Origin of the sequence: Sphingomonas sp. (assembly GCF_041661885.1) — a bacterium.
Classification (GTDB): Bacteria; Pseudomonadota; Alphaproteobacteria; order Sphingomonadales; family Sphingomonadaceae; genus Sphingomonas.
Genome location: NZ_JBAZTL010000004.1, coordinates 112,809 through 168,476, shown reverse-complemented (window position 1 = coordinate 168,476; position 55,668 = coordinate 112,809). Strand labels below are relative to the sequence as shown.

Below are 55,668 nucleotides of genomic sequence, written 5' to 3'. Positions count from 1 at the left end.
CACCGCGATGGCTACCTTATCCATGAGGCTGTGCCGACGGATCTCGTTATGGCATTTCTTGCCGCCCCAATTATAGCAACGATGGTCGCCATCGATGATCGCCTTACTCTCCGCGTCGATGACCGCCCGATCATCCTCGGTATAGAGGCTACCGCCGAATTTCGGCACATCGTTCCAGCCGACCGCGATGAGTTCGCCGCCCGCCGATATTATACTGACGCCAACTTGGCGCGACATGCAGGCTGAATTTGCCGCTGCCGCGTTTGCCTCATACATTGCAGATTCTGCGCGTGTCGGAGTATGGATTGCGGTATCGAAGACGATGTCAAGGAAGCGGTTAAGGTTTGCTTTCAGATCGTCCAGACGACGATCGTTGCAGACAAAAAAATCGGAATGAATGAACAGCTTACGGGTCGCCTGTCCGAAAGTGGCGAGTTCGCCCTGATCGCGCGCCATGACCTTTTGACGCTCGGCCTCAGGATAATCGAGATTCTTGAGACGCTCATCACGTAGCTTGTCTGGGGCGAAAATCCCGATCACACAAAGCGTATCGCGATAAATATCACGGAGCAGTTGAAGCTCTTCCATGCTTTTTAGGGAATCAATGATGTAGGCGCGCCGTCCGGGCACCTCGTTCTCACCATTATAACCCAACTTTGTTGTCCGATAGCTGCGGATTTTCTCAACGACCTTCTCGATCAGGTAATTGTTGCCGAAGCACTGCCGAAGCTTGTTCCCGGCATCCTGCATCTCGCTGATATAGGTAGCCGTTCGAGAACTCGCCGGTGCCCTGATGCCGACGAGACCCGACTGCGATCGAATCACATCGCTTGGCTTCATAATCGGCGCCACATCATATCCAAATTCGCCGTCGAGCGCTTCGCGCAGAAACTCCGCCGCTGACGACACTCCAGACCCAACCGGCCCGACAAGCGCTATGACCAGTTCCTGCGAAAGGCGCTCATTAATTTCCAGCGCGACACCGCCTTTGATGGAGACATGAGCCTCGTTGATTAGCTTCGGCGCTTGCATTCGTCCCCCGACTAATTTCCTAGTCGATATTAATTGCACATTGCGATTTGATCGGAAAGGCATCAGATCGTATGCAACTTTACTAGCTTGTTCACACGGATTGGCCGGTTCGCTCCCCCGCAAGCTAATTTGCTTCGCATTTAATCTCGTACGCAACGTGTTTGGCTAGAGCCTCGCCTTTCTGCCAGCCACAAGCCATCTGCACCGAAGTATCCGTCGATAAACTTGGGGAGTCCCCTCACTCATCAAACGCCGTCGCGCCCTTCTCCACCGTCCGACCGTTCAACCGCCCCCACAATTGCGCGGTCCCCGCCTCATGCGCCTTGTTCACATATTGCGAAGCGACCAGCCAGCCCTTGATCGGGCGTAGCGGCAGCAGGCATCCCGCCAGCATCAGCGGCAGCGAAGTGACGGCATGGACCCAGACGGGTGGGCTGAACGCGACCTGGAACCACACCACCACGAACAGCAGCGGAAACGCGACGATACACAAAGAGAAAAACGCCGGGCCGTCATCGGGCGAGGCGAAGCTGTAATCCAGTCCGCATATTTCGCAGCGATCGGTCACCTTTAGCCATGAGCGGAACATATGCCCCTTGCCGCAGCGCGGGCACAGGCCCTTGGCACCGGATTTGAGGATCCAGCGCCATTTTTCGCGCTCGGTCTGTGTGTCCGCCATGTCTGATCCAATTCCTGCGCTGCCGCCTAGATAGGGACGCGCGCACCGACTGCGATGGGACATAACGCCCCAGGGCGGTTCACACGGTCAGCACGGTCGCGCCGCACGTCTCCCCGGCTTCCAGCGCGCGGTGCGCGGCGGCGGCGTCTTCCAGCGCGAAGGTCTGGCCGATTTCGGGCGTAATCGCGCCCGAGCGCAGCATCGCGAACACGCGGTCGATCCCGGCCTGACGTTCCTCGGGCGTGACATAATAGCTGAACAGCGTCGGGCGGGTGACGAACAGCGATCCGCGCGCCGACAGGATACCGAGATCGACCCCGGTCACCTTGCCACCAGCATTGCCGAAGCTGACGATCAACCCGCGCCGCGCGGCGCTGGCCAGCGAAACCTCCCAGGTCGCCATGCCGACACCATCGAAAATGATCGGCACGCCCGCGCCATCGGTCAGTTCGCGCACGCGCTTTGCCACATCCTCGCTCTTGTGCAGCAACACATGGTCTGCGCCCGCCGCCTTGGCCTGCACCGCCTTTTCGGGGCTGCCGACGGTGCCAATCACCGTCGCGCCGATCGCTTTCAACCAGCCAACCAGCAAATGCCCGGTGCCCCCCGCTGCGGCATGAACCAGAACGGTCTGCCCGGCCTGCACGCGCGCGCAGCGTTCGACCAGAAATTCGGTGGTACACCCTTTGAGCAACACGGCGGCGGCGGTCTGGTCGCTGATATCGTCGGGCAAGTGCAGCAGGATGGCGGCAGGCACATTGCGTTCGTTCGCATAGGCGCCAAGCGCGGGGCCGAAAGTGCCGACGCGGTCGCCCGGTGCAAAATCGGTGACGCCCGGCCCAATCGCGACGACGACGCCCACCGCCTCGGAACCAAGGCCGCTTGGCAGCGCGACCGGATAGACGCCCTTGCGGTGATACACGTCGATAAAGTTCAGCCCGACCGCGACATTGCGCATCCGCACCTCGCCAGGACCGGGATCGGGCAAGTCGATATCGACCCATTCAATCACTTCCGGGCCACCAATGCGATCGATCCGCGCGGCGCGTGCCATCTGCCTGTCTCCTTATCGCACCGTCCCAACCGACGATGTACGTTTCGGGTTGCAACCTATTCGCTTGCGCTCCATTTGTCGTCGCCTAACAGAAATTCAAGAGCGTGGAGAGCGGCGATGCAGAGCTACCTCAAACAGTATATCGACGGTGTCTGGGTCGAGAGCATCGGGGGTACGCGTCATGCGGTCATCAACCCCGCGACCGAGCAGCCGTGCAGCGAAATCACGCTCGGCACCGCCGCCGATGTCGATGCCGCCGTCGCCGCCGCGCGCACCGCGTTCGAGACGTATTCGCAAACCACCGTCGCCGAACGCGCCGCGCTGCTCGAGCGGATCATCGAGGAATATAAGAAGCGCATCCCTGATCTCGCACAGGCGGTCAGCCAGGAAATGGGCGCGCCGATCGGCTTTGCCACGGCGGCGCAGGTGCCCGCCGGGCTCGGACATTTCATTTCCACCTTAAAGGCGCTCAACACCTTCCAGTTCGAAGAACAACTGGGTCGCGCGCGCGTGGTGCATGAACCGCTGGGCGTGGTTGCGATGATTACGCCGTGGAACTGGCCGCTCAATCAAGTCACCGCCAAGGTCGCGCCCGCGCTGGCGGCGGGGGACACGATGATTCTGAAGCCGAGCGAGGAATCGCCCGGCTGCGCCGTGATCCTCGCCGAAATCCTCGATGCGGCGGGCGTGCCTGCCGGGGTGTTCAACCTCGTCAATGGCGATGGCGCCGGGGTCGGTTCGGCGCTATCGGCGCACCCGGATGTCGACATGGTCAGCTTCACCGGATCGACGCGCGCCGGGATTGCGATCGCACAGAATGCGGCGGCGACGGTCAAGCGCGTGCATCAGGAACTGGGCGGCAAGGCAGCCAATCTGGTGATCGAAGGGGCCGATCTGGCAGCGGTACTGCCGCCGACCGTGCAGGGCGTGCTCGCCAATTCGGGCCAAAGCTGCATCGCGCCGACGCGGCTGCTGGTGCACAAGAGCCAGGTTGCGGACGCCACCGGCATCGTCAAGGCGATGGTGGAGGGCACCCAAGTGGGCGACCCCGCCGAAATGGGCGCGCATATCGGCCCGGTCGTCAACAAGGCGCAGTTCGACAAGATTCAGGGGTTGATCCAGTCGGCAATCGACGAGGGCGCGACGCTGGTCACCGGCGGCACCGGGCGGCCCGACGGGCGCAATGTCGGCTATTTCATCAAACCGACCCTGTTTACCGACGTGACGCCCGACATGCGCATCGCGCAGGAAGAGGTGTTCGGTCCGGTCGCCACGATCATCGCTTACGACACCGAAGACGAAGCGGTGAAGATCGCCAACGGCACACCTTACGGCCTGTCCGCAACAATCTCGGGTGACCCGGCCAAGGCCGCCAAGGTCGCGCTGCGGCTACGCGCGGGTTTGGTGACGATCAATTCGTGGAGCCCCGACGGCAACGCGCCGTTCGGCGGCTACAAGCAATCGGGCAATGGCCGCGAAAACGGCAAGTTCGGCCTCACCGACTTCATGGAAGTGAAGACCGTGATCGGCGAGCCTGCCTGAGCCGGGCGCGGGCGGCTGATGCGCTGCCCGCCGACGACCGGCTAAGGCTTTACGCCGGTTTGCGTACCGGCTGGCGGAAGTTTTTCAGGGTGAAGCTCGCGCCTTCGCGCACGATGTGGTGCTTGGGCGGCTGTGGCTTTTGCGGGTGCCGCTGCGGCTCGGTAGTTTTGGGCAGATCCAACACTGGCTTTACCTCCAAGGCCGTTCCGTTCGCGGGGCACGGCGACAGCCTCTGCCAGCAATATAGTCGCTTCCGCACAAAGTACGAGCAGGAAGCCGGTCGGCACCAACAGTGGTATCTGCCTGCGCGCCCACCCCCGACCTCAATAATCCTTCGACACGCGTAAATTGGCGCTTTGCCGCCCCAGCGTCGAGATGCTCGAGAGCACCGACAGCCAGCGCGTCACCTGAAACTCGACTTGTGTTGCCGAATAGCCCGCCCCGTCGGACACGATCTCGGCATAAAAGCGCCGCGTGATATATTTGCCCGCCGCGACCGACGTGCCCTGCTTGGTCTGCGCGTCGGCAGGAAGGATGCGCAGCCGGTCCAGCCCGGCCACACGGCGCACCGCGTTGATCGGATCGAGCCCGCCTTTGCCATTCTGCAACGCCGCCACCGCTGATGCCAATTGCAACGCTTCGGGGGCGGACAAATTGGTAATCGACGTGCCGAACAGCAGCCGCGACAGCAATTCGTCCTGCGGCAAGGCGGGTACGCTGGCGAAGGTGATTTCGGGCTTGAGCGCGGGGCCGGTAACGTTGATCGAGGCGTTCAGTCCGGTGGTGTTGGCATTGGCCGAAATATCGAGCGCCGGGTTGGCGGGGACTTCGCCTGCAAACAGGATCTTGCCGCGTTCGAGCGCGAAGCTGCGCCCGGCAAAATCGTAACTGCCCTGCACCAGATCGGCGCGACCGGTGATCGCGGGATTGTCGGGCGCACCGCCGATCTTGAGGTCCGCCGACCATTCGCTGCGCAAGCCAAGCCCGGTGACCAGTACTTGATTGGCGGCACGCGCATGGATGGCGAGCTGCCACGGCGCGCGCGGAGTCTCGTCATCTTCCACGCCGCCGCCGGGCACGTTGATTTCGCGAATGGCGAGTTGCGGCACCGCGCTCGCCGCACTCGCCTGCCCCAGACGATAGCGTGCCTTGTCGAGCTTCAGATCGCCCGAAATCGTGCCCCCCGCCCCATCGGACTGGAAGCGCAACGGGCCGGTGACGGTGGCGCCGATATCGTCGCGCGCGATCATCACCGCGCGTTCGGTCTGCAAGGTCAGGTCGAGCCCGAGGCCATTCTTCGCCGCGAAATCGAAGGTTCCGCCCCCGCTTACGCTGCCGCCCTTGCCCGCTTCGGCGGCGAAGCGATCGATCGTGAGACGCGATCCGCCAAAGCGCCCGGCTGCCTGTACATTGGTCAACACCGTGCCCGTCGTCGCGCTTTCGATGCGCGCGCCCCTCGCCTGGACAATACCGCTGATCTGCGGATTGGCGATCGTCCCGCCAACGTCCGCGCCGATCGCGACCGGGCCGGTCAGATCGAACAGTTCAACCCCGGTCAGCCGCCAGATGGTGTCGGCGGGCCCATCATACCGAAGCTGCGCAAACGCCCCCGCCTTGGACACGCGCGTCGCCAGATCGGGCCCTGCCGGCAATGTCAGCAGCATTTGCGCCCGCCCGACGGTCTTGCCGCCGGTGGCGGCGACCGCGCGCGCGGCGATGCGATCGGGCGACAACACGCCGGCAATCCCGACATCGACCGGGCGCGACGACAGGATCAGGCCGGAGCGCGTGAGCCCGCGCACCGTCATATCGATCTTGCCGGTCGGTGCCGCCCCGCCACCCTGCGCATAGGACAGGGTGCCCGAAGCGTTGCCACCCAGCCCAAGCCCGGGATAGCCGATATCAAGGATTGAGAGCGGCATCCGCGCCAGCGTCGCGTCAATCGCGCTTGATGTGCCGGTGAAGCGGCCCGACAGCTTCGCGTCCCCGCCAGAAAAGGTCAGATCGGTCGGGGCCAGCCGCCAGCCATCGCCATCGCGCGTGAACACCGCCGGTGTGACGAGCTTCAGCGGACGGCGATCAAGCGTTCCCTGTGCAGTCATGGTATAGCTGTCAGGCGTCACGCGCGTGACCGACTGAATATCGAAAGCGCGCCCGCTCGACCCGGAAATCGACGCGGTGATGGTGCCGGTCCCGCCGCGCAGCGTGGCGCGCGCGGCGAACCGCCCGATCACCAGCGATCCGCGCCGCAACCCCGCGCCGGTTACGCTCGCCTCGATTGACGTTCCCGCCGGATCAAGCAGCACCACCGCATCGAGATGCCCGCGCCGCAGCACCACCGCATCGCTCAATCGTGCCGCCGTCGCGTCCAGATGCGCCTCGATCCGTTGATGCTCGCCCACCGGACGGAACAGCAGCGCGCCCGACAGGCCGCCGCCCGCAACGGCAAGCGTCCCGTCGAACCCGCCGGGCACGATCCGCAGTGGCCCCTTGGCGTGCGTTCCGCTCACCGCCAGATCGGCGATTGCGATCGTCCCGTCGCCATCCTTGGGCAGCAGGACCGCGCCATTGCCGCTAAACGCCCCCAGCCGCGACCCGCCGCGCGCGGTGAAGGCAAAGCCTTCGGCAGTGGGATCGAGATGGGCGACCACGTCGCTCAGGCCCATCGTGTCATTTGGGCTCTTGAACACCAGATCGAGCGTCGGATGGTCGATCTTGCCGTCGAGTTTCAGCGTCAGCGGGCCGTACGTGGCCTGCTGTCCTGCCCCTTCGAAATGGAAGGTGCCGTCGCGGCGGCGATAGCCATTGCCGGTGATGCGAATTTGCGGCGCGGTCAGCACGAGATGGTTGAGGTGCAACACGCCGTCGGGTGTGCGCTCCAACCCAGTGACGAGGTGCGGCAGCCCGCCCGCCAGCGAACGGAAGAACGCATTTTCCAGCGTCAGCATCCGCGCTGTGCCCTGACCGACGACGCGCGTGCCGCGCCCGCCGGGTCCCGGCACCGCCTTGAGCAGCGTCTGCACATCGACCACGCCGAGCCCCGGGATGCGATACCGCCCGAGACCACCATTCAGGCCAATGTCATAGCGCCCATCGCTGAGATCGAGCAGCAGATTGATCCGCCCGTTGAGCTTGTCCGAGGTCAGCTTGAGGTCATCGCCGATCACGAGCTTCGCGGTCACGCGCAGCACGCCATCGATCGTGAGATTGCGCAAAATGCCACCCGCAACATCGCCAACCCCGGTGACGCGCGCGGCAACGGCGTGGATCGGCAGCAGGATAGGCTGTTTCGACCAATGCCCGCGCCCGGTGGCGTGAAAACCCTCAAAACCCGTGTCATCAAAGGCGAAGCGCGCCGCGCTCAGGCGATAATCGAACGCCGCCGTGGCGAAACGACCGTCGAGGATCGTGCGCAATTCGATCGCCCGCCCGGTCATGTTAGGAAACAGGGCCGACGGGCGCAACAGGATCGCGTGGAGCCGAACATTGCGATACGCGCTCTCCGCCAGATCGAGCGTGCCGTCGGCAGTCAGGCTGAGCGACACCGAACGCAACGAAAGCGTACCCTTGAGCTGCCGGTCGACCAGCGTCCCGCCGCCATTGACGAGCACGCGCGGGGCGGTCAGCCGTTCGAGCTTGCCATGCACCAATGGCCCCGGCGTTAGCACACCCGAGAGCGTATAGGCTCCTGCCCGGTTGGAGAGCGCGAGATCGACCAGCCGTGTCGGCCCGACATCGGCAATCGCGCTACCGTGCCACGCCTGCCAGCTTCCCTTACCCGCGATGTCGAGTGCAACCGGTCGCGCGACGCCTATCAGCTTGGCGAGCACACCCTTGGCGCTGCCGCGCGCCTGCGCCGCAACCTCCAGCCGGTTACGATCGGGCTCGGCGTCGAGATGGACGCGCAGCCGGTCGCTCCCCGCCACCATCGCCGCAAGATCGATCAGCGCGCGACGATTATGGATGTCCGCGCGTGCGCGCAGCCGTCCGATCCGCTCCACCCCGGTCACCGCCCGCCCGACGATCAACCGGTCCACCGCCAGCGACCCGATGCGAATGTCGAACCCTGGCAGGATCGGCCCCTTGGTATCGGTCGGGCGCGTCTCGGGCAATTTGGCCAGCGTCGCGCTCGGGATGCGCAGGCTGCTGATATCCAGGCGATTGTCGAGCCAGCGCAACGGCGACCAATGCAAGTCGGCGCGCGGTGCCGTAAACACCAGCCCTTTGGGGTCGCGCACGCGCACATCGATCAGCGTCGCGCGGCTATAGATCGATCCCTCGATCCGCCCGATACTGTAGCGCAAGCCATTGGCGGGCCGCAGCTCGGCTATGGTATCGGCGATCATGCGGTGCCCGATCGCGGTATCGACCAGCCCAAGTGCGGCGAGCAGCACTAGCAGCACGCCAAGCACCGCCCCCAGCACGATCCGTCCCCACCGGCGGCGGCGCGGCGGCGGCGCGGCCTCGACCACCTCCGGGAGCGATTCCCCGGTCAAAACGCCTGCCCCAGCGAGACATAGACGGCCACGCGGGGATCGCCCTTTGCCGGATTGACCGGGGTGCCGACATCAATGCGGATCGGCCCGAAATTGGAATAATAGCGTACCCCAATGCCAGTGCCGTAGCGCATCCCGCGCAGCGTCGGGATGCCGCCGGTATAGATGTTGCCGCCATCGAAGAACGGCACCACCCCGAAATTGCCGAACGCCTTCACCCGCGCCTCCAGCGAGAATTCGGCGAGGCTGCGGCCCCCGATTGGATCGTTATTGGGGTCGCGCGGACCGATGTCCTGATAACCATAGCCACGCACCGACGCGCCGCCACCGGCATAGAAACGCCGCGACGGCGCAACCGCATCGCGCGGCGCGCCCGCAATCGTGCCCAGCCGGATGCGACCGGCGAGTACCGCCCCATTGGTCAGCGGCTGATAGCCACTGGCATCGACTTGCAACCGCGCATAGCCAAACGCGGCCCCTTCCAGCGACAATTCGGGGGAGAAGCGACCGCTCAGGCGAAAACCGCGCGTCGGATTGAGCAGATCGTTGGACCCGTCATAACTGAGCGTCGTCGGCAATGCCGTAATAAAATAGGTGCGGCGACGCGGGGCTCCGGTTGAAACGATCACGTCCCGCTCGTCCGACGCGGCAAGCTCTGCCCCCAGCGACCAGGTCCATTTCTTCTGGAAGAAGATATTGGTTTGCCGCTCCAGACTGCCCGACAGCGACACGGTGCGCGCCTGATAGGCGGTACGCTTCAAATTGGAGGCGACCGCCTGAAAGGTCAGCACCCGGTCCCGCCCGTTGAAATTGTTGCGACGAAAAATGACGTTGGCCAATTGCTCCTCGGTGCCGAGCACGCCGCGCAGCGTCAGCGCACCTTCGGGCGGGAACAAATTGCGATGCGTCCAGCTCACTTCCGCGCGCGCGCCTTCGCCGGTGCCATAACCAAGCTCGCCCGCAATGGTGTGCGGCGGCGCGGGTTCCAGCCCAACCGCAATGTCCACTGTGCCAGGTTCAGTGCCTTCGACCGGTTCGATCTTGGTTGACGATACCAGGCCGGTTTGGATCACCGCGCGCCGCAAATCGATCAGCGCGGAGGCATCATAGCTCTGGCCGGGGACGAAGCGCGCAATGTCCTGCACATGCTTGGCCCCGAATACCTTTTCGCCCGAGGTCATCACGATCTTGCCGAAGCGTCGCTCGGCACCCGGCACCACCGCCATATCCAGCGTCGCGGTGTGGGCGGCGCGATCGACGACGATTTGCGGATCGCCAACCACCGCAAACGGAAAACCACGATCGCTGATCGTGGTGCGCAGGCTCGTCTCCCCCGCAACCACCGCGTCCGAATTGACCGCATCGCCCGGATTGACCCCAAAAGCGCGGCGTAGCGTCGTGGCCTTCGCCCCCGCCGCCTCCACACCCGCGACATTCACCCCTGCGAAGGTGTAGAGCTGCCCCGGTTCGGCATCGAGCACGACCAGCGGCCGCGCCGCCGGCTCGACCCGCGTCGTTACATGCGCATCATAATAGCCCTCGGCGCGCAGCAGCGTGGTCAACAAGGTCGCGTCTTCGCGTGCCCGGCGATCGAGCTGCGCGGCGTTGGCGCTCTGGCCGACATTCGCCTTCAGTGTCGAAAGCTGGGCAAAGCGATCCTGGAGCAAGCTGCTCGCGACCGTGTCGATTCCATCGACTCGATAGTCGTAGCGCGTGTCCCCGATCAGCGCGGTCGGGGTGTCGGCGGCGGTTGGTTCCAGCGGAGCTTTTGACAAATCCGGCCATTCAACCCCCAGCCCCGGCAGGGGGGCGAGCGGCGATTGCGGGTCGAGCGGCCCCGTCTGCGGCTGGGTCTGGGTTTGCGTGGCCTCGGTCGATAGACGCACCTGCGCCATCGCACGTGGGCAGAGGACACTCAGGATTCCGGCGGCGGCCAAGGATATGCCCCGCCGCCCGACGGACAACGACATGACCCGTCCTAGCCCGGCCACCGGCCAAGCGACAGGGGCTTAGTCGTCGATTCAAGCCAGCATCAATGAACCGTGCCAACCGCGCGATCAGTCGAGAGCAGCACGATCAGCCGCTCGATCTGCCGCCAGCGACAAAAATGCAGGTAGTTGCCAAGATCGCGACTGCGATCCGCCCGCGCCGCCGCCTCAAGACCCGCTTCATCGCCGAACATCGTGATAAGATCCGCCGCGTCGACAAATTCCGCGCGGCCAGCGACATAAGGCGAATGAGTCATTGTTTCTCCGCACGGAATTGCAGTGGCACGCATACGTGCCCGCCCCGCCCAACACGACCTGTGCCAACTCCTACCAAAGACTGGATATACGGGCCTTGCGAGGGTTAACGCCACCCCCGTGCCCGCCCAACCCCTCTCGCAATGGGACGCTGGCGTCCTGCACCGGGACATGGCAAAGCGCTGGCATGGCACGCTCCCCCTCTCCCCGGACACCGCTTGCAGGCGGTTTTTTGATTGCAATCGGTGCGATGGCGGGTGCCGGGGTCGGGCTGTTCTCGCCGCTCGGGCCGACGCGGGGGTTTCTGGTCGGGATCGCGCTTGGCGGTGTATTGTCGCTGGGCCTGTGGTTGGTCGACCGCCGCAAATAGCGCTCAACGTAACGTCCGCGATAGCCACACCACGCGACCGATCACGTCGACCGAGGTTGCGTTGATCGGCGGATAAGCGGGATTGTCGCTGGAAATGACAAAACCGTCGGCGCCTTTCGCCACGCGCTTGACCAGCAACGTCCCGTCCCACCGCAGCACGAAGATCGCCGGGTTCGCGCCGACTCGCGTATCGCGTTCGTCGATCACGATCCGGTCGCCATCGGCAATCGTCGGAAGCATCGAATCCCCGCGCGCGCGCAGCATCGCCGCGCTGGCCGGGCGCAGCCGTAAATCGTCAAGCAAACGGGGATCGAGCAGCATGTCCGCCACGCCCGGATCATCCACGGTAACCGTACCGGGCCCTGCCGACACCTCGACATCCAGCCGCCGGATCATCGCCATCGGCGTTGACGGCGCGCCCCCCAGCTCCGCCGCATCCACCCGGAAATAGGCGGCGAGCAGCGCACGGTCGCGCTCCGCAAGCTCGCGCGGCGTCCCCCGCCGGACATATTGCTGCAGATACGCGTCATTCCGCCGCAGCATCCGCGACAGCGCGGCATAGCTCGCCGTATCGGCATCGATCAGCGCCGCCAACCGCGCCCGGGGATCGCCTCGCTCCATATCCGATACGATAGCCATAGGAAATTTCCTAGACAAGTTGGAAAATGGAACAGATCGTGAACTTCGGCGCGAATCACGGGAGATTGGACATGTCGGTGCTGCAAAAAATCGATCGCTATCTGAAGGCTACAGCGATGCCACCGACCAAATTCGGTCGGCTCGCGGTGCGCGACCCGCGCCTTGTCCACGATTTGCGGCGCGGTCGCGAACCTGGCCCGCGCATGGTGCGCCGGATCGAGGCTTTCCTCGCCGCGCAACAGGTGCAGCCATGAGCTGCGGCCCCGATGCCGCCACGCTGCTCCGCCGCGCGCTGGAACGCGACGCGCGCGCGCAAGGCTGTGCCATCGCGATCGGCACCTTGCACAGCACACGCTGGGCCAGCGCGACCTTCATCGGCGCGCAACATCGGCTGACGCTGGAGGCGCCCGATGATGCCGCGCTGGCCCGCTGGCTCGGTGCGTTGCCCGAAGCCGAACTGACGCTGCGCGGGCATCTCGTCGCCGATGTTACGGTAACCGCGCTCGCGCGGGTCGATGGGCACGCCGAGGCGACGATCGAGGTGCTGACGGTCGAAGCCTGACGCTTCGACCGGGCGCGATGGATTGTCGCGCGCGCGCGGCCCGGCTACGGCTGCACAATGTCCGATCCGCGCATCATTGCCGTAACCCTTGACGAACGCACCATCCTGTGGCGCTCGGCCGATATCGAGCAGGAACGGCGGATCGCGATTTTCGATCTGATCGAGGGCAACTATTTCGCGCCACAAAAGGTGTATCCCGACGGCTATGCCGGCCCGTACAAGATCGATCTGACGGTCGAGGAAGGACGGCTCGGCATCGCCATCCACCGCGAGGATGGCACCCATCTCGAAACCTATATCCTCGGCATGGGGCGCTTCCGCCGCCCGATCAAAGATTATTTCGCGATTTGCGACAGTTATTATCAGGCGATCCGCAACGCCACGCCCGCCCAGATCGAGACGGTCGATATGGCGCGGCGCGGCATCCACAATGAAGCGGCCGAGCTGCTGAAAGAGCGGCTGGAGGGCAAGATCGACATCGATTTCGATACAGCGCGTCGCCTGTTCACGCTGATTTGCGTCCTGCACATCAAAGGGTAAAGCGGGCGGCATGGGGCGTTGGAAAAAACGGATCGGCGTGGCCGGTGCCGTCATCATCACCATCGGGGTGGGCTATGCGACGGGCTGGGCCTGGATGCACCATTGGCGGCCGTCCGACCAATATCGCTTTCAGGGCGTGGATGTTGCCGAAGCGAACGGCGCGATCGACTGGTGGGCAGTGAAGCGCGCAGGCGCCGATTTTGCGTATGTCCGCGCGACCAGCGGTGCCGACAAGCGCGATGCACGCTTTCAGGAAAGTTGGGCCGGCCTTTATGAAACCGGGCTGCGGCGCGGTGCCAGCCATCTCTATTCGATCTGCCGCCTCGCCACCGACCAGGCCAACCTTTTCAACACCACCGTGCCGCGCGACGACAGCGCCTTGCCCGCCGCGCTGGAGCTCGATTTCGCCGAGGATTGCCCCACGCGCCCGGCTCCGCCCATCGTGCTCGACGAAGTGCGCCGCTACCTCACGATGGTCGAATCGCACACCGGCAAGCCGGTGCTGCTCAAGGTCAGCAAAGCGTTTGACGCGGCTTACGGTGTGACACTGGCGATCCCGCGCCCGGTCTGGGCGGTGCAGGATTTCTTTCCGCCCGATTATCCGGCACGACATTGGCGGATGTGGCAGGCAAATGGCACGCGGCGCATCGATGGCATCGACGGACCAATCCATTGGGATGTAGTGGCACCATGACCGACCATCACACTCGCGACAGCTTGATCGCGGCAGCACGCATCGCCGCGCGCAATGCGCACGCCCCTTATTCGCACTTCGCCGTCGGCGCGGCGGTGCTGCTGACGGACGGGCGCATCGTGACCGGGGCCAATTTCGAGAACGCCAGCTATGGCTTGTCGCTCTGCGCCGAAACGGTCGCGCTCGCCACCGTCAACAGCGGCGGAAACCTGCGCGAGGTGGTGGCGATTGGGGTGATTGGCGGGGTGATGGACGCAGATGGCCACCCGACCGGCACCACCCCGGTTGGACCGTGCGGACGCTGCCGCCAGATCATCAACGAAGCCGCCGACATGGCTGGGCGCGACATCATCGTGTGGTGCGGTGCCGCAGAAGGCGACGCGGTCGAGCGGCGCACCATTGCCGAGCTGCTGCCGCACGCCTTCGGGCCGAAGGATCTGGGGTTGGGCGCAGCGAAGTAGCCGCGCGGAACGAACGCGTCAGCGGCCCTCTTGCCCGCACTGGCATTTCCGGCGAAACGCGGAAAACGAAGGCCGACACCACAGGGGAAACATTCGCATGTCGATCATGTCCGACCGCTGGATCCGCGAGCAAGCGCTCGCCACCGGCATGATCAAGCCGTTCGTCGACGGGCAAAAGCGCGAGGGCTGCATCAGCTATGGCCTGTCGTCCTACGGTTATGACGCGCGCGTGTCGGATGAGTTCAAGATTTTCACCAATATCGACAGCGTCATCGTCGACCCCAAGGATTTTTCGGCAAACAGCTTTGTCGACCGCAAGACCGACGTCTGCATCATCCCGCCCAACAGCTTCGCGCTCGCGCGCACCGTCGAATATTTCCGCATCCCGCGTGATGTACTGGTGATTTGCCTCGGCAAATCGACCTATGCGCGCTGCGGCATCATCGTGAACGTTACCCCGCTGGAACCCGGCTGGGAGGGCCACGTCACGCTCGAATTTTCCAACACCACCCCGCTGCCCGCCAAAATCTACGCCAATGAAGGCGCGTGCCAGTTCCTGTTCCTCGAAGGCAATGAGCCGTGCGAGACCAGCTATGCCGACCGTGCGGGCAAATATATGGGCCAGCGCGGGGTGACGCTGCCGCGGCTGTAAGCGGGCTCAAATCAACGGAACCCTCCTCCTGCGGAAGAGGGGAGCATATCAGAATCCGGTCGCCAGAATTGGGTGGCGATTCCAGGCCCCCGTCCGTTCGTTTCGAGCGAAGCCGAGAAACCTGGCACAGCGCGTAGTGCTGTTTCTCGACTACGCTCGAAACGAACGGGTTAAAGTTCGATCTTCCCGGCCCAACAGGGCGTCCGCCCAATACTTAGCGAATGCATCAGGCCACAAAAAAGGCGGCCCCGAAGGACCGCCCTGATTGTGCATCGATCTCTCGCCAGCGATCAGAAATCGTTGCGATATTGCTCGTTGCCGATGAAACCGAGCTTCGACACGTTCGAGCGCTTGATGATCGCCAGAACCTTGTCGACTTTTTCGTAGCGCGCCGCCGGGTCGGGCTGGAAGTGCAGCTCCGGCTCGGGGTTGAGCTGGGTCGTCTGCACCAGATATTGCTGCAGCGTCGCCTCGTCGGTCGGCGCGCCGTTCCACAGGATCACGCCGTCCGGCTGGATGACGATCTTGTTCTTTTGCGGGTCGACGTCAGGCTTCTTGGCGTTCGGATCGTTGATCGGAAGATCGACCTTCACCGCGTGCGTCTGGATCGGGATGGTGATGATAAACATGATGAGCAACACGAGCATGACGTCAATCAGCGGCGTCGTGTTCATGTCCATCATGGGCTCGCCTTCGGCGCCGCCACTGCTGATTGCCATGTCAAATACTCCTTGGTGCTATCGCACGCATTACGCCGCCGGGCCGCCCGTGGGGGGTGGTTCCGAAATGAAGCCTACCTTGGCGAAACCAGCCGATTGCATCGTGTAGATCGCGCCACCGATGCAGCGATACGGCGCGTCCACGTCACCGCGAATATGTGCCTCGGGCAAATCGTCAGTCGTCAAATTCTGCGCACCGCCGGCCTTTTTGACAATCTCTTCGAGCTTGTCGGTCGCGCGCTTGAGCAGCTCCTCATGCGTAACCCGCGTCAAACCCCAATAGATCGCGCACTTGCCGTCGCTATCCTTGGTGATCGAGAGCGAGACGTTCTCGGGCTTGGTCACGGTCGGGTCGTACCGCACGTCGGGCAGCTTCAGCTTGACCGACTGCACGATCGCCGGAACCGTGATGAGGAAGATGATGAGCAACACCAGCATGACGTCGACGAGCGGCGTCGTATTGATGTCGGACATCGGGGCGTCATCGCCGCCGCCACCTGTACTAATCGCCATGAAAGGCCATCCTATTCGTGATCGTAAGGCCACCCGTAACGGGTGGCGGAAACTCGGGGCCGCGCTTTCACGCGGCCCCGGTTTTACCCCTTAAGCGCGCGGAGCAGCCGTGGTTGCTGCGGCGGGCTTTGCTGCAGTTGCGGCAGGAGCCTTCTTGCCGGGAGCAGCCGGACGAACTGCACCGTTCGAGGCAAGATAGCCGAGCACGTCGTTCGAGAACGCGCTCAGATGCTCGGCAATTGCCTTGTTGCGGCGCTGCAGGAAGTTGAAGGCGAGCACGGCCGGAACCGCGACAACCAGACCGAACGCCGTCATGATGAGCGATTCACCAACCGGCCCTGCAACCTTGTCGATCGAAGCCTGGCCAGCCTGGCCGATGCCGATCAGCGCGCGGTAAATACCAAGCACCGTACCGAACAAACCGACGAACGGTGCGGTTGCGCCGACCGTTGCAAGGAAGGCGAGACCGCCACCGAGCTGCGAGTTGATCGTCGCTTCCGAACGCGCGAGCGAACCGTGCAGCCAGTCATGCGCTTCGACCGGGTCGGTCAGGCGCGCATGTTGTTCCTGCGCTTCGACGCCGTCATCGACGATCTGCTTGTAAGCCGAGTTCTTCTCGAGCTTGGCAGCGCCTTCACGCAGCGAGTTCGACGACCAGAAGGTCGCGCGAACGCGCCGGCCCTGGTTGATGATCTTCTGCTGTTCGAACAGCTTGGTGAACAGGATGTAGAGCGTGAAGAACAGGAAGATGGTCAGGATTGCAGCCGTCGTCCAGGTGACGGGGCCGCCCTGCTTCATCGCGTTCATGAAACCGAAATTGTCGGCAGCCGATGCACCGGCAGCAAGAATGGTGGTGGACATTGCGAAGACTTCCTTCTCGAAAATTGCCCGTGCGCCTCACCCCGGAGGCCGCACGGGAGGATGGTTTATTCAGGCAAGCGCCAAACGACGTTACGCGAAGACGACGAGCGAGTTGGATTGCCAGCCCCGTCCAGAGCAGGCGTATACCGCCCACGCCGCGTAATGAGGGAACACGCAGTACGATCGAGCGCAGTGTTGCCGCTCGATGCGACCACGACGCAGTTCTCGACACGACCGGCGGCGTTGATCTCCCACTTGATCTTGCTCGTGCCCTGCGCCTGCGCGTTCAAAGCGTCAGACGGATAGTCATCGTTCGAAATCCAATCATTGGGATTACCCTTTGCACCGGCCTGCTTGCTGATCGTTGGCGCTGGCGGGGCAGCAACCGGCACCGGGGCCGGTGCTGCGGCGCGCGGCGTAATTACCAACGCGGGTGGCGGAACGGCAACCGAGACCACAGGCGGCGGCGGAGCGGTAACGCGCACGATTGGCGGCGGCGACACGACCGGCGGGGTCTGAAGCTGCGGCTGCTCGGGCGGCGGGGGCGGCGGTTTGTCGGGTGGCGGCGGCGGTGGTTCGACGACGTCGAACGTGTTCAGTTTTTCGGTTACCTTCTTGATATATTTGAAGGTCAGACCGTTCACGAAACCCCACGCGAACAGCGCGACGATGATCGACACGATCACAATCGAAACCACGCGGCTGCCACTCGTATTGCGATCAGCGTAAGCCATTCAGAAACGAAACTCCTCTATTCCGGTCACGACGGTCCAAGCCGATCCGTAACGTCCGCTCGTTATTCCGGCCTGTCATGGGCTAGTATATCCTGGACAGGCCCAACCTCTATCGCGCCGAAAACAACGACGCAAACGCTTTGTCTCACGCAACAAACGTACAACCGGCGCATGGCAGAATTATTTCTGTATAAAAATTGCTTCCTCGGATACCCGTTGCGAATGCCAAAGTTCCCAAAAATCGCCCTTGCAGCCACGATTACCGCGCTTTCCGCGCCATTCCTTGCTGCACAGCAACATATTCCCATCGCTCCAGAAAGCGTCGCGCCAGCACCTGCTTATGCCGACTATGCCGACCTTGCCGTGGCGGCTCCGGTGATCGTGGATGCGACCATCAGAAGCGCCTTGCGCCTGAAGCCCGCCGATTCGCCGGACCTGCCGACGGGTATGGCGCGACTCTATATCGAGGCCGATGTCACCGCCCTGATTCGCGGCACCGACGCCGTCCCGCCACGGCTGGGCTATATACTCGACGTGCCGCTCGACGCGCGCGGTCGCGCACCGCAATATCGCAAGAGCCGCGTCCTGCTGTTCGCGCGGACCGTGGCGGGCAATGCCGGGCAAATCCAGCTCATCCGGCCCGATGCGCAGCGTGGATGGTCCGTGGGTGGCGACGCGTTGACGCGGCGGATCGTGCGCGAGGCGCTCGCACCCGACGCGCCCCCGGTGGTGACCGGAATCGCCAATGCCTTCCACACGCCGGGTGACCTGCCCGGCTCGGGCGAGACGCAAATCTTCCTGTCGACCGCCGATAACCGACCGATTTCGCTCACGATCGAACGCAAACCGGGGCAGGCGCCACGCTGGACGGTCGCATTGGGCGAAGTGGTCGATGCTGCGGCACCGCCGCCGCCGCGCGACACGTTATTATGGTATCGACTGGCCTGCACCCTGCCCGCGACCTTGCCCGAGGCGGCTTTGCATTCGTCGGGCGACGACGCCAGCGTCGCACGCGACGATTACGCCATCGTCATCAACGCGCTTGGAGCATGTGACCGGGGCGGACGCCGTTAATCGCGCGCGGCGACGCGCAGCACCTGCCCGGTGGAGGATCGCGCCGCCACCAGAAAGCGCGCGGCGGCGATAACATCGTCCGCGCGCGCGCCAGCGCCCAAATCCAGCGCGGCGACGCGCATACCCGGTGCGGCGTCCCCTGCGACCGCGCCGATGGCGGCGATCAAGACCGCACGGTCCAATTTTGGGACGGTTTCGGCGATCAGCAACAGCACCAATGCGTCCCGATCCCGCGAATCGGATACGCTATGGCGTAGGTCAGCAAGCGCGGTCGCATCGGTGGCGGGCACGATTCGCGCCTGCCCCGCCAATGCGGCCGCCACCGCTTGGATCACCGGCGGTTCCGCACCAGCGTGATCCCGATTGATTCGCCCGCTTCGGCAATGGCGAGCTTGACGATCGAAACTTCGACTCGCGTCACGCGCGCGTCCTGCAGGAACAGCGTTTCGCAAATGTGTTCGGCAACGGCCTCGACCAGCGTGAAATGCACACCCGTCGGCAGCGCCGTCGTCGCGGCATGTTTCAAATCGAGATAGTTTTTCGAGGCCGACAGCGGGGTATCGGGATCGAAGCGATCGGGCACCTGCAACTCCACCGTCAGCGAGATGCGCAGCGGTTGCGGCAGATGCGTCTCCTCCGAATAGATGCCGGTCAGCACCATCACTTCGAGATCGTGGACGTTCAGCGTCAGGCGGTCAGTCAAATCTTGCCCTTCTTGTCGATATGGGCGCGCGCCATAGCAGATCGCGGGCGCAGGGGAACCGTCACGCGGCGGCGCTGCTCCGCGCCGATGCGGCAGCGTGCCAGCGGTGCAGATGGACGAAGCCCTCCGGCACCGTCAGCCGCGCGGCCTTGGCAAAATCGACCGTGACGAGCGCCGATATATCCGCAAAGCTGTACGCATCGGTCGCAATCCACGCACGCCCCGCCAGATGCGCATCGAGCGCAGCCGTGAACGCCGCCCACAAAATACCGCCGCGTTCGGCCAATTCGGGAATTTGCGGAATGGCGGGCCATTTGCCGGCAATGCCGCGATCACGAAACGCCTCGCGCTCATTGCGCAGGACATAGACGACGGCGGCATAGCCCTCCTGCTCGATCCGCCGTGTCCACGATTCGATCCGCGCAATGTCGAGCGCGCCGTCGCCGAACAGCGGCGGTTCCGGCTGCAATGCCTCGAAATACCGGCAAATCGCCGACGATTCGCACAGCACCTCGCCCGAATCGAGTTCAAGCGCGGGCACCACCCCACGCGGATTGATCTGGAGGAACGCCGCGCCCAAATGCTCACCGCTGCGCAAATCAACCAATACGCGGTCGACCTCAATTCCCTTTTCCGCCAAATAGATGCGGACGCGACGCGGGCTTGGTGCCCAGGCGGCATCATAGAGTTTCACGCATACTCCCCCATTCGACTTGCGTTCAGCGTGGTGGAGGCTAAAGCGCGCGGCCCCTTCGGTCTATGGGCCCGTTCCAGCGGGACACACGAAGGGCGAGGAAACCGCCGTGATCGAATTCGTGCCGATTGCCGATGTGGCGCCCGCTGCGGTCGAGGAATTGCTCGACCGTGCCTTCGGGCCGGACCGACACGAGCGCACCGCTTATCGCATCCGTGCAGGCATGGCCGCGATTCCGGCGCTGAGCTTTGCCGCACTCGAGGAGGGCGCGGTGGTGGGCACGATCCAATGCTGGCCGATCCGCTTTGTCGGGGATGACGGGCGGGATGTAGCGATGGTGCAGCTTGGCCCGGTCGCGGTCGAACCCGGGCGGCAGCAAGGCGGCATCGGGCGCGCGCTCACCGCGCACGCACTGGCGGCGGCGGAGCTTGCTGGCCTGGCGGATGCAATCACGCTGATCGGCGACCCCGAATATTATGGGCGCTTCTTCGGTTTCGATGCCGCGTGCACGGCGGAATGGCGCGTGCCCGGCGCGGTCGAGCGGCATCGCCTACTCGCGCGCGGCGACAAAGTACCGAGCGGAGCGGGCCTGCTCGCGCCACGGATCGTCGCGCTGGCCTGACCCGGGTTTACGCAACGAGCCGCCTGCCCTACCGCCGCTGTCATGCCGATGGAGCCGATCCCCGATCTTGCCGCTTTGTCGCTCGCCGACATTGCGCGCCTTGCCGAAGCGCGCAAATTGCCCCCGGTCGAGCGCTGGAACCCAACGCATTGCGGCGACAGCGAAATGCGCATCGCGCGCGATGGGACGTGGTTTCACCAGGGCTCGCCAATCGGGCGCGAGGCAATGGTGCGGCTGTTCTCGACGATCCTGCGGCGCGAAGCCAATGGCGGCTATGTGCTGGTCACCCCGGTCGAGAAGCTCGACATCGTGGTCGAGGATGCCCCCTTCGTCGCGGTCGAGATGAAGGTGTCGGGCGAAGGCAAGGCGACGACGCTCACCTTCCGGCTCAATACCGGCGATCTGGTCACCGCCGATGCCGACCATGCGTTGCGCTTCGAGCCGCGCGAGGATGGCCCGCGCCCCTATCTGCACGTGCGCGCCGGGCTCGATGCGGTGGTGGCACGCGCGGTCTATTACGACCTCGCGCAACGCGCGATCGATGGCGGCGACGCGCCGCCCGGCGTGTGGAGCGCGGGCATTTTCTTTCCGCTGGAGCCCGTCGCATGACGCTCGTCGCGCGCCTGCAAACTGCGTTGACGGCGGGCCACGCCGATACCGTGCTGCTGACCGGCGACCATGTCGATGCCGATGCGATCGTCACCCCGCTGGCACAGGCGGCGGTGCTGATCCCGGTCACCGATCGTGCCGAACCGGGCGTGATCCTGACGCGACGCACCGACACGCTGTCGCGCCACGCCGGGCAAATCGCCTTCCCCGGCGGACGGATCGATCCGGGCGATGCCGGGCCGGTCGCCGCCGCGTTGCGCGAAGCCGAGGAAGAAATCGCCTTGCCGCGCACGCACGTCCGCATCGTCGGCGAGGCCGATCGCTATCGCACCGTCACCGGCTTCGAGGTGACCCCGGTGATCGGCGTGGTGCCGCCCGATTTGGTCTTCATCCCCGCCGCCGCCGAAGTGGCCGAAGTGTTCGAGGTTCCGCTCGGCTTCCTGCTCGATTCGGGCAACCATATCGAGGCGAGCGTCGAGTGGCAGGGCCGCAACCGGCATTATTATGAGATTTTGTGGGGGGACCATCGCATCTGGGGTGCCACCGCCGCGATGATCGTCAACCTTTCGCGGCGGCTGCGATGGATCGCCTGACGCTGCCCGATGCGCCGTGGCGGCAGCGCGCGGGGCTGGCCGAATTGTGCCAGGTGCTCGGCACCACGCGCGGCGAAACGCGCTTCGTCGGTGGCGCAGTGCGCGATTCGCTGCTTGGGCTGGACGTTGCCGATGTCGATCTGGCGACGCGCCACCCGCCCGAGGACGTGATCGACCTGCTCGCGCGCGCGCGGATTCGCGCGGTGCCGACCGGTCTCGCCCACGGCACGATCACGGCGGTGCTGGCGGATGGTTCGCCGGTCGAGGTTACCACGCTGCGCAGCGACGTTGCGACCGACGGACGCCGCGCCACCGTCGCCTTCACCGACGATTGGCGCGAGGATGCCGCGCGCCGCGATTTCACGATCAACGCGCTTTATGCCGATCCGCAAACGGGCGAGATTTTCGATTATTTCGAAGGCCTTGTCGATCTGGCGGCACGGCGCGTGCGCTTCATCGGTGATCCGTTGCAGCGCATCGCCGAGGATCATTTGCGCATCCTGCGCTTCTTCCGCTTCCACGCACGCTTTGGCGATACACCGGACGCGGCGGGGCTGGATGCCTGCACCGCGCGCGCCAACGATTTGATGGCATTGTCGCGCGAACGAATCGCAGCGGAGTTGCTCAAGCTGCTGGTCGCCCCCAATGCGGTGGCGACGCTGCGGCTGATGGTCGAGCGCGGAATCTTCCGACCGGTCCTGCCCGAAATCACCGCCGAGGGCGTCGAGGCATTCGCCGACATTACGGGCAGCGAGACGCTGGCAGGCCTGACCCCGGACCCGATCCGTCGCCTCGCCGCGGTCCTGCCGTGCGACGCGAAGATCGGCGAAGATGTCGCCGCACGACTGAAACTGTCGAACGCGCAGCGCAAACGGATCGTCTCCGCGCTCAAACCCGATCTCGCCGCCCCGCAGGCGCTTGCCTATCGACTCGGGCAGGAGGGCGCGATCGATCGCATATTGCTTCATACCCCGGCGGCGATGGAGCGCGTGCTGGCGGTGCGTCAGATCCTCGACTGGGTCGCCCCCAGCTTCCCGGTTAATGGCGGGGCGCTCGTCGCGCGCGGCGTGGACAAGGGCCCCGATGTCGCGCGGCTGCTGAAGCTGGTTGAAAATCAGTGGATCGCCGAGGATTTTCCCTCAGCCGAGCGCGCCAACGCCATTGCCGACGCCGCCGTTGCTCAATTCTTGCGCGACTCCAGCATCGCATAGGCCGCCTCGGCCTCTAGTGGCCGCGCGTACAGGTAACCCTGTCCGTAGGTGCAGCCCAATGCCGCCAGCGTCTGCGACAATTCGTTGGTTTCGATCCCCTCGGCGATGGTCTTCATGCCCAACGCCTGGGCGAGTGACAGGATCGCGCGCACGATCGCAATTTTGTCGCGATCGGCCAACATGCCCGTCACGAAGCTGCGATCGATCTTGAGGATGTCGATCGGCAGTTTCTGGAGATAGGCGAGATTGGAATAGCCGGTGCCGAAATCATCCATCGCAATGGTGGTGCCGAGCGCCTTCAACGCGTGCATGATGCCGGCCATGCGATCCGGATCGGTGACCAATGCGCTTTCGGTCAGTTCCAGCGTAAAGCGCGATCCTTCCAGCCCATAAGCGGCAAGCGCCGACTGTACGACCGGCGCAATCGCATCGCGCTGCAACTGGATTGCCGACAGGTTCACCGCGAGTTTGATCCCGCAATCGCCGCCCATCCGCGCATCCCATTGCGCCAGGGTCGCCGCCGCTTCCTGAATCGCCCAGCGTCCCAGCGGCACGATCAACCCCGATTCCTCGGCCACCGGAATGAAATCGTTGGGCGAATACTCCACCCCCGCCTCATCGCGCCACCGCGCGAGCGATTCGAACGACACCAGCCGCCCCGTCGCGAGATCGCAAATCGGCTGGAAGGTCAGCCGCATCTGCCCGCGCTCGATCGCGCGGCGTAGCGCGGTTTCCATGCCGAATTGTTCACGCGCCAGGTCAAAGGCCTGCGTCTGATAGGCCTCGGTCTTGCCGGTTCCCTTGGAGCGCTTGACCGCGAATTGCGCGTGCCGGATCAACTCCTCGCCATCGTCGATCGTGGCCGTGCCGAATGCAATGCCGATCGAACAGGCCACGCGAATCTCGAAATCCGACAGGCGGAAGGGCGTGGAAAGCGCGCCCTGTATGCGCTTGGCGACATGATCGGCATCACCCGGCCCGTCCTCCAATGTCAGCAAAATCCCGAATTCGTCGCCGCCCGTGCGCGCCAGCACGTCCTGCGCGCGCAATGCCCCCTTCAGGCGACGCGCCACGGTAATGAGCAGCTCATCGCCCGCCATCGACCCCAGACACGCATTGACCCGGCTGAAACGATCGAGATCGACGACCAGAACCGCATAGCGCGTGCGCGACGCCGGATCGTCGAGCAACGTCTCCAGCCGATCGCTGAAGCCCGCGCGATTGGGCAGGCCGGTCAAACTGTCGGTGAGCATTTCGCGACGCAAATTATGCTCGGTTCGCAGTTCGGCGGTCTGATCGACCAGAATCAGGACACAGCGGTGGTCGGAGTTGCGCGCCAGTCGCGCCAGGGTCGCCTGATAATAATGGCAATCGACCGCATCGCCATATTCGATCGGAAATTCGGCACGGAGCGAATCCCCGCGGATAAAGTCGACAATCCGCTGCTCGATCTGCGCGACCAGCGAGCATCGCCGGTCGCCAATGCCCAGGCCCGCAATCTCATAGGCGCGGTTGGCGGCCTGCACCACCACGCCCGCATCCTGCAGCGCCACCATCACCGCGGGAACCGGCAACAGCTCGATAACGCGGGAGGCCATCGTCAGCGACGGCGTATCGTCCTTGCCCTGCGTCGGTACATCCACCGCAGTCGAATGGTTCAGGGCAGGATACGAAACAAACGCCATTGCCGTAGCGATAGCGTGCAATCGTTAAGAACCCGCTGAGCTTACCCGAATTTCAGTCACTTGCACGAAATGACACCGTTAACCGTGACGACCGCACTAAAACCGGTTGTCGCGTGGAAAGCCGTTGGGCGGCATCCGGCCCGCAGCCCCGCGCGCGGCGCGCCACGGCGCAAGATCGGTTTCGGTCCGCGTGCGACCGCTTTCGCCGCCCATCGGCCAGCTAAGCCCCTGCGCAAACACGAAGGTTGTCGCATCGGACAAGCCCCCGTCGCGGAAACGCATCAACTGCACCCCCTGCCCGCGCGCCATTTCCGCCAGCTCGGTCAGCGGGAAGACCAGCAAGCGCCGGTTGTCGCCGATCGCCGCGACATAATCCGCATCGGGCGCGACCGGGCGCACCACCTTGAGCTTGGCCCCGATGCGGGGGGTGACCACGGTCTTGCCTTTGCGCGTTTCGGCGATGATGTCGGCGGTGCGGACGATGAAGCCGCGCCCATCACTCGCCGCGACCAGCAACTTCTCGGCGATCCCCGCGCGGAAAATGTCGACAATACCGATGTCGCCATCGAGATCGATCATCAGCCGCACCGGCTCGCCAAAGCCGCGCCCGCCCGGCAATTTATCGGCCGCCAGCGTGAAGAAACGCCCATTTTCGGCGGCGACGATGATCTTGTCGGTGGTGTGCGCGGTGAAGTCGAACAGCGCGGCATCGCCTTCCTTGAACTTCACCGCAGCAACCCCTGCGGCATCGACATGCCCCTTCATCGCGCGGATCCAGCCGCGCTGCGACAGGATCACGGTGATCGGCTCGCGCTCGATCATCGCCTCCAATGGAATGTCGCGCGCCGGGGCTGCTTCGGCGACGGTGGTGCGGCGTTTGCCGAGCTTGGTCTCCGGGCCATAACGCTCGCGCAATTTGGTGAAGTCGCGCTTCAACCGCGTGCGCTGCCGCGCCTCGCTGCCAAGCAACGCCTCCAGCCCGGCACGCTCCGCTTCCAGCGTGTCGCGTTCCTTGCGCAACTCCATTTCCTCCAGCCGCCGCAAGCTGCGCAGCCGCATGTTGAGGATCGCCTCGGCCTGACGCTCGTTCAGTTCGAACTCGGCCATCATCACCGGCTTGGGCTCATCCTCGGTGCGGATGATCTCGATCACGCGGTCGAGATTGAGATAGGCAACGATATAACCGTGCAGCAGCTCGATCCGGTCGGCGATCTTCGACAGGCGATGCGCGGTGCGCCGTTGCAGCACGATGAACTGATGCGCCACCCACTCCTGCAACGCCTGGCGCAGGCTCATCACGCGCGGCGTGCGGTTGGCATCGAGCACGTTGAGGTTGAGGCTGAAGCGGACTTCCAGGTCCGACATCTTGAACAGGCTCTCCATCAGCACGTCCGCCTCGACCGTGCGGCTGCGTGGTTCGATGACGATGCGGATTTCCGAATCCGATTCATCGCGGATGTCGGCCAGGATCGGCAGCTTCTTGTCGTTGACAATCGCCGCGATCTGCTCGATCAACTTGCCCTTCTGGATACCATACGGAATTTCGGTGACGATCGCGTTCCAGGTGCCGCGTCCCTGATCCTCGACATGCCAGCGCGCACGCACGCGAAAGCCGCCGCGCCCGGTGGCATAGGCCTCGGCGATCGACGCCGGGCTGTCGACCACGAGGCCGCCGGTCGGAAAATCAGGCCCCTTGATATGCTCCAGTAGCGCCGCATCCTCGGCCTGTGGATTGTCGATCAGCAGGATCGCCGCATCGAACAGTTCGGCGGCGTTGTGCGGCGGGATGCTGGTGGCCATGCCGACCGCGATTCCCGCCGCACCGTTCGCAAGCAGGTTGGGGAAAGCTCCAGGGAAAAGCTCTGGCTCCTGCTCTTCATTATTATAGGTGGGTTTGAAGGCGACGGCGTCTTCGTCGAGCCCTTCCATCAAATCCATCGCGACTTGGGTCAGCCGCGCCTCGGTATAGCGGAAGGCGGCGGCGTTATCGCCGTCGATATTGCCGAAATTCCCCTGCCCCTCGACCAGGGGATAGCGCACCGAAAAATCCTGCGCGAGCCGGACCATCGCGTCATAGACCGAGGAATCGCCGTGCGGATGGTATTTGCCGATCACCTCGCCAACGACGCGCGCCGATTTCTTGTAGGCGGTGTTCGGGTCCATCCGCAGTTGGCGCATCGCCCATAACAGCCGCCGATGCACCGGCTTCATGCCGTCGCGGACATCGGGCAGCGAGCGCGCGGTGATGGTCGACAGCGCATAGACCAGATAGCGGTCGCTCAGCGCGCTATCGAAGGGGGAGTCGACGATGGCTTGGAAAGGATCGGTCAAATTGCTCGGCATGTCTCCGCGATAGCAGCCGCATCGCCGGGTGGCGAGATGGTCACGCGCCACACGTGCCCTGCGGCCCCAAAACTGCTATGGCGGCGATGGGTATTGGGGGGTGGACGATGCGATTCGCTGGGCTTTTTGCGGTGATAGTGGTGCTTGGCGGGTGCGACGTCGCGTCGGGGCCCAACGGAACCGGACCGACCAATGCCACCAAGACCAATAGCGCCGCACTGCCCGCGCCCGATGGCGGGTTCGACTATCGCTACGCCTTCCGCCTGCCCGCCAGCCGGATCGAGGCGGTGCAGGAAAGCCACGCGCGCGGTTGCGATCAACTCGGCCCGGCGCGGTGTCGGATTACCGCCATGCGCTATGCGGTCGGTGCCGATAACGCAATCACCGCTGTCCTGACGATGACGCTCGACCCGACGGTGGCGCGCGCCTTTGGCAAGGCCGCCGCGCAGACCGTGAACGCCGCACATGGCACGATGACCGACGCCACCATCGCCGGGGCCGAAGCGACCGGCGGGGGCGGACGTGGCGGGGCGGGGCTCGCGCGCTTGCGCGATGCGCTCGCCAATGCCGAATCCAGCGCACGCAGCGCGAGCGACCCCGAACAGAAGGCGCTGGCCGCTGCCAAGGCTGATCGGGTGCGCAGCGCGATCGCAACGATCGGCGATGTCGACCAAGGGAGCGTCGGCGGCACCGCGACTGTGCCGGTCGTCTTCCAATACAGCTCCAACGGCGGGATTCCGGGAGTTGGGGCGTCCCCCGCCGCAACCTTTGAAAGCGCTGGCGACACCTTTCTGGCGTCGCTCGCCGGGCTGCTGGTGGTGTTGGCCGGCATCGGGCCGTGGCTGATATTGCTGCTTGGCGGCGCGTTGCTGTTGCGCTGGTTTCTGGCGCGGACCGAGGGCACTACCGCGCCCGTTCTGCCACCCGCGCCGCAAGAGCACGGTACGGAGCGCACCGGCATCGTGCAGCGCTGGTTCCAGCCCGAATCCCCAGACACGCACGACACGCCCAAGGAGCATGAACCGGTTGCATGACGGGCCAAGCCCTGCGCGCGCGCCCAAGCTGATTGCACCACCGCCGCGCATTCGATATAGCAGAACCCTTCCTGCCCCGGCTCGCGGTCCCCGCGTCGCCGGGGCCTATCGTTTTCAGCTTTTGGTTTTTAGGGGTATCCACGCACATGGCACGCCGCCGCCAGATCTACGAAGGCAAGGCCAAGATCCTCTATGAGGGGCCTGAGCCGGGGACGCTGATCCAGTATTTCAAGGATGACGCAACCGCCTTCAACGCCCAGAAAAAGGGCACGATCAGCGGCAAGGGCGTGCTTAACAACCGGATTTCCGAGCATATCTTCACCCTGCTCGGGCTGATCGGCGTGCCAACGCACTTCATCCGCCGCCTCAACATGCGCGAACAGTTGATCCGCCAGGTCGAGATCATCCCGATCGAAGTCGTGGTGCGCAATGTCGCCGCCGGATCGCTTTCGACTCGACTCGGCATCGAGGAAGGCACCCAGCTTCCCCGCACGATCATCGAATATTATTATAAGGACGACGCGCTCGGCGATCCGATGATCACCGATGAGCATATCGCCGCCTTCGGTTGGGCCGGGCAGGAAGAAATGCACGACATCGCCGACCTGGCGATTCGCATCAACGATTTCCTGTGCGGGCTGTTCGCCGGGATCGGCATCCGCCTGGTCGATTTCAAGCTCGAATTCGGGCGCGTGTGGGACAATGATTATCCGCGCATCCTGCTCGCCGACGAAATCAGCCCCGATGGCTGCCGCCTGTGGGACATGACCACCAACGAGAAGCTCGACAAGGACCGCTTCCGTCGCGATCTTGGCGGCGAAGTCGAGGCGTATCAGGAAGTTGCGCGGCGTCTCGGGCTGCTGCCCGAAGGGGCCGACAATGCGGTGCTCGATCTCGAAAAGCATCGGCTGAGCAAGGGCAAATAAGAACGTGGCGGGGTGGCGGCAGCTTCGGGCCGCCGCCCCAGCGGCGGTGTGGCCTTATGCGGCCTTGGCGGTTGCCTATTTGCTGAGTGTGCTGCGCGTGGTCGGTCCGGCCGGTCTCAGCGACCCCGCCGCGCTGTACTGGCATGATTGGCAGGATCAATCGCTCTACGTGCGCTCGGCGACCGCGCTTGCGACCGGCAATCTGGCACCGAGCCAGCATTATTACCCGCTGCTCTACCCACTGCTCGGCCTGCCCTTTCTGCATCTGTGGCCGAGCCAGCCGTTTTTCTTCGTCAATCTGGCCTGCTATCTGCTGGCCTTTGCCGGCTTTCGTAGCGTGGCGCGCAGTTTTGGCGTGCCACTGTGGGGGGCGGTGCTGGTGTTTGCCGCGACGACGCTTGCGCAATTCGACATCGCCAAAGTGTGGATCGAGCCGTGGACGAGCACACCGGCGGCGGCCTTGTTGTGGCTCGCGCTCGGGGCGATGGCGCGCTTGTGGGAGCAGACTTCCTCCTCCCGCTCTCTCTTACTTCCCCGGCCCTTCTTCCTTCCCCGGCGCAGGCCGGGGCCCAGTCGCGCGCCGGTTATAGGCTCGGACAGCGCTTCCTTACGATCCACGCCGCAACTGGGCCTCGGCCTGCGTCGGGAAGGCGTTGAAGAGAAGCACGCGCAGGGCGAATCTCGCTGGCCAGCCAGTATCCTCGGCCTCGCGCTTGGCCTGATTCCGTTCGCCCGGCCCGGCGACGTCATCATCGGCGGGGTCATCGCGGCCTTTGCCAGCCTCGCGCTGATCCGCGCGCGCGATGGGCGCGCAGCCCTCCATGCGGTGGCAGGCTTCACCCTCGCCTTCGGTGCATTGGCCACGCTGTTCGTGGCAATTTACGGCTTCGGTCCCAGCCCCTATATGCTTTATTCGGCGCAATATGGCTTCAACTTCGGCTGGCTCGGCTGGAAAGCCTATGTCCTGCTGGTCGAGCCGCGCGCCTGGTTCGGCGAGGGGATCGGGCTGCTCGACAAGGCACCGTGGCTGCTGCTCGGCGGGGCCGGGATGCTCGTCGCCTGGTGGAGTCCTCCTGCCCGGCGACCGGTAGCGCTCGCGGTCGGCGCGGCGGGGGCAATCTATGTCATCCTAATGCTCGCTTATGTCGATTTGCTGCCAACCGGGCTGTGGCGCTTCAACAATGTGCATTATTTCAAATGGGTGTTTCCGCTGTTTGGGCTGTTCGCATTGCGCTTCATGCTCGATGCGTGGCGGCGACCCGTTACCCTCGTCGCGCTGCTGCCGATCCTGCTCGCGCTGACTGTCCGGATCGATCCGGTGCGAGTCAAGGCCTCCGAACCCGCGCGAATGGTGGTGTTTCCGGCCCCGCTCGGCGCGGAATGGACCCCGACCTATTTCGCCACCGCGTGGCTGACCGATGCGCAAGGCGAGCAACGCAATTCGTTCGATTATCATCAAATTCTGGTGCGCGGGCGCATCAACGTGGTTGCGCTACGGCGGCCCTTTGCCGGGGCGGAGCGGTGGATCGGCGACGATCACGTCCGCGCCCAGCTCGAAGGCAAGGATGCGGGCGGGTACGCCCCGCTTTATTTGACCGGTCCGTGGCCCAAGGTGCCGCTCGCGCGATACGGCATGGCAATCTCGTTTGGTCTGCCGCATTGGTTCGAGCACCGCGACGCCACCGCCCAGCGCTGAGCGCCACGCCACACGAAGCTTGCGACACAGCGCGCACACGGCCATAGGGTGCCGCGCTAACGACCAGCAGCCAGGACATGCCCATGAAGCTCCGCATTTTCGTCACGCTGAAGCCCGGCGTGCTCGATCCGCAGGGCCGCGCGATTCACAAGGCTCTTGGTGGCCTCGGCTTCGGCGGCGTCAACGACGTCCGCGCCGGCAAGCTGATCGAACTCGATGTCGCCGACGATACCAGCGACGAGCGGATCGACGCGATGTGCCGCGAATTGCTCGCCAACACCGTCATCGAAAATTATCGGGTCGAACGCGTATGAAGACCGCGGTCATCGTCTTTCCCGGCTCAAATTGCGACCGCGACATCGCGACCGCCTTGCGCGAGGTTAGCGGCACCGCCCCGACGATGGTGTGGCACGCCGAGACGGAACTGCCCGATGGCGTCGGCCTCGTCGCGCTGCCCGGCGGCTTCTCCTATGGCGATTATCTGCGGTCGGGCGCGATCGGCGCACGCTCGCCGATCATGCGCGCGGTGACTGCGGCGGCGGAGCGCGGCGTGCCGGTGCTCGGTATCTGCAACGGCTTTCAGGTGTTGACCGAGGCGGGGCTGCTGCCGGGCGCGCTGATGCGCAATGCCGGGCTCGATTTCGTGTGCCGCGAAGTCGCGCTGACGGTCGACAATGCGCAGAGCGTGTTCACCAGCCGCTATGGCGCGGGCGAGCAGATCATCATCCCCGTCGCGCATCATGACGGCAATTATTCGGCCGATGCCGAGACGCTCGACCGGCTGGAAGGCGAAGGTCGTGTGGCGTTCCGTTATGCTGAACCGGTCAACGGCTCGGCGCGCAACATTGCGGGCGTGCTCAACGCGACCGGCAACGTGCTCGGCCTGATGCCGCATCCCGAACGCCGCATCGAAACCGCCGCGCATGGCGGCAATGACGGACGACGGATGTTCGAAGGCTTGCTGGAGCTGGTTGGGGCGTAAAGACGGAGCGACTGGGTCTTCTGCCCCGCTTTTCCGTTCGTTTCGAGCGAAGTCGAGCAACAGCAACAGGCGCCGTGCCAGGTTTCTCGACTTCGCTCGGAACGAACGGGAGAGGGAAAGCCATTACCCTCTCAACACTTGGGCCGCATCGATCCTAAAGCTGGAACGGCGAAAAATCAGTCCCGCGGTCGTACACGTCGATGCCTTCGCTGCGTTTCAGAACATTGACCACGAGATAGGTCACCGGCGTCAGCAACACTTCCCACGACACTTTCAGCACGAACTGGCTGAGCATCACCATTCCGATTTGCTCGACCGGCCAATCGGCCAGGCCGTAAAAGGCGATCGGATAGAAGATCAGGCTGTCCGCGCCCTCGCCCACGATCGTGCTGCCGATCGTGCGCGTCCACAGATATTTGCCGCCCGTGGCGATCTTCATCTTGGCGAGCACGAAGGAATTGAGCAAATCCCCGACCCAAAAGGCGGTGATCGACGCCAGGATGATCCGCCAGCCCGCGCCGAACACGCGTTCATACGCCGCCTGCCCGTTCCAGCCCTCAGCGACGGGCAAGTGCACCACGGTCCATTCCATCACCGCCATGAAAATCAGCGCGCCAAACCCCGCCCACAGCGCGCGCCGCGCGCGGGCATAGCCATAGACCTCGGTCAGCACATCATCGATGACATAGGAGACGGGGAAGAACAGGATTCCCGCGCCGAACGGCCACAGCCCGATCCACGGCAAATTGATAACCGAGCGTTTTTCCGCGCCAATCACGTTCGACAGCAGCAGAATGACGACGAACGCCACCATCACGAAATCGAAATAGCGGAACGACCGCCCACCCAGATCGCGTGCGTTGATACTGCGTAGTGTCGTCATGCGGATGCGCCCCCTGGCCGTGCGCTGGAATTATGAAGGCCGTTTCGCTGCGCCGCAATCCACGCTACAGGCAAATCCAGTGCGCGCCCGTAGCTCAGTTGGATAGAGCAAGGAGCTTCTACCTCCTCGGTCGGGGGTTCGACTCCCTCCGGGCGCGCCATCCTAATAAAGATTGGCATTTCTCAAGCGCTTTGTCGGTGGCTTCGTATTAAAGAACCGCCATGCACATTCTGCTCGCCGAAGACGACACCGAAACCGCGCGGTTTATCGCCGAGGGGCTGATTGGGCTCGGTCATCAGGTTACCCACGTCGCGACGGGACCGCTTGCGCTGCAAGCCGCGATCGATACGCCTTTCGACGTCGTGATCCTGGATCGGATGCTGCCGGGTGTGAACGGACTCGAAGTGTTACGCCATTTGCGCGCCGTGCCCAACCGGGTGCCGGTGCTGGTGTTGACCGCGCTGGGGGGCATTGCCGACCGCGTCGATGGGCTGGACGCCGGGGCCGATGATTATCTGGTCAAACCGTTCGCCTTTGTCGAACTGGTCGCGCGGCTCAACGCGCTTGCCCGCCGCGCGCCCGGCCCCGATCCGACAACGCGGATCGAAATTGGCGACATCACGCTCGATCTGTTGCGCCGGGACGTGACGCGCGGCGGCAAACCTGTCCACCTGCAACCGCGCGAATTCGCCTTGCTGGAACAGTTGATGCGCAATGCCGGGCGCATCGTGACGCGCACGATGTTCCTCGAACGCGTATGGGGTTTCCATTTCGACCCGCAAACCAACATCGTCGAAAGCCATCTCAGCCGCTTGCGCGCGAAGCTGCGCGAGGGGTTTAGCGACGATCCAATCGAGACCATCCGGGGTTCCGGCTATCGGATGCGCGCCGATGCATAGGCCGAGGGCCAGCGCCGCCTATCGCATCGCTTTCACCTATTCGACAGCGTTCGCGCTCGCCATCCTGCTGCTGGGCGTGGCAGTGTATATTGCCGCCGATGCGCAATTCCGCCGCCAACAGGACGCCGCGCTGATCGACGAAGCGACCGCGCTGGCACATGAGTTCAACGAGGGCGACCTGCCCGAAATCCGCCATGCCATCGCCAGGCGCGAAGGCGGAAGCACGATCAACGGTTATGGTTATGCGATGTTCGACCATGCGGGGCGGCGCGTCGGCGGCGGGCTCGACGCCTCCATGCCGCCCACTGGATTGCAGGACATCGTGTTTCGTGATCCCCTGGAAGGGGCCGACCGTGCGCGCGCCTTCGCTACCGATTTGGCCCGCGGGTATCGGTTGGTCGTCGTGCGCGATACCGAAGGCATGGAGGGAATCGATCGCACCATCATCCTGATTTTCGGCGGGGCGTTTGCGTTGGTGGCCAGCCTCAGCGTGATGGGCGCCTTGTTGCTCGGTGGCTATCTCCAGCAGCGGCTTGACGGAATCAGCGGTGTCGCGCGCGCGATCATGGCGGGCGACATGGCGCAACGCGTGCCGATCGGCGATCGGCAGGATGAATTCGACGCGGTTGGGTCTGCCCTCAACACCATGCTCGATCGCATCGGGCATTTGATGGACAATCTGCGCCAGGTATCGAGCGACGTGGCGCACGATCTGCGCACGCCCTTGCTGCGGCTGCGCAACCAGCTCGAACAAGTTGGCCATGTGGAGGGTGCAGCCGAGCGCGCGATCGAGCAGGGCGATGCCGTGCTCGCGTTGTTCGCCGCGCTGCTGCGCATTGCCGAGGTAGAGGGCGGCGCGTTGGCGCGTGGCTTCGTAGTGATCGACCTCAGTTTTCTCGCGACCGAAATCGCCGAAAGCTATGCGCCGGCGTTTGCCGATGGGGCGCGGGTTTTGTCGTGGTCGGTTGCGCCCGGCATAACGGTGCTGGGCGACCGCGAACTGATCGCGCAGGCGTTAATCAACCTGCTCGACAATGCGCGCTTGCATACGCCCCCAGCCACGCGGACCGCGCTAACGCTGACTGCCGATACGACGACGGCGGAGCTATCGGTCGCCGACACCGGGCCGGGCGTGGCGGAAGGCGAACACGCCCGCATCCTCCATCGCTTCGCGCGCGGCGAAGCGAGCCGTACCACACCCGGCAATGGGCTTGGCCTCAGTCTGGTCGCAGCGGTGACGGCGGCGCATGGCGGCGCCATCACGGTCACCGACAATGCCCCGGGGTTGCGCGTAACGTTGGCCTTCCCGCGCGTGGACGCGGTTTAGCCTGTTGCGATTCCGGCGATGACAAGTTCGCGCCGCGCCGCGTCAAACCCCGCGCGAAAGTCCGGCTTCGCCAGCAACCGCTCGGCGATAAGCAGGCCCAGCATTTGCCCGGCACTCACATCGCTGCGGAAATGCTGTTCGCACACGATCCGGCTTTGGCCATAGCGGGCGGCGCGGGCGAGCAGCGCATCGGCCTTTTCGGGCACCAGCCGTGCGAGCGTCTCGCCCATCGAAAACGCCATCGAGGTGTGCCCACTGGGATAGCTCGACAACGGATCGTCATTGCGCTTGCAGCTCTTCAGCGCGGGATCGATGACATAGGGGCGCGGTCGCTTGAAATGATCCTTGCCGCGGTCGACCGCCGCCTTCTCGCTCGCGCGCACTTGCGCGAGCAATACGGCGGTCGCGGGCAGCCGGTCGAGATCGAATTTGGGGCCGAGTACGCCCGCAAAAATCGTCGCATTCTTGGTATCGCCGTCGAGCCGCGCATCGGCTTCGTCGGCAGCCGTGCGCACCGTGCCCGCCGCACGCAATTCGGCCAGTTCGGCGAGGGCCTGCGCGCTACCGGCCGCAGGTGGCGGCGGCAGGACGAGCGCGGGATCGAGATCCCGCGCGTCGAGCAAGGGGGCGACCTTGGGCGCGGGTGCCGCAGCGACGCATAGCGCAGCCGCGGCGAACAGAGCCCGCTTCATCAGAACGAATAGGTGATCTGACCGGAAACCGCACGGCCTGGCTGATAGTAAATCTGCCCTGTGGCGAGCGTGCCCGAGATCTGATTGATCTTTTGCGAGTCGAGCAGATCGGTCACGTCGATCCCAACCTTGATTGGCCCGATGGCATAGCTCGCCGCCAGATTGACCGTGTTATACGGGCTGATCCGGACGGTGTTGGCCAAATCGGAATATTGCGGCCCGGTCCATTTGTCGGTCAGCGAGAATTTGATCGGTCCGTGCTTGTAGAGCACCCCGCCCGCCGCCGTCGACTGCGGTGCCTTGGCGATGGTCGTGCGCGGTACGACCTTGCCCGTCACCGGATCGGTATAGACATTCGTCTTGGCATAGTTGCGCGAGGCGTTGGCGAATATGGCCAGGCCATTGCCGAACGCATAGGTCGCCTGCCCTTCGACGCCCTTGTACAGCGCGCCGCCGATGTTGGTGAAAATCGTGCCGAGCCCTTGGCCTGACGTATCGGTGTAGCTGTAGAATTTGTTGGTGAAATTAATGACGTAAACGTCGGCATCCAGCGACAGATGGCTGCCGTGATACACCGCACCCGCTTGATAGTTGGTCGATTTTTGCGGGACTGCGTTCGAGAACGTCGTGTTGGCGACGTAAAGCTGGCTCAGCGGCGGCGCGAGGAAACCCTTGGCATATTGGCCATAAACCGAAAAATTGGCGAGCGGCTGATAGTTGATCGTCACGAATGGCAGGTCGGCGGCATAATCGTTCGAATTGCGCTGCGCATAGCGCGTGGTCTGATTGTAGAGCGCATCGATTTTACGGCCGAAATCGACATGCTTGAAACCGGGCGTGATCTTCAGCCCCTCGATCGGACGGATTTCCAGCTCGACGAATTCCTCGGTGTGGTTGCCGCGCGATTTCTGGTCGAACTTGATATATTGCGGGGTCAGTTCGCCTGGGTTGAGACCGGTAGCGGGGGCCTTCACGACCTTTTCGACATAGTTGAAGCCACCCGTCGTCAAATCGACATCGCGCTGTTGGCGGTAGGTGTGGCTGAATTCGAGCCATGCGCCCGCCGTGATCGTCGCGAAGGATGCAAGATCGATCCGCACCTTGGCGATGTCGCCGAAAACGCGATATTTGTTGGTCTTGGTATAACCGGGAATATCCCCCACGATCGCCTTGCCGTTGGCGCCGATGGTTTGATACGGTTTGAAGCCAGCAATGCCCGGCTGGGTGGTTACGTCATTTGCCGACAATGTCTCATTGTCGTAATAATAAGTGTAGGCACGGTTTTCAAACACTGCGCCCGGCGAAAGATTAGCTTCAAGTTTGATGATTTCGAAATCGGTCGTCTTGTCGGTGTGGTTATACCCGAAATATTCCGATGTGTTTGGATCGTTGTTAAGTCCGTAATATTTTCCATACAGCGCTTGCTGCGCCAAGGTCGAACCATCGTTGTCCGCCTGATTGAAGCGATTTTTGTTATACGTAGCAAGGAAGGTCACCTTCACGTCCGGGGTAACCGGGACGACGACTTTGCCGAACAAATTGTAATTCTGATATTTCGAATAGCTCGTGCGGCCGTCGCTATGGACGTATTGGCCGCTGAACACCGCCTGCGCACCATTGGCAAAGGTGCCCGTCTGCAACAATCCGCGCGCGAGATAGGTGTTGAAGCTGCCATAGCTGCCAACAACCTCTCCACCGAAATCGTCACGCGTTGCGCGGCTGAACAGGTTGAAGGTGCCGCCAAAGCTAGCTTGGCCAAGGTTGCTCGCATTGCCGGGGCCACGATCGACGATCAGCGTTTCGACCGTGTTGGACGGGAAGAAGGTGGTCGAATGGTGCGTCGGGTCATTGGTGTCGCCAAAGGGCACGCCATCATAAGTGATGTTATATTCGCCGTCCTGGAAACCGCGAAGCTGCGCCTTTGATTCCGACAGGCCGATGCCGTTATTGCCCCCGAAATTGGAAACGCTCGGCGTAATCAGCGCGATTTGGTTGAAATCAACCGTCGCGGGCAGCGAATCTTCGATGAACGACCGCGAAACGATCGCCTGTGGCTGCGTCGTCTTCAGCGATGCGGTAACGGGGGCGAGTTCGTTGGCCTTGGTGGCGGTGACGACGATGTCCGACCCTTCGGCGATGTCGCTCTTGGTCGCAGGATCGGCCTTCTGCTCGGTCGCGGCGGCAGGCACCGTTTCGGCGGCGGCGGCATTGGCGCAGAACGAAGCGACAAGCGCAAGCGCGCTGGCGCCGAGCAGGCGCGCGCGCGCCTCGGTGCGAATCGTCATCATCTTATTTTCCCCAACTCGGTGTCCGTCCCGGTGAGGGTCGCGCTATGGATCAGCCGTGACAGTTACGTTGCGAATTCGCGTCAATTTCGAGATTGAGGAATTGTAACAAATCGGTTCACTGCGCGGGCGGCAAGCCAAGGCGTGCAGCGCTCGGCTCTGCACCTGATACAATCGGCGTCAAAGCGCGCCACGGCGGCGTCCGGTCTGCGCGAGCGCTACCAAACCGGGCAAGGCACGCCATGAAGGTGGGCGAGAATATCGCCTCCTTCGGTTCCTTCACACACGCTCCGGGTGGTCGATCGAACCCATCGGCCGTCACCAGCCTGATCGGCCCTGTCGGATTGGCCAACCGCAAATCGGCAATCGACTGCACCTCCAACTGGTTGACCACGATCGCCTCGGCACGCAGCGCATTGGTCAACGCGTCCGCGCCTTTCTGCGGCGAGGCGTCGTCGGTCAGCACCGTTGGCCCGTTGCGCACGACATACAGCGTCGGTGGCGCGGGCGGGGTTGTCATGCCCATCGACTGCGCCAACGCCGCCGCCGCGCGTCCTTCGGCATAGGCCTGCGCGGCGATCGTGGTTTCGAACACCGATTGTCGCACGCCGCCGTCATAATAAACGCGGCCGCCAACCTTCACCTGCTGAAAGAACACCGGCATCGCTGCAGAGGCGATCGCCGCGCCCGCGATGCACTGCTGCGCCTCGGCCTTGGCCAGGGTCCGCGCCATCATCTTGATCGGCGCATAATAAAAGTCGCCGCTCTCGGCATCGACAAAGCCGATAAAGGCATCGGCGCTGGCATCGGAGGCGAGCGCGTCGATCATCGGGCAGCCTTTTGCTGGATCACCATCGACACACAAAGCGGCCAGCACCTTGCGCTTGAGTGGCGCAAGCCCCGCAATCGAGCCGGTAATCACCGCCTGCCATTGCGGGTTGCGGTTGACGATGTCGCTTTCCCGCTGCGGCGCATAGGCTGCGCGCAACGCCGCAAAGGTCTGGTCGGTGCCAACCGCGAGAAACAGCGCCTGCAGCCCGCCCGTGCTGACTCCTGTAATGGTGCGGGCGCGGGGAAATTGGTCGGGATGGGCATTGCGCAACCGATCGAGAAAACCAACGCCGAACGCCCCCCATTGCCCGCCGCCCGACAGCAGCAAGACCGCATCGCCCGATGGCGCCGCCGTCACCGCTTCCGGCACAAGCCGGGTTTTCGGCAGCATCGTGTTGCGGGCACCGGCCGCAAGGCTCGCCTCGAGTGAAAAGCGCGTGTGCGGACCGGCGGCGAGCGCCTGTATCCCCGGCTGTATTCCCGGCGACCCTACCCCCGCATCGGCCTGAATTTCTTCAACCAGCCGCGATTTCGGCATTTTGATGATGTAATTCGCGAAACGGGGACAATCGATCTGCAGCGCGCCGCGTGTTGCGCACCCACCGAGCGCCATCGCGATCAGACCGATTACCATGCCCCGAATTATCAGCATATCATGCCCCAATCGATTTGGATTCATCTCGCACTTGCGAGAACGATGCTTTGCGCCCAAATTGTTTCACAGGCGTCCCAAAAACGTGAAAGCCAGGGGGCAGCACAAACCGGGGCGCCGGGGCGCAAGGAACGGGGTCATGGAGGACAGGACGCGGCATCGCTTGCGCTTGCTCGGTACGTTCGGGCTGTTCGCGCCCGACGGAACGCGCCGGCCCATCACCAGCCGCAAGGGCATCGCCCTGCTCGCGCTGATCGCCCTGGCGCGCTCGGGCGAACGCTCGCGCGCGTGGCTGCAGGCGCAATTGTGGGGTGGGCGCGATCCTGACCAGGCCCGCGCCAGCTTGCGCCGCGAATTGTCCAATTTGCGACAGGCGATCAACCCCATCGATGGACCGCCGCTGATCGTGGCCGATTCCGCGCGGGTGCGCCTGGACCTCGATCGGATCGAGGTGGATGTCCGTGCGTTGCATACCGATGTCAACAACGTCCGCACACCCGCGCTCGCCGATCCCGGCGAATTGCTGGAAGGGCTCGATCTGCCCGGCGAAGAGGGTTTTGAGGATTGGTTGCGGGAACAACGCCAGCATGTCCGCGCATTGATCGAGCAACTGCACGTCCAAGCGTGGGAACGCGTAGCCTTGTCCAACCCGATACCGGCGCAAACCACAGGAGCCGACGCTCCCGTCCCGATCGCCAATGGCTTCGCACCCTCGCCGCGCAAACCCTCGGTCGGCATCGTGGCTTTCACGATGCGCTCAAGCGACCCGGGCGACGCTGCACTTGCCGCCGCGATAACCGACGAAATTGGCGACGCCATGTCGCGCTTTTCCACCCTGTTCGTCGCTTTGGCCGGGCCGCGCGTCGAGCGTCCGCTGGATCACGGCGCGCTGTGCCGCGAACTGGGCGTGCGCTACTTGCTCGAAGGCAGCATCCAACGCGAGCATGGCGCGATTCGCATCCAGGTACGGTTGACCGACGGTGTGGTGCGTGAACAAATCTGGACCGAACGCTTCGATACCACGCTGGAAGCCCTGTTCGACGTGCAGGCCGAGATTGCCCAAACGGTAGCCCAGCAAATCGATTCCTCGGTCGAAATCGCCGAGCGCACGCGCGCTGCGGCCCAACCGGTCGCAACCCCTGATGCCTATCATTTATATTGGCGCGCCAACGCCCTGTTTCGCCAATGGGAACGCGCGCCGATGCAGGAGGCGATTGCGCTCGCCGGGCAAGTGCTCGCGCTGGAACCCCACAATGCCTGGGCCAGCGCGCTCTCGGCATTTTGCCATTCGCTCACCTTCGCGTTCGGCTGGGCTGACGATCCGGCGGCAACGCGCGCGCAGGCGCTCGCACACTATGAACATTGCCTCCGATATGGGGAAAATGATCCGTTCGTGCTCGGTTATGCCGCCGGGACCCTCGTCGGGATCGGCGGCGATATCGACATTGCCGATCAATTGATCGATCGCGCGCTTGCGCTGCACCCTGCATCGGCGGCCAGCCTGTTTTGGGGCGGTTGGGTCGACATCGCGCGTGCCAACCCTATCCGCGCGGTTATGCGGTTTGAGCACGCCTTGCGAATGAATCCGCGCTCGGCAGTGCGACCGCACGCGCTGACCGGGATCGGGCTTGGCCTGCTGGCGCTAGGCGAGGTGGCCCGTGCCCGCACCGTGTTGCGCGAAGCGGTGCAATACCTCCCTTATGCCCCCGTTACCCTGGCCGCGCTGATTTTGGCGCTCACGCTCAACGGGGAAGAGCCGGAAGCGGCACCCTATGCGCTGCGGCTGAACGCGCTTGGCGGCACTGGCAGCATCGATGCAACCATTCGCGATCCCCGGATGCGCGCGCGGCTCAACGCGACGCTGGACCGTTATGCCAAGCCCCAGGCAGCGAGGGCATCGCTGCACAGTATCCCGCGCATCTCGGGTGAGAGCAGCCGGTAGCGTGCCGCCCGCCACCGCCCGGCGCGCGAGCGCGGATCGGTCGGCATCCCGAAATCGCGCATCACGCGCGTGCTGGTGATGACGCCCTGCTTGCCCCAATGCTGACTGAAGGGGATGCCCTCGCGCTCCAGCGCCAGGGCGACGCAGCGCGCGGCGTCGGCGCTGTTGAGCGTGCGCAGCCCGTCCATGTTGATCACCACCGTATCATCGAAGCGGGTGAACGCCAGCAAGCCCGCCGCCTTGTTGACGAAGCGCAACGTGAACACCTGATGTCCACCGCCGTGCGTGTGGAAGGCATCGAGCATGGTCTTCAGCGTGGTGCTCAAATGCGCCTGCTCGATCGCATAAGCGGCGTTATACAGTTCGATTTCCCACCCAAGGATCTTTTGGCGGACATGCGGGCCATTGGCCCCGCCCCAGGTCAATTGGCGGGGGGCCACGCCCGGTGCGGGCTCGACCTTAAACTCCTGCGCGACCAGCCATGCCACCGCCTGCGGCAAGGGCAGTAGCAGGTCCTGCTCAAGCTGCCCGGCCAAGGCGCGCGCGAGCAGGTTGAGCGGCTCATGCGTCGGTTCCTGCGCGACCGCAGCCATCGCCGCCAGCCGCGCGACGGTGCGGTTTGGCTCGCGTTTGTAATACAGCGTCACCAGCGCATTGTGCGCATCGCCACGATAGCCGGCATAAGGGTGAAACGGATCGAGAATGACCTCGATATAATACGGCGTATCGCGGCTCCGCGGCCAGACTTCGCGCGCGAAACCGGCAAAATCGCCCGCCTGGAGCTGGCCGATCGCAGCCGGGGTCAGCGGGTGTTTCACGCGCACCAGATCTACGACGAATCCAGGCACAGCCTCCAGCAACACCGCATTGATGATGCCGAGCCCGCCGAGATGGACCAGCGTCGCCTCGAAGAGGTCGGCTTCCAGCACGACATGGTTGGCAAGCGCACGCGCGGTTGCCCCCGCCAGCCACGGCGCCGGTCCGCGCTCGATCCACCACGATTCGCCGGGGCCCGTTACGACATGCACGCCGCGAACATGGTTCTGAAAGCCGCCATAGGTCAGCACCGAGCCATGCACCCCGGTGCCCAGCATTCCGCCGATGGTTTGCCCGTCATGCGCGCCCGAGGTCGCAAGCGACAGCGACGGCTCCAGAAAGGCGTTGAGTTCGTGGATCTTCGTTCCGGCATGGGCGAGCACCATGCGATCGCGGTGTACCGCCGCCGCACCAAGATCGGCCGGATCGACCCGCCAGACGTGCTGCGGCAACGCCGTCTGCGCCAGCCCGCCCGGCCCCTTGGTAATATCGCTGAACGACCAGGCCGATCCCAGCACATTGACCGGTGCGCGCTTCTGCGCCGCATGGGCCAGCACGGCACCCAGCAATTCGGCGGTTTTACGCAGCGCCGGAATCGCCCCGGTCGGCGCAGGCCCCGGAACCAGTGCCGCCGTCTCGACCTGCTGGCGATCCTGCGTGTGATGATAATTGCGCCAGTGCGGCGTCGTGGACCAGGAAAGAGAGGGCACGCACTTTTCCTCCAGACGATCGGGAGGCTGCGCTTTGCCGTGCGGATGTCCGAAATGCGTGAAAGCCAGCGCCACGCTTCCGATCAGGCGAATTTATCCGCGCGGCGGCGCCCGACCATCAGCCCGCGCTCCAGCCGCGCACACAAGGCGACATAATAATCGTTCAGGAAACCGCGATCGTCGGGGTCGTAAGGCAGATTGGCCTTGCGCCGGATCGCCGCCGCCACGGTCGCAATCGCGTCGTCGCGGTCGCTGCGCAACACGTCCTCCAGCGTCTGCAACTCATAGACGCCGTACAGATCGAGCGCGGCTTCGGGGAATACGCGTCGCGCCCGTTCGCTCGCGACGACCAGATCCGCGCCCAGTTCACCGCGCACGGTGCGCACTACCCATGTCCCGGCAAGCAGATCACCGATGCGCAGCCGATCACGGTTGAACAGCGGGAAGAATAGGAAGATACCGCTCCACCCCAGCGCAAAGATCGTCACGAAACTGTCCGCCAACCCCTGCGCCGCTTGCGACAGCAGGAAGGTGAGCGGCAGGAACACTTCGATCTCACGCATCGCATTGCGCGCGATCACGGCACCGCCGGTGAGCCGCGCGCCATCGCGCGCGACGACGCGCAGGCCCATCATCCGCTTGCCTGGCGTCGCCCCGCGCCCGCCCATCTCAAACAACGCGAACCAGCCATTGCGCAGCACGAAGAAGCCCAGCAACCACAGGATCGCCAAGGCGCTTTGCTTGCTCGCCACAAATAACAGGGCGATGACGATCGTCGCCACGATCAGCAGGATCAGCATCGCCACCGCATCGACCATGAAAGCAGCGGCGCGCACCCCCGCCCCGCCCAGCTCGATCTGCAGATCGACGCCTTCGGGCGTGACGAAGCTGCGCCGCAGCGATTGCGGCCCCTTCGGGCGGCGCGTCCGGTTACGCCTGAACAACGCCATTGCGGCCCCTCGGCAGATAGAAATAGAGCAACCAGCCAGCCAGCATCGCCAGCCCGATCGCATAGCGCGACAGATCGGCGGTAATCGTCTGTCGCCCGATTCCTTCGAGCACCCCGGCCACCGCCAGCATCACGACTGTGCCCGCCATCACCGTCGCGCCGGTCTTGCCCGCCGCCACCGCCGCATCCATCCGCGCCTGGCGTCCGGGAAAGGCGATCGCGGTGCCGATGCGGAACCCCGCCGCCCCGGACAGGATGATCGCGAACAATTCGGTGGTGCCGTGGATCATGATCCAGCCGACAAAGCCGAAGCCCAGCCCCTTGGGCACGAACACCGCGAGAAAGGCACCCAGCGACAGGCCGTTATAGACGATCAGCAACACCGTCGGCACGCCAAAGGCAAAGCCCAGCGCAAAAGCGAAAATCGCGATTTGCGCATTGTGGGTGAACAGGAAGGCGGCAAAGGTCGCCAGCGCATCCTGCCCCTTGGTATTATACAGCGTCTGGCGCAGGCTTTCGGCGGAGGCGGACGGATCGCGCCCCTGCGCCATGCCATCGCCGACGATGCCGAAAAACCAGCTCGGATCGCCGCGCACCAGCACATAGCCGACCAACGCCGCCGCCGCCGTCAGCAGGAAGGCAACCAGCGTCTCGCGCCAAATCGCGCGGATCGCCGTGGGCCAGCTATGCCGGAAGAAACGCCCCAACTGGCTCAGCGCCGAACTCGGCACGCCGTAAAGCTGGAAATAGGCGCGGGTGCAAAGCTGTTCGAGATAGACGATCAGCGCGCGGTCGAGCGAGGTTTCGCGCGCCACCGCCAACGACGACAGCGCCGAGCGATACAGCAAGGGCAGCGCGAGCAAATCCTCATCCTGAAGCGCGCGCACCGAGCGCCGCTCGATCCGCGAGATGAGCGACTCCAGCCGCTCCCAATCGGCAGCGTGAGCGGCGCGAAAGCGGCTGGCATTGACCAGCACCGGTTGCGGCGGCGCGAACGCAGAAACAGCGGCGGGGGCGTCGGTCACAGCAGGTTTCTCCGCTTCAAATCGACATAACCCGCGACCAGCCGCTCACCGACGCGATCATGCTCGGCTTCGATCACATGCACCCCCAGATGGTGCAAGCGCGTGAGCACCAGCTTGCGGTCGCGCAGCAGCGCCGCCGCCGTCACCGCGCGCGTCACATCATCGGCGGTGGCGGGCACGGCATCGGCGATGCGCTCCAGCTCCTCATCGCGCAGCACCACAACCAGCAGCACATGCGTATCGACGATCCGCGCCGCCGCGCGCACCATGAAATCCGCCGAGGTCAGGTCGGTAAATTCGGTGAACAACACAATCATCGAGCGCCGCGTCAGCCGCGCCGCGAGCGTGGTCAGCGCGAAGGTATAATTGGTTTCCTCAGCCGTATAATCGATCGCCGCCGCCAGCCGTTGCAGGTTGGCGAAGGCGGGCATCCCCGACACCACGCCGCTGGCGATTCGGGGCCGAGAATCGAAGGCGTGCAGCGCGACGCGGTCGCCCAGCTTCAGCGCGACCCACGCGGTCAGCAACATCGCCGAGACCGCGCGATCGATGCGTGGCAGCCCGGCAACCGGCTCGCACATTTGCCGCCCGGCATCGACCGCGAACACGATCTGGTTGTTGCGCTCGGTGCGATATTCCTTGGCGTGGAGCTTGGTTTGCCGCGCCGATTGCTTCCAGTCGATCGCCCGGCGATCCATCCCGGCGCGAAACTCGACCAGCGCCTCGAAATCGGCACCATCGCCGCGTTCGATCTGCGCGATCAGGCCTTGCAGCGCGTGCCGCTGGAAAATCTGCGCGCCGCGATCATGCAGCGGGCGGATGTCGGGCAGGATCGGCAAGGTCGTCGCCGTCGGAATGACGCGCTGTTGCCACGCCAGCCCGAGCGGCCCGCGCCAGCGCAACCAGAGCTGCTCGAACCGCGCCGTCCCGCGCCGGACCGTCGCCAGCGGCAACACCGCCGCGCCGCGCCCCTGCCGAAGCGCGATCCACATCCGCCCGTCATTGTCGAGCCTCACCAGCGGGCCCGCCGCAATGGCCACTTCGGCGTTGGCGGGTGCGCGCGCGCCATCGATCGCGACGCTGACCACCGCCTCCACCGTCGCGCCGACCGAGGCGCTCGGCGGCACGTTGATCTTGACGGTGCCGGCGCGTCGCCCGGCCAGCGCATCGACGGCGGTCATCACCAGAAGCGCGATCGGCCAGGCAAGCCCGACGAACCAGCGCCCGGGCATCGCCACCGCCAGCAGCAAGGCCACCGGTGCCCCCGCTGCCGCCGCCAGCACCGCCGTGCGCGTCGGGTAGATCACCAAGCGCCTCCAACGCACTTCCCCGGCGAAGGCCGGGGCCCGGTGGCGAGCGGGTCATGAGCAAGCGCAGCGCCTGGCACGACCGGACACCACGCCTGGGCCCCGGCCTTCGCCGGGGAAGTGCTGAAGGAAGACGCTAGGCAAGCCACCCGCAAGATCACCGCGGTGCTTCGATCGTTTCGATGATGCTGGCGACGACATCCTCGATCGCGCGGCCATCGATCTCGGCGGCGGGCGACAGGATCAGGCGGTGGCGCAGCAGCGCCGGGGCCAGCGCCTTCACATCGTCGGGGATGACGAAATCGCGCCCGTCGATCGCGGCGCGCGCGCGCGCAGCACCCGCCAGCATCGCCCCTGCACGCGGGCTCGCGCCGCTTTGCAGATCGGCAACGCCGCGCGTGCCCCGGATCAGCGCGGTGATATAATCGATCAACTCATCCACCAGCCGCACCTGCCCGACCACCGCAATCGCGTCCGCGATCGCAGCGGCATTGGCCACGGGAGCAACGCCCCATTCGGCGGGCTCCATCGCATGGCCGTGCGCGCCGTGCGCGGCGATGATGCGGCGCTCCTCGGCGGCGCTTGGATAATCGACGATCTGCTTGAACAGGAAGCGGTCGAGCTGCGCCTCGGGCAGCGGATAGACGCCCTGCTGCTCGATCGGGTTTTGCGTCGCCACCACCATGAAGCGTTCGCCCAGCGACAGGCTTTCGCCGTCGATGGTGACCGTGCGTTCCTGCATCGCCTCGAGCAACGCCGCCTGCGTCTTGGGCGGGGTGCGGTTGATTTCGTCGGCCAGCAGCAGATCGGTAAAAATCGGCCCGCGCGTCAGCGTGAAGGTGCTGGTCTGGAAGTTGAACAGATTGGCGCCAATAATGTCGCCCGGCATCAAATCGGGCGTGAACTGAATCCGCCCGAAATCGAGCCCGATCACGCGCGCGAAACTGCGCGCGAGCAGCGTCTTGGCCGTCCCCGGCGGCCCTTCGAGCAGCACATGCCCGCCCGCGAACAGCCCGACCAGCAGGACCTCGACGGTCTGTTCCTGCCCGACCACCGCCTTGCCGATCTCGCCGCGAATGGCCTGGGCCAGCGCCGCCACGTCCTCGACTGTCGTGATTGCACCCGTCACCGTGTCTTCTCCCATAACCATCGATGCAGCGCCTGCGCCGCCTGAAGCATGTCGCGTGGATGGCGCGCTGCGCGCGCTTGCTCGGCCAGATCGGAAAAGCGCGCGCGATCGGCGAGGCCATCGAGATGCGCGTCGAGCGCGCCATCGCGCAACCGCGCGGGCACCCCGAACACGCTCACCGCACGCTCGCGCACCAGATCGACATACCGCGCCCCCAGCCCGCCTTGCCGCCCCGCCTTGCGCACCAAAGCGGCGGCATTGTCGATCAATGCGGTCTTGCCGAACGCGATCGCGCGTTCACGCCGCCGGGGTGCCCCGAAGCGCGAGGTCGCCTGAATCCCTGCCAGCAGCACCGCCGCCGCAACCGCCAGCGTCATCGCGAGGAAGGGTGGCTCGAACGCCAGCTTAAGTGGGGTCCGCGTTCTGCCAAAGCCATTGAGCGTCACGTCGAACACCACCGATTTCGCACCGGTCGCATTCAGAAAATCGAGCAAGGCCAGCGCCGAACGCGCCTGCTTCGCATCGCCCATCGCGATGTTCGACAGCAAATCCGGGTCGGCCAATACGTAGAAGGGATGCTCGCCAATCTGACCCAGCACGATCCCGCCCTGATCGTCGGTAATCAGCGGCTTCAAATCCGCGCCCGCCATCGTCTGCAGCGGGCGCGGCGCGGCAAAGCGCAAATCGGCGGGCATCCACGACACGCCGACCAAGGGCCGCCCGCCGCTCGGATGGCGCGCGATCTTCAGCACGGTCTTCGGCGCAAGGACACCCTCGGGCTCGAACGTCGGCTGCAAATCGCTGTATCGCACCCAGCCGGAATGCGTCAGGTCGGGAACGGTCACCCATTTGGGCAGGATAAGCAACGTTGGCTTGACCGCGCGCTGTTCCAGAATTTTGGTCATGTCGGTGCGCCCGGTTTCGGGCGTCAGCACTACCAGATCCTCGGTATCAAGCGCGCGCACATCGCGCACAATCTCGGCACCGCGCCCGGTTGCTTGTGCCAGTTGCACGATCCCGCTGAACCCCGTCGCCGCGTTCGACAGCGCGTGCGCCCCGCCATTGCGGCCCGAGCGCAGATCGGGCGCATAGGCCCCGAGCACCAGCATTCCAAGGAACAAGGCAATCCCCGCCCCCACGATGATGCCGACGGTGCGCACCGAAAACCCGCCCGATGTCGAACCCGCAGTGCCGATGGTAATATCGCTCATCCGCGCCACGTCCGTGGCAGCGCGAAGTCCGCATAAGCCGCGCGCGCGCTCTGCCAGTCATCGGCGGCGACCGGACGCCCACCGAACAGACTGCGCTCGACCAGGCGTGCAATCCCCGCGAACAGGCCGCGCGCCGACGCTGGAATCGCATCGGACGCGCTCAACTCCCGGCTGGTCAACGCCGGGCGCACCAGTTGCGGACGCCGCCGCGCAATGTCGTCGATCGAGCGGAACAGCAAATGATGCACCGCCTCGGCATAGCGCCCCGCCGCCGCCAGCGCATCGGCCTCGCGCAGCCATTCGCGCACCGGCGTCGCCTCCGGTTCCCAGCTTTCTTCGTCTTCCGGCAAAGCCGCGACGGGTCGGTTGCGGACGAAGCGTGGCAAGCGCCATTCGCCATGCCGGATGCGCTGATACGCCGCCCATAACAGCATCACGACGAAAACGCCGAGCACGCTCCACAGGAACATCTTAGCATAGGGCCAATCCGGCAAAAACCCATCCAGCCACGCGAAAAAACGCCCAATCGGCGCAAGCACATGCCGTAACCATTTGCCAAACTGTATCAACCACAAGGGCGGCTCGGGCGGCAGCGGCGCGCGGAGCAGCCTGAACTGAATCGTCGAATCCGCCTTCAACGCGGCATGGGCCGCAGCGAACCGGTCGGTAGCGGTTGCCACCTGCTGCGATGTCCCCCCGCTCACTGTCATTCCCCCGGCATCATGCGACGCTACTTCACTGAGAGTAAAGCAACTCTCTCCGCGCGCAATTGCCAAATTGCGCTGGACGCCACGCGTGGCACCGGTCAGTTTGCCGACAGTTCATCACCGGGGGGCACGCAGACATGGCCAGCATTGCCGCAGTATCGGACCGTCGCATGTCGATTGGCCGGGTTTTCAGCCGTGGTTTCGCAACAATCGGCGCGAACCCGCTGACCATGTTCGGCATTTCGTTTTTGTTCGGTGCCGTGCCGAGCGTGGCGCTCAACGCCCTCCTGCAAAATCCGCGCGCCACGCAATCACTACCCTTTACCCTCGCCACCATCCTGCTCGCGGGTGCAGTCGGCGTGCTCACGCTTGCCTTCACCTTTCTTGCGCAGGGCGCGCTCGTGCGCGCGACGGTGGCGTTCAGCGATGGCCAGCCGGTCAGCTTTGCCGAATCCGCAATGGCAGGCTTGCGCAAGATTCTTCCCTTATTCGGTCTGGCGGTGCTGATCGGGGTCATCGTCGTGTTCGGGCTGATGTTGCTGGTCGTGCCCGGCATTATTTTCTATCTGATCCTGTCGGTCGCGGCACCTGCTCTGGTCGAGGAAAATTGCGGCGTTTTCGGTGCATTCGGGCGCAGCGCCGCGCTGACCAAGGGCGCACGCTGGAACATCTTCGCGCTCGAACTGGTCGTCATCGTGATTTACTGGCTTGTTTCGGCGGTTTCCGGCCTGTTGATGTTTGCAATTCTGGGGGTTCAGGGCGTGGCCAATGCCGCGCAAAGTGGCTTTCCGATCGGCCTGCTCGCCATCAGCGTGGTGACGACGACTGTGGTGACGACGATCGCCTCCGCGATCCAGACCTCGCTTTATGTCGAACTCCGCAATTGGAAAGATGGCCCGGCCAGCGAAGCGTTGACCGATATTTTCGGCTGAGGCGATTCAGCGCGCGTTCACCGCAAACCGGCTTTGCAGGCGCGACTGGCCGGTGGTTCCAATCCGGCCCCAATCTGGTCTAAAGGCGCTGCCATGAATCACCTCCCCCCCGCCGCGCCGGTGCGCGCGCTGCTGTCGCGGCTAGGCCTTGCAGCTCTTCCTTTGCTGGCACTCGGCGCTGGATCGCCAAGTGGCATTCTGCATGTTGCGGTCGATAATGTGCGCGCTCGTACCGGGCGCGTGCATGTCGATCTTTGCACGCAGGCGCAGTTCCTGAAGGATTGCCCAATCGCGGCGGACGCCCCCGCACATGTAGGCCAGGCGACGGTAACGCTGACCGGACTGAAGCCCGGTCGCTACGCCGTGCAGGTGTTTTACGATCAGGACGGCAATGGCAAACTCGACCGCGCGCTGTTCGGCATTCCCAAGGAGGGCGTTGGTTTTTCCAACGATGCCAAAATCCGCCTGGGCCCGCCAAAATGGGAAGAAGCTGTGTTCGATTATGACGGACAGGAACGGACGATCCACCTGAAACTCCGCTATTTCATCGGCCCTGACGCGCCCAAACAGTGATAGCGCAGCGTATTCAGCAGCTCGTCGCGCTTGGCGTGCGGCGGCCTTTCATGGTGCTCGGTCTGTGCCTTGCGCTGGTTCTCGGCGCGGCGCTCTATGCCGCCGGCCACTTCGCGATGACGACCGACACCGCCGCGCTGATTTCTCCCAAGATTGCGTGGCGGCAAAATGAGAAAGCGGTCGAGACCGCCTTTCCGCAATTGTCCGACGTGCTGTTGGTCGTCGTCGATGGCAAGACACCCGAACTGGCCGAAGCCGCCACCGCAAAACTCTCCGCCGCGCTGGCCGAGGACACGCGCCATTTCCGCACCGTACAGCGCCCCGATGGCGGCGCGTTTTTCGACCGCGAAGGCTTGCTGTTCGGCTCCACCGCATCGGTAAAGGCCTCCACCAAGGCCCTGATCGACGCGCAGCCGTTGCTCGGCCCCCTGGCGGGTGACCCATCGTTGCGCGGCATTGCGGGTGCGTTTTCGACGATGCTGAGCGGCGTCACCAATGGCGACGTGCCGTTGTCGCGGATCGACCGCCCGATGCGGACGATGGCAGCGGCGCTGGAGGCGTCAGCGGCCGGCAAACCCGCTTATTTCTCGTGGCAGCAACTCTTCGCCGAGCCCGGCGCAGGTGCCGCGCCACCGCTGCGCCGCCTGATCCTCGCACAACCCAGGCTCGATTACGGCGCGCTGCAACCCGGCGAAGATGCCGTCGCCGCGATCAAGGCGCAGGCGATCAAGCTCGGCCTCGACCAGACGCACGGCGTCATCGTGCGCACCACCGGCGAAGTGCCGCTGGCCGACGAGGAATTCGCCACGCTGGAGGAAAATATCGGCTTTGTCGGGCTGGTGATGGCCGCCGCGATGCTGGTGACTTTGTGGTTCGCAACGCGCTCGGTCAAAATCGTTGCGGGAATCGTGGTGACGATCGTTGCCGGGTTGGTGGTGACGACCGCGCTCGGCCTGTTCGCGGTTGGCGCGCTCAACCTGATTTCGGTCGCGTTCATTCCGCTGTTCGTCGGCCTTGGCGTCGATTTCGGTATTCAGATTGCGGTGCGCTTCAATGCCGAGCGGCTCGACGGGGCCGACACCGGCAAGGCGTTGCAACGCGCCGCCGTGGCGCTCGGCGCGCCCCTCGCGCTGGCGGCGGGGGCGGTGTTCCTTGGCTTTGGCGCGTTCCTGCCAACCGACTATATCGGCATTGCCGAACTCGGCATCATCGCCGGGCTTGGGATGGTCGTCGCGCTCATCGCCAGCGTTACGCTGCTCCCGGCGATACTGATGCTGCTCAAGCCCGGCGCGCCACGCCGCGAAGTCGGTTTTGCCGAGGCAGCCCCCATCGATCGCTGGCTGCACAGCCACCGCAAGACGGTGTTGTGGGCGTTCGGCCTGTCGATGGCGGGCAGCATTGCCCTGCTCCCCTTTGTCCAGTTCGACTTCAATCCGCTCCACCTGCGCGCCAAGGATGGCCCGGCGATGCGCACGCTGAGCGACCTGATGCGCGACCCGTTGCGCACCCCCAACACGATCAACCTGCTCGCGCCCAATGCGGATGCCGCCAGGGCGTTGACCGAGAAGTTGAGCGCATTGCCGGAAGTGGCGGAAGCGGTGTCGGTCGACAGCTTCGTCCCCGCCGATCAGGAGGCCAAGCTCGCTTTGGTGCAGGATGCGTCGCTGCTGCTCGACGCGACGATCAACCCGTTCGACCTCACCCCGTCACCAGGCGACGCCGACTCCGCCGCCGCTCTCGCGCGCACCGCCACCGAATTGCGCGCAATCGCGGTTAGCCACCCCGGCCCCGCCGCCGAGAGCGCGCGGCGTCTCGCGGCCGCTTTCGGTCGTCTCGCGACCGGCACCCCGCAAGACCGCGCGCGGGCAACGACGCTGTTGGTGACCCCGCTCGGCACGATGCTCGACCAGGTCCGCTCCGCCTTGCAGGCCGAAGCGGTAACGCGCGCCACGCTCCCGCCGGAAATCGCCGGGAACTGGATCGCCAAGGATGGCCGCGCGCTGGTGCAACTGTTCCCGAAGGGCGACAGCAACAACAATGCGGTGCTGCGTCGCTTCACCAAGGCGGTTCGCGCCGTCGCACCCGATGCAAGCGGCCTCCCCGTTGCAACGCAAGAGGCAGCGGGAACCGTCGCCTGGGCATTTGTCGAGGCCGGAATCCTCGCGCTCGCCTTGGTGAGCGGGCTGCTCTTCCTTGTGCTGCGCGACGTGAAGGAAGTGGCGTTCACGCTCGCCCCCGTGGTGCTTTCGGGTTTTCTGACGCTCGGCAGTTGCGTGTTGATCGGGCAACCGATCAACTTCGCCAACATCATCGCCTTCCCCTTGCTGTTCGGGGTTGGTGTGGCGTTCCACATCTATTTCGTGATGGCGTGGCGGGATGGCGCGACCGATTTGCTGCAATCCAGCCTTGCCCGCGCGGTGCTGTTCAGCGCGCTCGCCACGGGCAGCGCCTTTGGCAGCCTGTGGTTGTCGCACCATCCGGGCACAGCGAGCATGGGCAAGATCCTGATGATCTCGCTTGCCTGGACCCTGGTTTGCGCATTGATTTTCGAACCGGCCCTGCTCGGCCCGCCGCGGAAGAAAGCGGGTTAGGGCGCGGGGCTGGCGGGTGTTTCGGGGGCGGCAGGTTGCTCGACCGTCGGCGCCGCCGGATCGGCGGGAAGCGGATCGGCGGCGGTCGCAACCCCAGGCTCAGATGCGGGCGCCGTGCCCGTGGCGGCAGGATCGGCGAGTGGATCGTCGAGCGCGCTGTCGACCGGCTTGGCCCCGTGGCGCAGCTCAGCGATCGTTGCCGCGCGATCCTGCAAGAAGGCCGAACGCAAGGTTGCATAAGGGTCAACCGCCCCACCCAGCAGCGCCTTCAGCTCCGCATCGGATTCGGCGCGCAGGTCAATCCCGCTCAAACCCGCCTGCGCGGCCTGAAGTTCCGCACGATCAAAAGGCGTGCCGATGGTCAGCGGCAACACCGCCCCCTCGCCCACGCCCGCACCAAAATCGCGCAGCGTATTGGGGCCGACCAGCGGCAAGAAGATATAGGGGCCCGGCCCGACCCCATAACGGCCCAGCGTGTTGCCGAAGCTGTTGTCATGGTGCGGCAGGTTAAATTCCGACGTCTTGGCCACGTCGAGCAACCCGCCAATGCCGATGGTGGAATTGACCCCGAAGCGCGCCAGCGTCTTGATCGCACGCTTGGGTTTCAACTGTAGCAGATCGTTCGCAAAAACGAGCGGCTCGCCTACGTTGGAAAAGACATGGCGGATGCCGGTGCGCACCACCTTGGGCACGATTTTTTTGTACGCCAGCGAGACGGGACGCAGGAAGATCCGGTCGAGCACCTGATGGATCGAGAACATCACTCGATTGAAACCTTCGAGCGCATCGCCCTTGGCATGGTGATGGTGTCGCTTGGGCGCGAGCGCGGATTCGCGCGACGGGACCAACGGAGCCGCCGATACGATCGCCACGGTCTGGGTTGCGCCGGGCTCCTGCGCGACCGCCACGGGTGCAGCGAGCAGTGCAATCGCCACCGCCAAAGCGCTGCTCGTCGTCCGAATCGTCACGCCGATCAGCGCCCGCCCTTGGCGGCCAGATCGTCAAGATGCGCGATCAGGGCCTTGGCACCGCCTTTGGCAAAGAGGCTTGCGAAATCGGCGCGGCGTGTTGCCAACTGGCTGATCGCGTTCTTGTAATAAACGTCGATGATCTTCCACTTGCCCCCGCTCTGGCGCAAGCGGTAGCCGATCGGCACGGCGTCGCCCTTGGGGGCAGTTAGCGTCGTGCGCACCAATTTGTCGGTGCCGCGCGTTTCGATGCGCGGGTCGATGCTGAAGCTTTCGCCGCCATAGCTGCTGAAATTCGACGCATATTGCGCAAGGGTCATGCGGCGCATCGCCGTGACCAACGTCGCCTGGTCCGCCGGAGCGACCTTCACCCAATCGGGCCCAACCGACAGCCGGGTGATGAGCGGAATGTCGAATGTCTGGTCGACCACGGGCCCGATACGCGCGATTCGCCCCTGCGTACCAAGCGTGCTGCCCCCCTTCATGATCGCGAGCAGGCCCTCATCGAGCGTTTGAACCGGCGCGCGCGCCGGATCCGTCGCTTGTGCAAAAAGCGGCACAGCGCAGCATAATGCCGCCACGGGCACGACGTATCGCAGGGGAGAAGTCATCGAAAGCTCCTATTGGGACATTCGGTGATGCCCCATCCGGTTTGCGGGCGGCGTTATCACCGCAACGGCGCTAGCACAAACGGCTGTAGCCCCGATGAACCGCGCGGATTGTGGGACAATCGGGCCGAAGGTGCCGATCCCCTTTGCCGGTGGCACCGGTTTTCCGGCTTTCTTTATGCTGCGACGCGGCTAGAATAAGCGTTCGGGAGGCATAGATGACGGATCCGCGTGCGTGCTTGCCGGCGCGTCGCCCGGTTTTCGGCAGTTGAGCGGACGGAAGGGACGTTTTTTGCAAGTAATTTTGGCAAACCCGCGCGGATTTTGCGCAGGCGTGGTGCGCGCGATCGAGATCGTCGAGCGTGCGCTCGATCGCTATGGCGCGCCCGTCTATGTCCGCCACGAAATCGTCCATAACCGCCATGTCGTCGATACGCTGCGCGGCAAAGGCGCGGTTTTCGTCGAGGAATTGTCCGACGTGCCCGAAGGCGCGATGACGGTGTTCAGCGCGCACGGCGTCGCGCGCTCGGTCGAGGAAGAGGCCAAGGCGCGCAAGCTGCCGGTATTCGACGCGACTTGCCCGCTGGTCACCAAGGTGCATCTGCAAGGGCGGCGTTATGCCAAGGCCGGACGCACGCTGGTGATGATCGGGCATGAAGGCCATGCCG

General features: G+C 64.4%; 55 protein-coding genes and 1 tRNA gene (2 of these 56 running past the window's edge). 26 read left to right on the top strand and 30 right to left on the bottom strand.

Annotated elements, in window-relative coordinates; genetic code table 11:
• The 3 genes from WC704_RS09605 to WC704_RS09595 form a co-directional block, all read right to left on the bottom strand.
• A protein-coding gene (locus tag WC704_RS09605) for an anti-phage dCTP deaminase (protein WP_372889698.1) crosses the window boundary here: on the bottom strand, window positions 1-1,032 show its 5' portion. Its footprint begins 546 nt before the window's first position; only the first 1,032 of its 1,578 coding nucleotides appear in the window; it begins with the start codon at window positions 1,030-1,032; the stop codon falls past the left edge of the window.
• A gap of 238 nt (window positions 1,033-1,270) precedes the next feature.
• Window positions 1,271-1,711 (bottom strand): DUF983 domain-containing protein, encoded by a 441-nt coding sequence (locus tag WC704_RS09600; protein WP_372889697.1) that lies wholly within the window; start codon window positions 1,709-1,711, stop codon window positions 1,271-1,273.
• A gap of 79 nt (window positions 1,712-1,790) precedes the next feature.
• A complete protein-coding gene (locus WC704_RS09595; protein WP_372889696.1) occupies window positions 1,791-2,765 on the bottom strand; it encodes a quinone oxidoreductase in 975 nt (324 codons plus the stop codon).
• Between the two features lie 117 nt (window positions 2,766-2,882).
• Here WC704_RS09595 and WC704_RS09590 point away from each other — a divergent pair, with 117 nt between their 5' ends.
• Window positions 2,883-4,307 carry an aldehyde dehydrogenase family protein gene (locus tag WC704_RS09590; RefSeq protein WP_372889695.1) on the top strand — a complete coding sequence of 475 codons (1,425 nt, stop codon included), beginning with the start codon at window positions 2,883-2,885 and terminating at the stop codon, window positions 4,305-4,307.
• Between the two features lie 49 nt (window positions 4,308-4,356).
• Here WC704_RS09590 and WC704_RS09585 read toward each other — a convergent pair whose 3' ends face one another.
• From WC704_RS09585 to WC704_RS09570, 4 genes are all read right to left on the bottom strand, one after another.
• Window positions 4,357-4,491, bottom strand: coding sequence for a hypothetical protein (locus tag WC704_RS09585; protein WP_372889694.1), 135 nt, complete (start codon window positions 4,489-4,491; stop codon window positions 4,357-4,359).
• A 139-nt stretch (window positions 4,492-4,630) separates the two neighbouring features.
• A complete protein-coding gene (locus WC704_RS09580; RefSeq protein WP_372889693.1) occupies window positions 4,631-8,803 on the bottom strand; it encodes a translocation/assembly module TamB domain-containing protein in 4,173 nt (1,390 codons plus the stop codon).
• Window positions 8,800-10,773, bottom strand: a complete 1,974-nt coding sequence (locus tag WC704_RS09575; RefSeq protein WP_372889692.1) for an autotransporter assembly complex family protein — start codon at window positions 10,771-10,773, stop codon at window positions 8,800-8,802. The genes WC704_RS09580 and WC704_RS09575 overlap by 4 nt, the downstream gene beginning before the upstream one ends.
• Window positions 10,774-10,835: 62 nt before the next feature.
• On the bottom strand, window positions 10,836-11,048 hold the full coding sequence (locus WC704_RS09570) for a hypothetical protein (RefSeq protein ID WP_372889691.1): 213 nt from the start codon (window positions 11,046-11,048) through the stop codon (window positions 10,836-10,838).
• A gap of 185 nt (window positions 11,049-11,233) precedes the next feature.
• Here WC704_RS09570 and WC704_RS09565 point away from each other — a divergent pair, with 185 nt between their 5' ends.
• Complete coding sequence (locus WC704_RS09565) at window positions 11,234-11,416, top strand: hypothetical protein (RefSeq protein ID WP_372889690.1); 183 nt, start codon at window positions 11,234-11,236, stop codon at window positions 11,414-11,416.
• Window positions 11,417-11,419: 3 nt separating this feature from the next.
• Here the strand turns inward: WC704_RS09565 and WC704_RS09560 are convergent, their stop codons facing one another.
• Window positions 11,420-12,055, bottom strand: a complete 636-nt coding sequence (locus WC704_RS09560; RefSeq protein WP_372889689.1) for a helix-turn-helix transcriptional regulator — start codon at window positions 12,053-12,055, stop codon at window positions 11,420-11,422.
• A 71-nt stretch (window positions 12,056-12,126) separates the two neighbouring features.
• Here WC704_RS09560 and WC704_RS09555 point away from each other — a divergent pair, with 71 nt between their 5' ends.
• From WC704_RS09555 to dcd, 6 genes are all read left to right on the top strand, one after another.
• Complete coding sequence (locus WC704_RS09555; protein WP_029623047.1) at window positions 12,127-12,309, top strand: hypothetical protein; 183 nt, start codon at window positions 12,127-12,129, stop codon at window positions 12,307-12,309.
• Window positions 12,306-12,617, top strand: a complete 312-nt coding sequence (locus WC704_RS09550) for a hypothetical protein (RefSeq protein WP_372889688.1) — start codon at window positions 12,306-12,308, stop codon at window positions 12,615-12,617. The genes WC704_RS09555 and WC704_RS09550 overlap by 4 nt, the downstream gene beginning before the upstream one ends.
• A 57-nt stretch (window positions 12,618-12,674) precedes the next feature.
• On the top strand, window positions 12,675-13,157 hold the full coding sequence (locus WC704_RS09545) for a UPF0262 family protein (RefSeq protein ID WP_372889687.1): 483 nt from the start codon (window positions 12,675-12,677) through the stop codon (window positions 13,155-13,157).
• A gap of 10 nt (window positions 13,158-13,167) precedes the next feature.
• The gene (locus WC704_RS09540) at window positions 13,168-13,851 is read left to right on the top strand and encodes a GH25 family lysozyme (RefSeq protein ID WP_372889686.1); all 684 of its coding nucleotides are present in this window, start codon (window positions 13,168-13,170) and stop codon (window positions 13,849-13,851) included.
• On the top strand, window positions 13,848-14,312 hold the full coding sequence (locus tag WC704_RS09535) for a cytidine deaminase (protein WP_372889685.1): 465 nt from the start codon (window positions 13,848-13,850) through the stop codon (window positions 14,310-14,312). The genes WC704_RS09540 and WC704_RS09535 overlap by 4 nt, the downstream gene beginning before the upstream one ends.
• A gap of 97 nt (window positions 14,313-14,409) precedes the next feature.
• On the top strand, window positions 14,410-14,964 hold the full coding sequence (gene dcd / locus WC704_RS09530) for a dCTP deaminase (protein WP_372889684.1): 555 nt from the start codon (window positions 14,410-14,412) through the stop codon (window positions 14,962-14,964).
• Window positions 14,965-15,254: 290 nt separating this feature from the next.
• Here dcd and WC704_RS09525 read toward each other — a convergent pair whose 3' ends face one another.
• The 4 genes from WC704_RS09525 to WC704_RS09510 form a co-directional block, all read right to left on the bottom strand.
• Window positions 15,255-15,683, bottom strand: a complete 429-nt coding sequence (locus WC704_RS09525) for an ExbD/TolR family protein (RefSeq protein ID WP_372889683.1) — start codon at window positions 15,681-15,683, stop codon at window positions 15,255-15,257.
• A 30-nt stretch (window positions 15,684-15,713) separates the two neighbouring features.
• Window positions 15,714-16,196, bottom strand: coding sequence for an ExbD/TolR family protein (locus WC704_RS09520; RefSeq protein WP_372889682.1), 483 nt, complete (start codon window positions 16,194-16,196; stop codon window positions 15,714-15,716).
• Window positions 16,197-16,286: 90 nt separating this feature from the next.
• Complete coding sequence (locus tag WC704_RS09515; protein ID WP_372889681.1) at window positions 16,287-17,057, bottom strand: MotA/TolQ/ExbB proton channel family protein; 771 nt, start codon at window positions 17,055-17,057, stop codon at window positions 16,287-16,289.
• A 65-nt stretch (window positions 17,058-17,122) separates the two neighbouring features.
• Window positions 17,123-17,791, bottom strand: coding sequence for an energy transducer TonB (locus WC704_RS09510; protein WP_372889680.1), 669 nt, complete (start codon window positions 17,789-17,791; stop codon window positions 17,123-17,125).
• Window positions 17,792-18,013: 222 nt separating this feature from the next.
• Between WC704_RS09510 and WC704_RS09505 the strand changes: the two genes are divergently transcribed.
• Window positions 18,014-18,865, top strand: coding sequence for a hypothetical protein (locus WC704_RS09505; protein WP_372889679.1), 852 nt, complete (start codon window positions 18,014-18,016; stop codon window positions 18,863-18,865).
• Here WC704_RS09505 and WC704_RS09500 read toward each other — a convergent pair.
• The 3 genes from WC704_RS09500 to WC704_RS09490 all read right to left on the bottom strand — a co-directional run bounded on the left by WC704_RS09500 (window position 18,862) and on the right by WC704_RS09490 (window position 20,262).
• A complete protein-coding gene (locus WC704_RS09500) occupies window positions 18,862-19,200 on the bottom strand; it encodes a Rossmann fold domain-containing protein (protein WP_372889678.1) in 339 nt (112 codons plus the stop codon). The genes WC704_RS09505 and WC704_RS09500 overlap by 4 nt on opposite strands.
• On the bottom strand, window positions 19,197-19,568 hold the full coding sequence (locus tag WC704_RS09495) for a dihydroneopterin aldolase (protein WP_372889677.1): 372 nt from the start codon (window positions 19,566-19,568) through the stop codon (window positions 19,197-19,199). Before WC704_RS09495 ends, WC704_RS09500 begins: the two co-directional genes overlap by 4 nt.
• Before the next feature lie 61 nt (window positions 19,569-19,629).
• Complete coding sequence (locus WC704_RS09490; RefSeq protein ID WP_372889676.1) at window positions 19,630-20,262, bottom strand: glutathione S-transferase family protein; 633 nt, start codon at window positions 20,260-20,262, stop codon at window positions 19,630-19,632.
• 109 nt (window positions 20,263-20,371) lie between these two features.
• On the opposite strand from WC704_RS09490, the gene WC704_RS09485 reads away from it, so the two are divergent.
• Genes WC704_RS09485 through WC704_RS09470 form a run of 4 tightly spaced genes read left to right on the top strand, consistent with a single transcriptional unit; the run spans window position 20,372 to window position 23,297 of the window.
• Entirely contained in the window at window positions 20,372-20,884 is a 513-nt protein-coding gene (locus WC704_RS09485) for a GNAT family N-acetyltransferase (protein ID WP_372889675.1), read from the top strand.
• 42 nt (window positions 20,885-20,926) lie between these two features.
• Window positions 20,927-21,493 carry a DUF1285 domain-containing protein gene (locus tag WC704_RS09480; RefSeq protein ID WP_372889674.1) on the top strand — a complete coding sequence of 189 codons (567 nt, stop codon included), beginning with the start codon at window positions 20,927-20,929 and terminating at the stop codon, window positions 21,491-21,493.
• Window positions 21,490-22,086, top strand: a complete 597-nt coding sequence (locus WC704_RS09475; protein WP_372889673.1) for a CoA pyrophosphatase — start codon at window positions 21,490-21,492, stop codon at window positions 22,084-22,086. Before WC704_RS09480 ends, WC704_RS09475 begins: the two co-directional genes overlap by 4 nt.
• A complete protein-coding gene (locus WC704_RS09470) occupies window positions 22,074-23,297 on the top strand; it encodes a CCA tRNA nucleotidyltransferase (protein WP_372889672.1) in 1,224 nt (407 codons plus the stop codon). Before WC704_RS09475 ends, WC704_RS09470 begins: the two co-directional genes overlap by 13 nt.
• On the opposite strand, the gene WC704_RS09465 is transcribed toward WC704_RS09470, so the two are convergent.
• Together WC704_RS09465 and parC are read right to left on the bottom strand one after the other, a co-directional pair.
• Window positions 23,267-24,982: a putative bifunctional diguanylate cyclase/phosphodiesterase gene (locus tag WC704_RS09465; RefSeq protein ID WP_372889671.1), complete on the bottom strand. Its 1,716-nt coding sequence runs from the start codon at window positions 24,980-24,982 to the stop codon at window positions 23,267-23,269. The genes WC704_RS09470 and WC704_RS09465 overlap by 31 nt on opposite strands.
• Before the next feature lie 96 nt (window positions 24,983-25,078).
• Window positions 25,079-27,325 (bottom strand): DNA topoisomerase IV subunit A, encoded by a 2,247-nt coding sequence (gene parC, locus WC704_RS09460; protein ID WP_372889670.1) that lies wholly within the window; start codon window positions 27,323-27,325, stop codon window positions 25,079-25,081.
• A gap of 107 nt (window positions 27,326-27,432) precedes the next feature.
• On the opposite strand from parC, the gene WC704_RS09455 reads away from it, so the two are divergent.
• The 5 genes from WC704_RS09455 (at window position 27,433) to purQ (ending at window position 31,963) form a co-directional block, all read left to right on the top strand.
• Window positions 27,433-28,359, top strand: coding sequence for a hypothetical protein (locus WC704_RS09455; RefSeq protein ID WP_372889669.1), 927 nt, complete (start codon window positions 27,433-27,435; stop codon window positions 28,357-28,359).
• A gap of 146 nt (window positions 28,360-28,505) precedes the next feature.
• Window positions 28,506-29,285 (top strand): phosphoribosylaminoimidazolesuccinocarboxamide synthase, encoded by a 780-nt coding sequence (gene purC / locus WC704_RS09450; RefSeq protein ID WP_372889668.1) that lies wholly within the window; start codon window positions 28,506-28,508, stop codon window positions 29,283-29,285.
• Between the two features lie 4 nt (window positions 29,286-29,289).
• On the top strand, window positions 29,290-30,981 hold the full coding sequence (locus WC704_RS09445) for a hypothetical protein (RefSeq protein ID WP_372889667.1): 1,692 nt from the start codon (window positions 29,290-29,292) through the stop codon (window positions 30,979-30,981).
• 83 nt (window positions 30,982-31,064) lie between these two features.
• Window positions 31,065-31,295 (top strand): phosphoribosylformylglycinamidine synthase subunit PurS, encoded by a 231-nt coding sequence (gene purS / locus WC704_RS09440; protein WP_372889666.1) that lies wholly within the window; start codon window positions 31,065-31,067, stop codon window positions 31,293-31,295.
• Window positions 31,292-31,963 (top strand): phosphoribosylformylglycinamidine synthase subunit PurQ, encoded by a 672-nt coding sequence (gene purQ, locus WC704_RS09435; RefSeq protein ID WP_372889665.1) that lies wholly within the window; start codon window positions 31,292-31,294, stop codon window positions 31,961-31,963. The genes purS and purQ overlap by 4 nt, the downstream gene beginning before the upstream one ends.
• A 154-nt stretch (window positions 31,964-32,117) precedes the next feature.
• On the opposite strand, the gene WC704_RS09430 is transcribed toward purQ, so the two are convergent.
• Window positions 32,118-32,846 (bottom strand): queuosine precursor transporter, encoded by a 729-nt coding sequence (locus WC704_RS09430; RefSeq protein ID WP_372889664.1) that lies wholly within the window; start codon window positions 32,844-32,846, stop codon window positions 32,118-32,120.
• A gap of 83 nt (window positions 32,847-32,929) precedes the next feature.
• On the opposite strand from WC704_RS09430, the gene WC704_RS09425 reads away from it, so the two are divergent.
• The 3 genes from WC704_RS09425 to WC704_RS09415 all read left to right on the top strand — a co-directional run bounded on the left by WC704_RS09425 (window position 32,930) and on the right by WC704_RS09415 (window position 35,072).
• Window positions 32,930-33,006: transfer RNA gene (locus tag WC704_RS09425), tRNA-Arg, on the top strand.
• Between the two features lie 61 nt (window positions 33,007-33,067).
• Window positions 33,068-33,745, top strand: a complete 678-nt coding sequence (locus tag WC704_RS09420; protein WP_372889663.1) for a response regulator transcription factor — start codon at window positions 33,068-33,070, stop codon at window positions 33,743-33,745.
• Window positions 33,738-35,072 (top strand): sensor histidine kinase, encoded by a 1,335-nt coding sequence (locus WC704_RS09415; protein WP_372889662.1) that lies wholly within the window; start codon window positions 33,738-33,740, stop codon window positions 35,070-35,072. The genes WC704_RS09420 and WC704_RS09415 overlap by 8 nt, the downstream gene beginning before the upstream one ends.
• On the opposite strand, the gene WC704_RS09410 is transcribed toward WC704_RS09415, so the two are convergent.
• The 3 genes from WC704_RS09410 to WC704_RS09400 form a co-directional block, all read right to left on the bottom strand.
• A complete protein-coding gene (locus tag WC704_RS09410; protein WP_372889661.1) occupies window positions 35,069-35,764 on the bottom strand; it encodes a phosphatase PAP2 family protein in 696 nt (231 codons plus the stop codon). The two genes, WC704_RS09415 and WC704_RS09410, sit on opposite strands and share 4 nt — an antisense overlap.
• Window positions 35,764-38,052, bottom strand: a complete 2,289-nt coding sequence (locus WC704_RS09405; RefSeq protein WP_372889660.1) for a TonB-dependent receptor — start codon at window positions 38,050-38,052, stop codon at window positions 35,764-35,766. The genes WC704_RS09410 and WC704_RS09405 overlap by 1 nt, the downstream gene beginning before the upstream one ends.
• A gap of 115 nt (window positions 38,053-38,167) precedes the next feature.
• Window positions 38,168-39,532, bottom strand: a complete 1,365-nt coding sequence (locus WC704_RS09400; RefSeq protein ID WP_372889659.1) for a patatin-like phospholipase family protein — start codon at window positions 39,530-39,532, stop codon at window positions 38,168-38,170.
• Window positions 39,533-39,671: 139 nt separating this feature from the next.
• Between WC704_RS09400 and WC704_RS09395 the strand changes: the two genes are divergently transcribed.
• A complete protein-coding gene (locus tag WC704_RS09395; RefSeq protein ID WP_372889658.1) occupies window positions 39,672-41,474 on the top strand; it encodes a hypothetical protein in 1,803 nt (600 codons plus the stop codon).
• Here WC704_RS09395 and WC704_RS09390 read toward each other — a convergent pair.
• The 7 genes from WC704_RS09390 to WC704_RS09360 form a co-directional block, all read right to left on the bottom strand.
• Window positions 41,402-43,000, bottom strand: coding sequence for an FAD-binding protein (locus tag WC704_RS09390; RefSeq protein WP_372889657.1), 1,599 nt, complete (start codon window positions 42,998-43,000; stop codon window positions 41,402-41,404). The genes WC704_RS09395 and WC704_RS09390 overlap by 73 nt on opposite strands.
• Window positions 43,001-43,083: 83 nt before the next feature.
• Window positions 43,084-43,950: an RDD family protein gene (locus tag WC704_RS09385; protein WP_372889656.1), complete on the bottom strand. Its 867-nt coding sequence runs from the start codon at window positions 43,948-43,950 to the stop codon at window positions 43,084-43,086.
• Window positions 43,931-44,974, bottom strand: coding sequence for a stage II sporulation protein M (locus tag WC704_RS09380; protein WP_372889655.1), 1,044 nt, complete (start codon window positions 44,972-44,974; stop codon window positions 43,931-43,933). The genes WC704_RS09385 and WC704_RS09380 overlap by 20 nt, the downstream gene beginning before the upstream one ends.
• Window positions 44,971-46,281, bottom strand: coding sequence for a DUF58 domain-containing protein (locus WC704_RS09375; protein WP_372889654.1), 1,311 nt, complete (start codon window positions 46,279-46,281; stop codon window positions 44,971-44,973). The genes WC704_RS09380 and WC704_RS09375 overlap by 4 nt, the downstream gene beginning before the upstream one ends.
• 157 nt (window positions 46,282-46,438) lie before the next feature.
• Window positions 46,439-47,425, bottom strand: coding sequence for an AAA family ATPase (locus WC704_RS09370; protein ID WP_372889882.1), 987 nt, complete (start codon window positions 47,423-47,425; stop codon window positions 46,439-46,441).
• Window positions 47,407-48,621, bottom strand: a complete 1,215-nt coding sequence (locus tag WC704_RS09365) for a hypothetical protein (RefSeq protein ID WP_372889653.1) — start codon at window positions 48,619-48,621, stop codon at window positions 47,407-47,409. The genes WC704_RS09370 and WC704_RS09365 overlap by 19 nt, the downstream gene beginning before the upstream one ends.
• The gene (locus WC704_RS09360; RefSeq protein ID WP_372889652.1) at window positions 48,618-49,301 is read right to left on the bottom strand and encodes a DUF4129 domain-containing protein; all 684 of its coding nucleotides are present in this window, start codon (window positions 49,299-49,301) and stop codon (window positions 48,618-48,620) included. The genes WC704_RS09365 and WC704_RS09360 overlap by 4 nt, the downstream gene beginning before the upstream one ends.
• A gap of 164 nt (window positions 49,302-49,465) precedes the next feature.
• On the opposite strand from WC704_RS09360, the gene WC704_RS09355 reads away from it, so the two are divergent.
• The 3 genes from WC704_RS09355 (at window position 49,466) to WC704_RS09345 (ending at window position 53,424) form a co-directional block, all read left to right on the top strand.
• Window positions 49,466-50,260, top strand: a complete 795-nt coding sequence (locus WC704_RS09355; RefSeq protein ID WP_372889651.1) for a hypothetical protein — start codon at window positions 49,466-49,468, stop codon at window positions 50,258-50,260.
• 93 nt (window positions 50,261-50,353) lie between these two features.
• Complete coding sequence (locus WC704_RS09350; RefSeq protein WP_372889650.1) at window positions 50,354-50,833, top strand: DUF2141 domain-containing protein; 480 nt, start codon at window positions 50,354-50,356, stop codon at window positions 50,831-50,833.
• Complete coding sequence (locus tag WC704_RS09345) at window positions 50,830-53,424, top strand: MMPL family transporter (protein WP_372889649.1); 2,595 nt, start codon at window positions 50,830-50,832, stop codon at window positions 53,422-53,424. Before WC704_RS09350 ends, WC704_RS09345 begins: the two co-directional genes overlap by 4 nt.
• Here WC704_RS09345 and WC704_RS09340 read toward each other — a convergent pair.
• A complete protein-coding gene (locus tag WC704_RS09340) occupies window positions 53,421-54,392 on the bottom strand; it encodes an MlaA family lipoprotein (RefSeq protein WP_372889648.1) in 972 nt (323 codons plus the stop codon). The genes WC704_RS09345 and WC704_RS09340 overlap by 4 nt on opposite strands.
• Window positions 54,393-54,397: 5 nt before the next feature.
• Window positions 54,398-55,003: an ABC transporter substrate-binding protein gene (locus WC704_RS09335; protein ID WP_372889647.1), complete on the bottom strand. Its 606-nt coding sequence runs from the start codon at window positions 55,001-55,003 to the stop codon at window positions 54,398-54,400.
• 289 nt (window positions 55,004-55,292) lie between these two features.
• Between WC704_RS09335 and ispH the strand changes: the two genes are divergently transcribed.
• On the top strand, window positions 55,293-55,668 hold the 5' portion of the coding sequence (ispH, locus tag WC704_RS09330) for a 4-hydroxy-3-methylbut-2-enyl diphosphate reductase (protein ID WP_372889646.1). Its footprint extends 584 nt past the window's final position; 376 of the gene's 960 nt are visible here — the first part of the coding sequence; the start codon lies at window positions 55,293-55,295; the stop codon falls past the right edge of the window.

What these genes read in the sequence shown, in the direction of transcription:
- WC704_RS09600 (WP_372889697.1), bottom strand. Translation starts at nt 1,711, where the DNA reads ATGGCGGACACACAGACCGAGCGCGAAAAATGGCGCTGGATCCTCAAA.
- WC704_RS09595 (WP_372889696.1), bottom strand. Translation starts at nt 2,765, where the DNA reads ATGGCACGCGCCGCGCGGATCGATCGCATTGGTGGCCCGGAAGTGATT.
- WC704_RS09590 (WP_372889695.1), top strand. Translation starts at nt 2,883, where the DNA reads ATGCAGAGCTACCTCAAACAGTATATCGACGGTGTCTGGGTCGAGAGC.
- WC704_RS09575 (WP_372889692.1), bottom strand. Translation starts at nt 10,773, where the DNA reads ATGTCGTTGTCCGTCGGGCGGCGGGGCATATCCTTGGCCGCCGCCGGA.
- WC704_RS09570 (WP_372889691.1), bottom strand. Translation starts at nt 11,048, where the DNA reads ATGACTCATTCGCCTTATGTCGCTGGCCGCGCGGAATTTGTCGACGCG.
- WC704_RS09565 (WP_372889690.1), top strand. Translation starts at nt 11,234, where the DNA reads ATGGCACGCTCCCCCTCTCCCCGGACACCGCTTGCAGGCGGTTTTTTG.
- WC704_RS09560 (WP_372889689.1), bottom strand. Translation starts at nt 12,055, where the DNA reads ATGGCTATCGTATCGGATATGGAGCGAGGCGATCCCCGGGCGCGGTTG.
- WC704_RS09555 (WP_029623047.1), top strand. Translation starts at nt 12,127, where the DNA reads ATGTCGGTGCTGCAAAAAATCGATCGCTATCTGAAGGCTACAGCGATG.
- WC704_RS09550 (WP_372889688.1), top strand. Translation starts at nt 12,306, where the DNA reads ATGAGCTGCGGCCCCGATGCCGCCACGCTGCTCCGCCGCGCGCTGGAA.
- WC704_RS09545 (WP_372889687.1), top strand. Translation starts at nt 12,675, where the DNA reads ATGTCCGATCCGCGCATCATTGCCGTAACCCTTGACGAACGCACCATC.
- WC704_RS09540 (WP_372889686.1), top strand. Translation starts at nt 13,168, where the DNA reads ATGGGGCGTTGGAAAAAACGGATCGGCGTGGCCGGTGCCGTCATCATC.
- WC704_RS09535 (WP_372889685.1), top strand. Translation starts at nt 13,848, where the DNA reads ATGACCGACCATCACACTCGCGACAGCTTGATCGCGGCAGCACGCATC.
- dcd (WP_372889684.1), top strand. Translation starts at nt 14,410, where the DNA reads ATGTCGATCATGTCCGACCGCTGGATCCGCGAGCAAGCGCTCGCCACC.
- WC704_RS09525 (WP_372889683.1), bottom strand. Translation starts at nt 15,683, where the DNA reads ATGGCAATCAGCAGTGGCGGCGCCGAAGGCGAGCCCATGATGGACATG.
- WC704_RS09520 (WP_372889682.1), bottom strand. Translation starts at nt 16,196, where the DNA reads ATGGCGATTAGTACAGGTGGCGGCGGCGATGACGCCCCGATGTCCGAC.
- WC704_RS09515 (WP_372889681.1), bottom strand. Translation starts at nt 17,057, where the DNA reads ATGTCCACCACCATTCTTGCTGCCGGTGCATCGGCTGCCGACAATTTC.
- WC704_RS09510 (WP_372889680.1), bottom strand. Translation starts at nt 17,791, where the DNA reads ATGGCTTACGCTGATCGCAATACGAGTGGCAGCCGCGTGGTTTCGATT.
- WC704_RS09505 (WP_372889679.1), top strand. Translation starts at nt 18,014, where the DNA reads ATGCCAAAGTTCCCAAAAATCGCCCTTGCAGCCACGATTACCGCGCTT.
- WC704_RS09480 (WP_372889674.1), top strand. Translation starts at nt 20,927, where the DNA reads ATGCCGATGGAGCCGATCCCCGATCTTGCCGCTTTGTCGCTCGCCGAC.
- WC704_RS09475 (WP_372889673.1), top strand. Translation starts at nt 21,490, where the DNA reads ATGACGCTCGTCGCGCGCCTGCAAACTGCGTTGACGGCGGGCCACGCC.
- WC704_RS09470 (WP_372889672.1), top strand. Translation starts at nt 22,074, where the DNA reads ATGGATCGCCTGACGCTGCCCGATGCGCCGTGGCGGCAGCGCGCGGGG.
- WC704_RS09465 (WP_372889671.1), bottom strand. Translation starts at nt 24,982, where the DNA reads ATGGCGTTTGTTTCGTATCCTGCCCTGAACCATTCGACTGCGGTGGAT.
- parC (WP_372889670.1), bottom strand. Translation starts at nt 27,325, where the DNA reads ATGCCGAGCAATTTGACCGATCCTTTCCAAGCCATCGTCGACTCCCCC.
- WC704_RS09455 (WP_372889669.1), top strand. Translation starts at nt 27,433, where the DNA reads ATGCGATTCGCTGGGCTTTTTGCGGTGATAGTGGTGCTTGGCGGGTGC.
- purC (WP_372889668.1), top strand. Translation starts at nt 28,506, where the DNA reads ATGGCACGCCGCCGCCAGATCTACGAAGGCAAGGCCAAGATCCTCTAT.
- purS (WP_372889666.1), top strand. Translation starts at nt 31,065, where the DNA reads ATGAAGCTCCGCATTTTCGTCACGCTGAAGCCCGGCGTGCTCGATCCG.
- purQ (WP_372889665.1), top strand. Translation starts at nt 31,292, where the DNA reads ATGAAGACCGCGGTCATCGTCTTTCCCGGCTCAAATTGCGACCGCGAC.
- WC704_RS09430 (WP_372889664.1), bottom strand. Translation starts at nt 32,846, where the DNA reads ATGACGACACTACGCAGTATCAACGCACGCGATCTGGGTGGGCGGTCG.
- WC704_RS09420 (WP_372889663.1), top strand. Translation starts at nt 33,068, where the DNA reads ATGCACATTCTGCTCGCCGAAGACGACACCGAAACCGCGCGGTTTATC.
- WC704_RS09415 (WP_372889662.1), top strand. Translation starts at nt 33,738, where the DNA reads ATGCATAGGCCGAGGGCCAGCGCCGCCTATCGCATCGCTTTCACCTAT.
- WC704_RS09410 (WP_372889661.1), bottom strand. Translation starts at nt 35,764, where the DNA reads ATGAAGCGGGCTCTGTTCGCCGCGGCTGCGCTATGCGTCGCTGCGGCA.
- WC704_RS09405 (WP_372889660.1), bottom strand. Translation starts at nt 38,052, where the DNA reads ATGATGACGATTCGCACCGAGGCGCGCGCGCGCCTGCTCGGCGCCAGC.
- WC704_RS09400 (WP_372889659.1), bottom strand. Translation starts at nt 39,532, where the DNA reads ATGCTGATAATTCGGGGCATGGTAATCGGTCTGATCGCGATGGCGCTC.
- WC704_RS09395 (WP_372889658.1), top strand. Translation starts at nt 39,672, where the DNA reads ATGGAGGACAGGACGCGGCATCGCTTGCGCTTGCTCGGTACGTTCGGG.
- WC704_RS09385 (WP_372889656.1), bottom strand. Translation starts at nt 43,950, where the DNA reads ATGGCGTTGTTCAGGCGTAACCGGACGCGCCGCCCGAAGGGGCCGCAA.
- WC704_RS09370 (WP_372889882.1), bottom strand. Translation starts at nt 47,425, where the DNA reads ATGGGAGAAGACACGGTGACGGGTGCAATCACGACAGTCGAGGACGTG.
- WC704_RS09365 (WP_372889653.1), bottom strand. Translation starts at nt 48,621, where the DNA reads ATGAGCGATATTACCATCGGCACTGCGGGTTCGACATCGGGCGGGTTT.
- WC704_RS09355 (WP_372889651.1), top strand. Translation starts at nt 49,466, where the DNA reads ATGGCCAGCATTGCCGCAGTATCGGACCGTCGCATGTCGATTGGCCGG.
- WC704_RS09350 (WP_372889650.1), top strand. Translation starts at nt 50,354, where the DNA reads ATGAATCACCTCCCCCCCGCCGCGCCGGTGCGCGCGCTGCTGTCGCGG.
- WC704_RS09335 (WP_372889647.1), bottom strand. Translation starts at nt 55,003, where the DNA reads ATGACTTCTCCCCTGCGATACGTCGTGCCCGTGGCGGCATTATGCTGC.